This window comes from Rhodococcus sp. NPDC058639 (assembly GCF_042717545.1).
Classification (GTDB): domain Bacteria; phylum Actinomycetota; class Actinomycetes; order Mycobacteriales; family Mycobacteriaceae; genus Rhodococcus.
The window spans coordinates 56,317-104,282 of sequence record NZ_JBHXRF010000005.1 but is presented as its reverse complement, the minus strand read 5'-3'; the positions used below and the strand labels follow the sequence as shown (position 1 = coordinate 104,282).

Annotated in this window: 45 protein-coding genes, 1 pseudogene and 5 riboswitches (1 of these 51 running past the window's edge); of the genes and pseudogenes, 28 read left to right on the top strand and 18 right to left on the bottom strand. The window is 68.0% G+C overall.

The annotated features are described in order from the left end of the window. Positions 1 to 108: 108 nt before the first annotated feature. The 9 genes from ACFWU2_RS11410 (at position 109) to ACFWU2_RS11370 (ending at position 8,933) form a co-directional block, all read left to right on the top strand. Positions 109 to 1,092: a hypothetical protein gene (locus tag ACFWU2_RS11410; RefSeq protein WP_378605510.1), complete on the top strand. Its 984-nt coding sequence runs from the start codon at positions 109 to 111 to the stop codon at positions 1,090 to 1,092. Between the two features lie 29 nt (positions 1,093 to 1,121). Beyond that, positions 1,122 to 1,790 (top strand): hypothetical protein, encoded by a 669-nt coding sequence (locus tag ACFWU2_RS11405; protein ID WP_378606254.1) that lies wholly within the window; start codon positions 1,122 to 1,124, stop codon positions 1,788 to 1,790. 333 nt (positions 1,791 to 2,123) lie between these two features. Then, on the top strand, positions 2,124 to 3,587 hold the full coding sequence (locus ACFWU2_RS11400) for a flavin-containing monooxygenase (protein ID WP_378605507.1): 1,464 nt from the start codon (positions 2,124 to 2,126) through the stop codon (positions 3,585 to 3,587). A 150-nt stretch (positions 3,588 to 3,737) separates the two neighbouring features. Continuing rightward, a complete protein-coding gene (locus tag ACFWU2_RS11395; RefSeq protein WP_378605504.1) occupies positions 3,738 to 4,523 on the top strand; it encodes an SDR family NAD(P)-dependent oxidoreductase in 786 nt (261 codons plus the stop codon). 115 nt (positions 4,524 to 4,638) lie between these two features. After that, complete coding sequence (locus ACFWU2_RS11390; protein WP_378605501.1) at positions 4,639 to 5,253, top strand: LemA family protein; 615 nt, start codon at positions 4,639 to 4,641, stop codon at positions 5,251 to 5,253. 108 nt (positions 5,254 to 5,361) lie between these two features. Next, positions 5,362 to 5,901, top strand: coding sequence for an orotate phosphoribosyltransferase (pyrE, locus tag ACFWU2_RS11385; RefSeq protein ID WP_378605498.1), 540 nt, complete (start codon positions 5,362 to 5,364; stop codon positions 5,899 to 5,901). Positions 5,902 to 5,905: 4 nt separating this feature from the next. Then, positions 5,906 to 7,024 (top strand): galactose-1-phosphate uridylyltransferase, encoded by a 1,119-nt coding sequence (gene galT, locus ACFWU2_RS11380; RefSeq protein ID WP_378605495.1) that lies wholly within the window; start codon positions 5,906 to 5,908, stop codon positions 7,022 to 7,024. Then, the gene (gene galK, locus ACFWU2_RS11375) at positions 7,021 to 8,154 is read left to right on the top strand and encodes a galactokinase (RefSeq protein ID WP_378605492.1); all 1,134 of its coding nucleotides are present in this window, start codon (positions 7,021 to 7,023) and stop codon (positions 8,152 to 8,154) included. The genes galT and galK overlap by 4 nt, the downstream gene beginning before the upstream one ends. A gap of 53 nt (positions 8,155 to 8,207) precedes the next feature. Beyond that, a complete protein-coding gene (locus ACFWU2_RS11370) occupies positions 8,208 to 8,933 on the top strand; it encodes a lysoplasmalogenase family protein (protein ID WP_378605489.1) in 726 nt (241 codons plus the stop codon). 19 nt (positions 8,934 to 8,952) lie between these two features. Here ACFWU2_RS11370 and ACFWU2_RS11365 read toward each other — a convergent pair whose 3' ends face one another. Further along, positions 8,953 to 9,399, bottom strand: coding sequence for a hypothetical protein (locus ACFWU2_RS11365; protein ID WP_378605486.1), 447 nt, complete (start codon positions 9,397 to 9,399; stop codon positions 8,953 to 8,955). A 153-nt stretch (positions 9,400 to 9,552) separates the two neighbouring features. Between ACFWU2_RS11365 and ACFWU2_RS11360 the strand changes: the two genes are divergently transcribed. The 3 genes from ACFWU2_RS11360 (at position 9,553) to ACFWU2_RS11350 (ending at position 12,093) form a co-directional block, all read left to right on the top strand. Then, entirely contained in the window at positions 9,553 to 10,164 is a 612-nt protein-coding gene (locus ACFWU2_RS11360; RefSeq protein WP_378605483.1) for a hypothetical protein, read from the top strand. Between the two features lie 2 nt (positions 10,165 to 10,166). Next, positions 10,167 to 10,850 carry a TrmH family RNA methyltransferase gene (locus ACFWU2_RS11355; protein WP_378605480.1) on the top strand — a complete coding sequence of 228 codons (684 nt, stop codon included), beginning with the start codon at positions 10,167 to 10,169 and terminating at the stop codon, positions 10,848 to 10,850. Positions 10,851 to 10,956: 106 nt separating this feature from the next. Further along, positions 10,957 to 12,093, top strand: a complete 1,137-nt coding sequence (locus ACFWU2_RS11350) for a glycoside hydrolase family 76 protein (RefSeq protein WP_378605477.1) — start codon at positions 10,957 to 10,959, stop codon at positions 12,091 to 12,093. A gap of 85 nt (positions 12,094 to 12,178) precedes the next feature. On the opposite strand, the gene ACFWU2_RS11345 is transcribed toward ACFWU2_RS11350, so the two are convergent. Further along, positions 12,179 to 12,916, bottom strand: a complete 738-nt coding sequence (locus ACFWU2_RS11345) for a VTT domain-containing protein (protein WP_378606251.1) — start codon at positions 12,914 to 12,916, stop codon at positions 12,179 to 12,181. A gap of 184 nt (positions 12,917 to 13,100) precedes the next feature. Here ACFWU2_RS11345 and fbaA point away from each other — a divergent pair, with 184 nt between their 5' ends. Next, positions 13,101 to 14,138, top strand: a complete 1,038-nt coding sequence (gene fbaA / locus ACFWU2_RS11340; RefSeq protein WP_296549384.1) for a class II fructose-bisphosphate aldolase — start codon at positions 13,101 to 13,103, stop codon at positions 14,136 to 14,138. 92 nt (positions 14,139 to 14,230) lie between these two features. Here the strand turns inward: fbaA and ACFWU2_RS11335 are convergent, their stop codons facing one another. Then, on the bottom strand, positions 14,231 to 15,283 hold the full coding sequence (locus ACFWU2_RS11335) for a hypothetical protein (RefSeq protein ID WP_378605473.1): 1,053 nt from the start codon (positions 15,281 to 15,283) through the stop codon (positions 14,231 to 14,233). Positions 15,284 to 15,360: 77 nt separating this feature from the next. Here ACFWU2_RS11335 and ACFWU2_RS11330 point away from each other — a divergent pair, with 77 nt between their 5' ends. The 3 genes from ACFWU2_RS11330 to ACFWU2_RS11320 all read left to right on the top strand — a co-directional run bounded on the left by ACFWU2_RS11330 (position 15,361) and on the right by ACFWU2_RS11320 (position 17,911). Beyond that, positions 15,361 to 15,777: a DUF3151 domain-containing protein gene (locus tag ACFWU2_RS11330; protein WP_169651389.1), complete on the top strand. Its 417-nt coding sequence runs from the start codon at positions 15,361 to 15,363 to the stop codon at positions 15,775 to 15,777. After that, positions 15,764 to 16,906 (top strand): aromatic acid exporter family protein, encoded by a 1,143-nt coding sequence (locus ACFWU2_RS11325; protein WP_378605468.1) that lies wholly within the window; start codon positions 15,764 to 15,766, stop codon positions 16,904 to 16,906. The genes ACFWU2_RS11330 and ACFWU2_RS11325 overlap by 14 nt, the downstream gene beginning before the upstream one ends. 75 nt (positions 16,907 to 16,981) lie before the next feature. Continuing rightward, a complete protein-coding gene (locus ACFWU2_RS11320; protein ID WP_378605465.1) occupies positions 16,982 to 17,911 on the top strand; it encodes a cation diffusion facilitator family transporter in 930 nt (309 codons plus the stop codon). A 4-nt stretch (positions 17,912 to 17,915) separates the two neighbouring features. Here ACFWU2_RS11320 and ACFWU2_RS11315 read toward each other — a convergent pair whose 3' ends face one another. Next, positions 17,916 to 18,461, bottom strand: a complete 546-nt coding sequence (locus tag ACFWU2_RS11315; protein WP_378605462.1) for a histidine phosphatase family protein — start codon at positions 18,459 to 18,461, stop codon at positions 17,916 to 17,918. Between the two features lie 19 nt (positions 18,462 to 18,480). Continuing rightward, a riboswitch (cobalamin riboswitch) is annotated at positions 18,481 to 18,625 on the top strand. 73 nt (positions 18,626 to 18,698) lie between these two features. On the opposite strand from ACFWU2_RS11315, the pseudogene ACFWU2_RS11310 reads away from it, so the two are divergent. The 3 genes and pseudogenes from ACFWU2_RS11310 to ACFWU2_RS11300 form a co-directional block, all read left to right on the top strand. Continuing rightward, a pseudogene (locus tag ACFWU2_RS11310) lies at positions 18,699 to 19,124 on the top strand (CbtA family protein); the annotation flags it as partial. A 2-nt stretch (positions 19,125 to 19,126) separates the two neighbouring features. Beyond that, positions 19,127 to 20,620, top strand: coding sequence for a cobyric acid synthase (locus ACFWU2_RS11305; RefSeq protein WP_378606248.1), 1,494 nt, complete (start codon positions 19,127 to 19,129; stop codon positions 20,618 to 20,620). Beyond that, positions 20,617 to 21,360, top strand: coding sequence for a cobalt-precorrin-6A reductase (locus tag ACFWU2_RS11300; RefSeq protein WP_378605459.1), 744 nt, complete (start codon positions 20,617 to 20,619; stop codon positions 21,358 to 21,360). The genes ACFWU2_RS11305 and ACFWU2_RS11300 overlap by 4 nt, the downstream gene beginning before the upstream one ends. A 128-nt stretch (positions 21,361 to 21,488) precedes the next feature. On the opposite strand, the gene ACFWU2_RS11295 is transcribed toward ACFWU2_RS11300, so the two are convergent. From ACFWU2_RS11295 to ACFWU2_RS11280, 4 genes are read right to left on the bottom strand one after another with little or no spacing between them, the layout of a single operon-like run. Continuing rightward, positions 21,489 to 22,421 (bottom strand): cobalamin biosynthesis protein, encoded by a 933-nt coding sequence (locus ACFWU2_RS11295; RefSeq protein ID WP_378605456.1) that lies wholly within the window; start codon positions 22,419 to 22,421, stop codon positions 21,489 to 21,491. Then, positions 22,418 to 24,796 (bottom strand): cobyrinate a,c-diamide synthase, encoded by a 2,379-nt coding sequence (locus ACFWU2_RS11290; protein ID WP_378605453.1) that lies wholly within the window; start codon positions 24,794 to 24,796, stop codon positions 22,418 to 22,420. The genes ACFWU2_RS11295 and ACFWU2_RS11290 overlap by 4 nt, the downstream gene beginning before the upstream one ends. Before the next feature lie 28 nt (positions 24,797 to 24,824). Beyond that, entirely contained in the window at positions 24,825 to 25,439 is a 615-nt protein-coding gene (gene cobO, locus ACFWU2_RS11285; RefSeq protein WP_378605450.1) for a cob(I)yrinic acid a,c-diamide adenosyltransferase, read from the bottom strand. Beyond that, the gene (locus ACFWU2_RS11280; RefSeq protein ID WP_378605447.1) at positions 25,439 to 27,400 is read right to left on the bottom strand and encodes a VWA domain-containing protein; all 1,962 of its coding nucleotides are present in this window, start codon (positions 27,398 to 27,400) and stop codon (positions 25,439 to 25,441) included. Before ACFWU2_RS11280 ends, cobO begins: the two co-directional genes overlap by 1 nt. 37 nt (positions 27,401 to 27,437) lie before the next feature. Then, positions 27,438 to 27,633: riboswitch (cobalamin riboswitch) on the bottom strand. Positions 27,634 to 27,674: 41 nt separating this feature from the next. On the opposite strand from ACFWU2_RS11280, the gene cbiE reads away from it, so the two are divergent. After that, the gene (gene cbiE, locus ACFWU2_RS11275; RefSeq protein ID WP_378605444.1) at positions 27,675 to 28,886 is read left to right on the top strand and encodes a precorrin-6y C5,15-methyltransferase (decarboxylating) subunit CbiE; all 1,212 of its coding nucleotides are present in this window, start codon (positions 27,675 to 27,677) and stop codon (positions 28,884 to 28,886) included. Continuing rightward, positions 28,883 to 29,638 carry a cobalt-precorrin-4/precorrin-4 C(11)-methyltransferase gene (locus ACFWU2_RS11270; protein ID WP_378605441.1) on the top strand — a complete coding sequence of 252 codons (756 nt, stop codon included), beginning with the start codon at positions 28,883 to 28,885 and terminating at the stop codon, positions 29,636 to 29,638. The genes cbiE and ACFWU2_RS11270 overlap by 4 nt, the downstream gene beginning before the upstream one ends. A gap of 6 nt (positions 29,639 to 29,644) precedes the next feature. Here the strand turns inward: ACFWU2_RS11270 and ACFWU2_RS11265 are convergent, their stop codons facing one another. Genes ACFWU2_RS11265 through ACFWU2_RS11255 form a run of 3 tightly spaced genes read right to left on the bottom strand, consistent with a single transcriptional unit; the run spans position 29,645 to position 32,910 of the window. Continuing rightward, positions 29,645 to 31,177, bottom strand: coding sequence for a precorrin-2 C(20)-methyltransferase (locus ACFWU2_RS11265; protein ID WP_378605438.1), 1,533 nt, complete (start codon positions 31,175 to 31,177; stop codon positions 29,645 to 29,647). Continuing rightward, complete coding sequence (locus ACFWU2_RS11260; protein ID WP_378605435.1) at positions 31,174 to 31,824, bottom strand: precorrin-8X methylmutase; 651 nt, start codon at positions 31,822 to 31,824, stop codon at positions 31,174 to 31,176. Before ACFWU2_RS11260 ends, ACFWU2_RS11265 begins: the two co-directional genes overlap by 4 nt. Before the next feature lie 12 nt (positions 31,825 to 31,836). After that, on the bottom strand, positions 31,837 to 32,910 hold the full coding sequence (locus ACFWU2_RS11255; RefSeq protein WP_378605432.1) for a cobalamin biosynthesis protein CobG: 1,074 nt from the start codon (positions 32,908 to 32,910) through the stop codon (positions 31,837 to 31,839). A 27-nt stretch (positions 32,911 to 32,937) separates the two neighbouring features. Further along, a riboswitch (cobalamin riboswitch) is annotated at positions 32,938 to 33,142 on the top strand. Between the two features lie 52 nt (positions 33,143 to 33,194). Here ACFWU2_RS11255 and cobN point away from each other — a divergent pair. The 5 genes from cobN to ACFWU2_RS11230 all read left to right on the top strand — a co-directional run bounded on the left by cobN (position 33,195) and on the right by ACFWU2_RS11230 (position 40,906). Beyond that, on the top strand, positions 33,195 to 36,815 hold the full coding sequence (cobN, locus tag ACFWU2_RS11250; protein ID WP_378605429.1) for a cobaltochelatase subunit CobN: 3,621 nt from the start codon (positions 33,195 to 33,197) through the stop codon (positions 36,813 to 36,815). Continuing rightward, positions 36,812 to 37,594 carry a precorrin-6A synthase (deacetylating) gene (cobF, locus tag ACFWU2_RS11245; protein ID WP_378605426.1) on the top strand — a complete coding sequence of 261 codons (783 nt, stop codon included), beginning with the start codon at positions 36,812 to 36,814 and terminating at the stop codon, positions 37,592 to 37,594. The genes cobN and cobF overlap by 4 nt, the downstream gene beginning before the upstream one ends. Positions 37,595 to 37,776: 182 nt before the next feature. Beyond that, a riboswitch (cobalamin riboswitch) is annotated at positions 37,777 to 37,964 on the top strand. Between the two features lie 11 nt (positions 37,965 to 37,975). Then, a complete protein-coding gene (locus ACFWU2_RS11240; RefSeq protein WP_378605423.1) occupies positions 37,976 to 39,058 on the top strand; it encodes an ABC transporter substrate-binding protein in 1,083 nt (360 codons plus the stop codon). Further along, positions 39,058 to 40,110: a FecCD family ABC transporter permease gene (locus ACFWU2_RS11235; protein ID WP_378605420.1), complete on the top strand. Its 1,053-nt coding sequence runs from the start codon at positions 39,058 to 39,060 to the stop codon at positions 40,108 to 40,110. Before ACFWU2_RS11240 ends, ACFWU2_RS11235 begins: the two co-directional genes overlap by 1 nt. 13 nt (positions 40,111 to 40,123) lie before the next feature. Next, on the top strand, positions 40,124 to 40,906 hold the full coding sequence (locus tag ACFWU2_RS11230) for an ABC transporter ATP-binding protein (RefSeq protein ID WP_378605417.1): 783 nt from the start codon (positions 40,124 to 40,126) through the stop codon (positions 40,904 to 40,906). Positions 40,907 to 40,913: 7 nt separating this feature from the next. On the opposite strand, the gene ACFWU2_RS11225 is transcribed toward ACFWU2_RS11230, so the two are convergent. The 4 genes from ACFWU2_RS11225 to ACFWU2_RS11210 are packed head-to-tail and all read right to left on the bottom strand — an operon-like array spanning position 40,914 to position 43,843. Next, entirely contained in the window at positions 40,914 to 41,474 is a 561-nt protein-coding gene (locus tag ACFWU2_RS11225) for a hypothetical protein (protein WP_378605414.1), read from the bottom strand. Beyond that, complete coding sequence (locus ACFWU2_RS11220; protein ID WP_378605411.1) at positions 41,471 to 42,118, bottom strand: (2Fe-2S)-binding protein; 648 nt, start codon at positions 42,116 to 42,118, stop codon at positions 41,471 to 41,473. The genes ACFWU2_RS11225 and ACFWU2_RS11220 overlap by 4 nt, the downstream gene beginning before the upstream one ends. Continuing rightward, positions 42,111 to 42,950 carry an ABC transporter ATP-binding protein gene (locus ACFWU2_RS11215; RefSeq protein WP_378605408.1) on the bottom strand — a complete coding sequence of 280 codons (840 nt, stop codon included), beginning with the start codon at positions 42,948 to 42,950 and terminating at the stop codon, positions 42,111 to 42,113. Before ACFWU2_RS11215 ends, ACFWU2_RS11220 begins: the two co-directional genes overlap by 8 nt. After that, positions 42,947 to 43,843, bottom strand: coding sequence for a FecCD family ABC transporter permease (locus ACFWU2_RS11210; RefSeq protein WP_378605405.1), 897 nt, complete (start codon positions 43,841 to 43,843; stop codon positions 42,947 to 42,949). The genes ACFWU2_RS11215 and ACFWU2_RS11210 overlap by 4 nt, the downstream gene beginning before the upstream one ends. A gap of 48 nt (positions 43,844 to 43,891) precedes the next feature. Between ACFWU2_RS11210 and ACFWU2_RS11205 the strand changes: the two genes are divergently transcribed. Continuing rightward, positions 43,892 to 44,017, top strand: a complete 126-nt coding sequence (locus ACFWU2_RS11205) for a hypothetical protein (protein WP_378605402.1) — start codon at positions 43,892 to 43,894, stop codon at positions 44,015 to 44,017. A gap of 28 nt (positions 44,018 to 44,045) precedes the next feature. On the opposite strand, the gene ACFWU2_RS11200 is transcribed toward ACFWU2_RS11205, so the two are convergent. The 3 genes from ACFWU2_RS11200 to ACFWU2_RS11190 all read right to left on the bottom strand — a co-directional run bounded on the left by ACFWU2_RS11200 (position 44,046) and on the right by ACFWU2_RS11190 (position 47,140). Continuing rightward, the gene (locus ACFWU2_RS11200) at positions 44,046 to 45,191 is read right to left on the bottom strand and encodes an ABC transporter substrate-binding protein (RefSeq protein ID WP_378605399.1); all 1,146 of its coding nucleotides are present in this window, start codon (positions 45,189 to 45,191) and stop codon (positions 44,046 to 44,048) included. Positions 45,192 to 45,286: 95 nt separating this feature from the next. Next, positions 45,287 to 45,468, bottom strand: a riboswitch (cobalamin riboswitch). A gap of 239 nt (positions 45,469 to 45,707) precedes the next feature. After that, the gene (locus ACFWU2_RS11195; protein ID WP_378605396.1) at positions 45,708 to 46,412 is read right to left on the bottom strand and encodes a DUF899 domain-containing protein; all 705 of its coding nucleotides are present in this window, start codon (positions 46,410 to 46,412) and stop codon (positions 45,708 to 45,710) included. A gap of 173 nt (positions 46,413 to 46,585) precedes the next feature. Beyond that, complete coding sequence (locus ACFWU2_RS11190) at positions 46,586 to 47,140, bottom strand: hypothetical protein (protein ID WP_378605393.1); 555 nt, start codon at positions 47,138 to 47,140, stop codon at positions 46,586 to 46,588. 255 nt (positions 47,141 to 47,395) lie between these two features. On the opposite strand from ACFWU2_RS11190, the gene ACFWU2_RS11185 reads away from it, so the two are divergent. Then, positions 47,396 to 47,966 carry the 5' end (the start) of an MFS transporter gene (locus tag ACFWU2_RS11185; RefSeq protein WP_378605390.1) on the top strand. It continues 893 nt past the right edge of the window, so the window shows 571 of its 1,464 coding nt (coding positions 1–571); its start codon is at positions 47,396 to 47,398; the stop codon falls past the right edge of the window.

Sequence of the window (47,966 nt, the reverse complement as noted above, 5' to 3'; positions counted from 1 at the left end):
CGCCCGCGCGCCCGCCCCCGGGCTGGTGTCGGGCTGCTCCCCCCCCCGCGGGGGGTTTGCGGTAACCCCGCCCACCCGAAACCCCCCACGCCTACTGTGGGAGGGGTTATGACACAGCCGCATGATCCGCGCACGCCGCAGGAGCGGGCCTACGCGCTCGACGAGTCGCACAATGGTGCAGCGCTCGACGAGTCGCAAGATGCTGCGCCGCACGACGAGTCGCAGCAGGACCGGGTGCCCGAGAATGCAGCACACGACGACACCCGTGTGCTGCACACCGACGACCCCACCGCCGCGTACGGGACGCCTGTCACCAACCCCACCCTCGTGTATCCGGAACCCGGTCCCCACGCCGAGACCGCACAGGCCTACCAGCCGACACAGAGCTATCCCCCCATGCAGGGATACCAGCCGACGCAGAGCTATCCGCCGGTGCAGAGCTATCCGCCGGTGCAGGGGTATCCGCCCGGCCAGGGCTACCCACCCTCGCAGCCGTACCAGCCGACACAGGCGTTCGCGCAACCTCAGAACCAGCCGTCCGGCGGCTACCCGCCGACCGTGTCACCTCCCGACGGTCCGTACGCACCCGCGGAACCGCCGAAGTCACCTCGGGGCCCGCGCTGGGGACTCCTGCTCCTCGCCGCTGTGGTCCTCATCGTGCTCGGCGGCACTGTGGGGTTCCTCCTCAGCCGTAGCGAGACGTCCGATTCGGCCACCGGCACCCGCCCGTTCACCACTCCGGCGCCCACCGCGCCGGTATCGCCGGGCCCGTCTCCGGACGCGACGCCGTCACAACCGCTCGACCAGCTTCCCGGTGGTCTCGGTGAGATCATCGGTGACTCCGGCGCAGTGGTCGGCACGGTCACCGCGAACGACGGGGCGAGCATCACGATCAGTGGCATCGGCGGATCGCTCGTCACGGTGCTGCTCACGCCGGAGACCCAGATCATCACGCTCTCGGGAGACGACCCGTCCGCGCTGGCGGTCGGCTCGGCCGTGGTCGCGACCGGCACGCCCGTCGAATCGGGCCGGATGACCGCCGACACCGTCGTCAGCGCGTCGATACCGTCGTTCGACGGTCCGGGTCGCTGACACGCTAGGCTTTCGTGTCGATGACGTTCATGTGGTTTGCTCTCGCCGCGGTCGCGCTGTTCGGTGCGCTCGCGCTGCTCTACGTCGACCGGACCCGGCGCGAGCAATCCGGGCGCGTACGCGAAATCTGGGCACGGGCGCAGGGCTACAAGTACAGCTCCTCGGACGACCAGTTGCCGTCCCACTGGCACCGCGCCGCGCTCGCCAAGCAGGAATACCTCGGCGCCATCGATGTGGTGCGCGGCGTCCGGCGCGGTGAGAACTTCACCCTGTTCGACATCGAGGAAACCGCGACGATCATCGCGGTGCGACGCAAGGTGGGTTCGGACGTCGACATCGATCTGCGGCTGAAGTCGACGCCGCCCCCTAAAGACGCGGACATGAACCTGCTCGGTTCGATCGGGCCCCGCATCGTGTTCGCCACCGATCTGGAGATCGCACGGCGCGTGTGCGACCAGCGCATGGTCTCGTTCACGCAGTCCATTCCCGACCACGTGCAGATGCTGTGGAGCGAAGGCGAGTGGACGCTGGGATCCATTCCCGTGGGCAGCTCCGGACGCGAATGGGACTCGGCCATCGAGACGGTCGCCCGGTTGTCGGGGATTCTGCATGTGCTTCCGCCCCCTGCCGGATCGTCGGAATCCGGGGAGCCTGCGCGCAGCGAGCACGACCCGGGCCGCCCGTCCACACCTCGCTGACATCTCTCGGCAGCGGGTGCCGCCGCGACGACACGCTGCACCTGTGCAGCACTGACTCGTGCACCGCACCGGCCGGCCCAGGGCCTTGGTGCGCTGGGACGATCGACAGCTCGCCAGGGTTCGGGAACACAGTGGGACGCGATTGCGCTCACATCTGGTGACGAATGTTGCATGATGACACCACCGGGGGGTCTCGATCAGGAGGTCCAGGTGACCGGCAGCTCCCCCACGGATGACACCCCGAACACGACTGCGAGCGCCGACACGGCCGCAGCGCCGGCCGGCTCACCAGCAACCGACGGGACACCGGCTGGCGACGGCCACCCTCACGACGTGATCATCATCGGGGCGGGACTGTCGGGCATCGACTGCGCCTACCGGATCCTCGAGCAGAATCCCGGCTGCGACTACCTGGTCCTCGAGCGCAGGCAGCGCGTCGGCGGGACCTGGGATCTGTTCCGTTATCCGGGCGTGCGGTCCGACAGTGACATCTACTCGCTCAGTTATCCGTTCGAGCCGTGGGTGAAGCCGGGCGCACTGGCCGAAGGTGCCGACATCAGGGACTACATCGACCAGACCGCGCGCAAGTTCGGTATCGCCGACCACATCCGCTTCGAACGCCACGTGCTGACCGCCGACTGGGACTCGGGCACCGACACCTGGACACTGGGCGTCGAGGCTGGTGAGGGTGCCGAGAAATGTCACGAGACCTACCGGTGCCGGTTCGTCGTCTTCGCGACCGGCTACTACGACTACGACCAGCCGTACACCCCGAGGTTCGCCGGAGCAGAGGACTTCACGGGTCAGATCGTGCATCCACAGCACTGGCCGGAGGACCTCGACTACCGGGGCAAGCGCATTGTCGTGATCGGCAGTGGCGCGACCGCGGTGAGTCTGATTCCCAACCTCACCGACAAGGCGGCGCACGTGACGATGCTGCAGCGCTCGCCCTCGTACATCTTCTCGGCCAAGCAGAAGCAATACTTCGCGCCCGTTGTCCGGAAGCTCCTGCCACCTGCGGCGGCGCACCGGGTGATCCGGTGGCGTTATGCGACGCAGACCGCGGCGATCGTGCACCTCACGCACCGGTTTCCGAAACTGGGCCGCAAGATGATCCGTGCGAACGTGGCGGCCAACCTGCCCGAAGACTATCCGGTCGACGTGCACTTCAACCCCACCTACAACCCGTGGGACCAGCGCATGTGCATGGTTCCCGACGCCGACCTGTTCAACGGCATCACGGAGGGCTCCATCGAGATGGTCACCGATCACATCGACCGCTTCGACGAGACCGGCGTGCGACTGACCTCCGGCCGGCACCTCGACGCCGACATCATCGTGACCGCGACCGGGCTGCAACTGCTCGGCTTCGGCGGGACGCGACTGGTGGTCGATGGCGACGAGCTGAAACCGCACGACCGTTTCGTTTTCAAGAGCCACCTGCTCGAGGACGTCCCCAATATCGCGTGGTCGGTCGGCTACACCAATGCCTCGTGGACACTGCGCGTGGATATGACCGCGCGCTCGGTCGCGAACCTCATCAGATACATGCGTGAGAACGGCTACACCCATGCCTATCCCCACCTGGGTGTCGAGCCGATGACCGCGCAACCGCTGTGGGATCTCAAGGCCGGATACGTGGAACGCTCGCCGGACGCGCTGCCGAAGTCGGGCACTCGAGGGCACTGGCGGGTCCGTCACAATTACTACCGCGACGCCATCGACCACCGGATCAGTAGGGTCGAAGACTCGATGGTCTTCGGTTCGGTCGAACGCTCGCAGGATCTCGTCGGGTGATCGAATCGCCTCGGTCGCACGGGGGAATTCACCCGCGTTCGGCCTCCGACGCGGGGGGACATTCATGACGTCGCTTCGTTTGCCCGGAAACGTGGTTCGCCGTTGTCTGGCGGCGCGCTGATTCTTGCGTTCGCCGCTACTGTGGCGGCCATGACTTCAGCTTCGCGTCCCGTCGCGCTCGTGACCGGCCCCACCTCGGGAATCGGTGCAGGATTCGCGAGGACCCTCGCCGAACGTGGATACGACCTCGTCCTCGTCGCCCGTAACCGGTCCGCTCTCGACGACCTCGCTGCAGAACTGCAGCGCACGTTCGGCGCGTCCTCGGAAGTGCTGCAGGCCGACCTCGCGGCGGTGGAGGGGCGCGCTGCGGTAGCGGAGCGGCTCGCCCGCGGGGTCGACATGCTGGTCAACAACGCAGGCTTCGGAACCACGGGCGAATTCTGGACCGCCGATCCTCAGTTGCTGCAGGCGCAACTCGATGTGAACGTCACCGCGGTCGTCCAGCTCACGCGTGCGGCGTTGCCGCCCATGATCGCCGCGGGCAGGGGCGACGTCATCAACGTCGCGAGTGTCGCGGGCCTGGTGCCCGGACGCGGGTCGACCTATTCGGGAAGTAAGGCGTACGTCGTCTCGTTCACCGAAGGGCTCGCCGGGGGACTTCTCGGCACGGGCGTACGGGCGCAGGCGCTGTGTCCCGGGTTCGTGCGTACCGAGTTCCACCAGCGCGCGGGGATCGACATGTCGTCCACCCCGGGTGTGCTGTGGCTGGACGTGGACAAGGTGGTGCGCACGTCGCTCGCCGACCTCGAATCCGGCAAGGTGCGGAGCATCCCGGGCATCCAATACAAGGTGCTCGCCACGGCCGGGCGACTCGTGCCGCAGAACCTGGTGCGCAAGATCGCCGCGCGTCTGGGCAACGGCCGCGGGCGAACGTAGAGGCGTAGTCCCGCCGGCGGAAACAGCCGCCGGAAGATCACGGTACGGACACGCGGGGGATGACACGCGGGATCCCTCTGTCGCGTCACCCACCCACGTCGGTACATTCCTCGACGTGACCTCTGTGGCTCTGGTGATTGTTGTGACGTCTGTGGCAGCAATGCTGCTCTGGATACGCGCGGGTGTGCAGCGCCTCCGCACGCTGTTCGTCCGTTATCGCGACAGCCTGCGTCTGCTCCGCCACGAACTCGACGACCGTTACGACCTCATCCCCACCCTCATCGCCGCGTCGGCAGGAGCGGGCGTCGACCGTGCACTGCTCCGGCCCGTCGTCGGTGCCCGTTCGCTCGCCATCGAGATGCGCGACCAGCGTCTCGGGCTCGCCGAGCGCGCCGCCGCCGAGAACACGCTGTCTGCGGCGCTGCACGACCTGCTCGGCGGTCTCGACGGCGTCACCCACTGGCCGTTCGTGCGTGTCGCCCGCGAACTGGAGGTGCGGGAGCAACGCATCACCGGTGCCGTGCGCGTCTTCAACGACATCGGCACCACCTTGAACGACTCGGTCAGCCGGTTCCCCACGTCGATCTACGCCAAGATCGGGGCCGTCGGTCCCGTCCCGCTCTTCGAAGCACCCGCTCCGGTCGCGGCTCCGGAAACCGACGGCTCGGCCGTCGAGGACGGAGTGCTCGCACCGAAGCCAGGCACGGGTTCCGATCCCGTCGCCGCCTGACCGCCGGCAGGGCGACTAGGCTCGTTGCCGACGCAGCGCTGCCCACCGGGCGGCCGCGCAGAGGCGGACGCGACGAACGGCCGCGCGAGACGACGATGAGGAACGCGAATGAGTGACCGTGACGAACTGGCAGCACTGGTACGTGAGCTGGCGGTGGTGCACGGCCGGGTGACGTTGTCGTCCGGCAAGGAAGCCGACTACTACGTCGATCTGCGGCGCGCGACACTCCATCACCGCGCCGCTCCGCTGATCGGCACGCTGCTGCGTGAACTCGTCGCCGACTGGGACTTCGACGCCGTCGGTGGGCTGACGATGGGCGCCGACCCCGTCGCGATGGCCGTCATGCACGCCCCGGGGCGCCCCATCGACGCGTTCGTGGTCCGTAAGGCCGCAAAGGCACACGGGATGCAACGTCGGATCGAGGGACCGGACGTGACCGGAAAGCGCGTCCTCGTCGTGGAAGACACCACCACCACGGGTAACTCCCCGCTCACGGCGGTCAAGGCCCTGCGCGACGCCGGCGCGGTGGTAGTGGGCGTCGCGACCGTTGTCGATCGCGCGACCGGCGCCGACCAGGTCATCGCCGCCGAGGGCGTCGAGTACCGGTCGCTGCTCGGACTCGCCGACCTGGGTCTGGCCGACGGATAACCCCGTGGCGGCGCGGGTCCGGCAGACCGTGACGCGGCTCGCGGACGGCCGCGAGCTGATCTACTTCGACGACACCGAGCCGTTCGTGTCCGGGGCCGCGACCCGCGAAACCCGGGACAGGCGAGTGCTTCCGGCGGTCGCGGCGATGTCGGAGTTGCGCCGCGACCCGCTTACCGGCGAGTGGGTCACCTTCGCCGCTCACCGCATGGACCGCACCTTCCTGCCTGCGGTCGCCGAATGCCCGCTCTGCCCGAGCACCCCCGAAACGGCCACCGAGATCCCCGCAGACGACTACGACGTCGTCGTGTTCGAGAACCGTTTCCCCGCGCTCGGAGCCGACACCGAACTGCCGGGCACCGAATTCTCCGGCACCGATCTCCGGCCTCGCCGGCCCGCGGGTGGGCGCTGCGAGGTCGTGGCGTTCACGGCCGACCACGACGCCACCTTCGCCGAACTCGACGCTGTGCGGGCCCGCACCGTCGTCGACGTGATTGCTGCGCGGACCGCCACCCTGTCGGCCGTACCGGGAGTGCGGCAGGTGTTCTGTTTCGAGAATCGCGGCGCCGAAATCGGTGTGACACTCCAGCATCCGCACGGCCAGATCTACGCCTATCCCTTCCTCCCGCCCCGCACCACGACCCTCGTCGAGCGTGCCCGGGAACACCGCGCGCGAACGGGGCGGTCGTTGCAGCGCGACGTGCTCGACGCCGAACGTCGTGTGGGAACGCGCGTGGTGTGGTCGGGCACCGCATGGACCGCGTATGTGCCTGCCGCGGCGCGCTGGCCGATCGAAGTGCACCTCGCGCCGCACCGCGACGTCCCGGACCTCACCGCGCTCGACGAGACCGAGCGCGACGAACTCGCGGTGCTTCAGCGCGACATGCTCGGTCGCGTCGACCGCTTCTTCGACGGTGTCGACCGCGTTCCGTATATCGCCGCGTGGCACCAGGCACCGATCGGCGACGACCGTGAACACGGTCGGCTGTTCTGCCAGATCTTCTCGGTGCGCCGCGCGCCGGACAAACTCAAATACCTGGCGGGGTCGGAGTCTGCGATGGGGGCGTGGATCAGTGACACGACGCCGGAGCGCATCGCGGCGCGACTGCGGGAGGTGGGCACGTGACGGTGTGTGACGACGCGGCACGCGCATTTGCCGAGTCGTTCGGAGGTGAACCGGACGGCGTGTGGTGCGCGCCGGGACGGGTCAACATCATCGGCGAGCATGTCGACTACGCGGGTGGGCTGTGCCTTCCCATCGCACTGCCGCAGACCACCGCGGCTGCGGTACACCGTCGCACCGACGGCCGGGTACGCATGGTCAGCGCGGGGTTCGATCGGGTCGAGATCGACCTGGGATCGCTGCACGGGAGCATGCGGGTGGCGGGATGGGGCGCATATGTGATGGGTGTCGTGTACGCACTCGACCCGCCGGGATGCGAGGGACTCGACATCGCGATCGCGTCGAATGTGCCTGTGGGCGCGGGGCTGTCGTCGTCCGCGGCGCTCGAGGCCGCAGTGGCGCTGGCGTCCGCCGAACTTTTCGGGCTGCCCACCGACGACGCGGGCCGCGACCGGCTTGCCCGCGCGTGCGTGGTCGCGGAGAACGACTATGCCGGAGCGCCGACGGGCGGGATGGACCAGCAGATCGCGCTGCGTGGACGCGCCGGCCACGCGCTGCTGCTGGACTGCGCGGACGGCACCGTCGAACACATTCCCTTCGATCCCGAGGCGCAGGGGATGACGATTCTCGTCGTCGACACCCGTACCGCGCACCGCCTCGTCGACGGGCAGTACGGCGATCGTCGCCGGGCCGTGGACGACGCCGCACGGATGCTGGGAGCCGCCTTGCGTGACACTCCCTCCGTCGACGGACTCGCGGACCCGGTGCTGCGCCGGCGTGCCCGGCACGTCGTCACGGAGATCGGCCGGGTACGCGCCGCCGCCGACGCGCTGCGGGCCGGCCGGATCCAGGATCTCGGAGCTGTGCTCGATGCGTCGCACCGGTCGTTGCGTGACGACTTCGAGGTCAGCTGCATCGAACTCGACACCGCGGTCGACGCCGCACGAAGTGCAGGCGCACTGGGAGCGCGGATGGTCGGCGGAGGATTCGGCGGGTCCGCGATCGTGCTGTGTGAACTCACGCGCGTCGCCGCGATCGAAGCGGCGGTCACCGAGGCCGCGGCCCGACGTGGGCTCCCCGCCCCGGGATTCCTGCGGGCCACACCGGCCGGAGCCGCACACCGCTGTCGGTGAGGCACGCGGGACGTGACACGGGCGAGCAGTCGCCGGCAGGTACTGTGCCGCCCATGAGTTGGTTCAGCCGCCGCCCCTGGGGCGCAGAGCATGTGATTCTCGCAGCGGCGACCGCCGTCACCGTCGCCGGTTCGGTACTCGACCGGGAAAGCCTGCAACGTGTCGCGAAACCACTGATCGGACCGGCCCTCGCGGTGCGAGTGCTGCGGCGTGCCCGCGACACCGACCGGATCGACACCGCGTTGCTGCTCACGGGTCTGGCCGGCGCAACCCTCGGCGACGTGTTCATGATCCGATCCGACGAAGATCAACGCATTCTGCGTGGTGCGGGCTCGTTCGCGGTGATGCAGGCGGCGTATTCGACGGTGCTCGCACGGCACGGTGCGCGGGTGACCAAGAGCGTCGCGCTGCAGCGGGCGGGTGCCTTGACGGGTGCCGCAGGACTACTGGGGTCCCGCAGCCGCGCGGTCGCTGTGCCGCTGACCGGCTACGGCGCGGTACTGGGCACCACCGCGACCCTCGCCGGCGACCCGTCTCTCGCTCCGGGGGCGCCGCGGTGCGCGGGGCTGCCGGTGCCGGGTTCCGACCGGCGCAGCTGGCTCGGGCTGGGCGGGCTGGTCTTCACGGTGTCCGACGGGACGATCGTGCTCCGGCGTACGTTGCTGACGGGCGAGCGGGCACGCACCGCTGCAGAGGGCGTCGTGCTGGTGACGTACGTGGCGGCGCAGTTGTTGCTCGTCGAGGGAATGCTCGCGCTCGCGCGCCGAACTTCCGCTTAGTGCGCACGCCCGGCCGGAGTCACGGAAACAGCAGGATGCGGTCGCGGTCCTCGGGATCGACGAAGATGGTGACGATCTGACCAGGGGTGTAGCGCGGCAGGTGTTTGTGTGAGACCTCGTAGAAGACTTTCCCGTGGTAGGGCTCGGAACCCGGCACGGTGAGATCGAGGTCGAGTTCGGTGAGCTGGCCTCCGCGCGTGACACGGACGGGCTTCGCGGACCGGACGGTCGCCCAGCCTTCGAACCCTTCCCTCTCGATCCGGCGCTGAACCTTGGACGAGCGATCACTGAACACCATCGCCAGCCCCAGCACGGTGCCGTACAGGCACACGAGGAACATGATCTGGAATCCCACCGTCCCCGGTTCGGACTTCGGGAGAAACAGGTTCAGCCACAGGGAGAACACAATGAGGTACGCCGTCGTGACGAACGCGACGGTGCACACGGTGCGACGGTGGTGGCGCATGTCTCCCTCCGCGTCCAAGGGTAGACCGCAGAGCCGGGGCCGCGGTCGCGGTTCCGGCGATGCGCCCGGGCGAATCCGGCGCGCACGGCGGGTGACCGGCTGCCCGACCCGGATCGCTAGAGTGAGGCCCGCACATCGTCGGGAGGGTGTTACGTGAGAAGTCGGTTGTTCTCGATCGTGGTGGCCGGGTGCGCCGCACTGGTCCTTGCCGGATGTGGTTCGTCCACCGCCGACGAGCCCCCTGCCGAAACGTCCGCGACAGTGTCGTCGACGGCTCCGCCCGCCACGACGACCGAGCAGGTCGCGGCGCCGACCACCACCTCCGCGTTGCCGGAGACCACTACGCCGCCGGAACTCACCCCGAGCGCGTCCACCACCACGCTGGTCGACGTGGAGTACGAGCGCAACGAGTCGTACTACTTCGCGAGCCCGGACGGAACCTTCCAGTGCGGCATCGTCCGGCTGCCGAGCCGCACCGAGGCCGGTTGCGAAGGGGTCACCGACCCCGTGCCCCCGCGTCCCGAGAGCTGCGTCGTCAACTGGGGACACGGAATCCGGGTCCAGGACACCGGCCCCGGCGAGTTCGTGTGCTCGGGCGGCCCCGTCTACCTGTCGCCGGAAGGCGCGAGCCCGGCATTGCCACCCGGTTCCACGCTGTCGGAACTGGGTTACACGTGTAGCACCACGGCTGTCGACGTGACCTGCACCAACGACACCACCGGGCACGGCTTCACCGTCGCGTCCAGCTCGAACGAAACGTTCTGACGATGTCGACCGACGAGCACGCCCCGGGCGAAGACCTCCCCGGACCGACCGAATGGGGAGAGCATCCGCACGGCGTCGGACCGTGGATCGACGAATTCGGAACCGAGCCGCCCACCGACCCGCGGTACGACCCCGAACTGCTCGCGCACGGCGACCGGCGCAACGTCGTCGACGCCTACCGCTACTGGACGCGCGAGGCGATCGTCGCGGACATCGACCGGCGCCGGCACCCTCTGCACGTCGCGATCGAGAACTTCGGGCACGACGCCAACATCGGCACCGTGGTACGCACGGCCAACGCGTTCGCGGTGAACACGGTGCACATCGTCGGACGGCGTCGCTGGAACCGGCGTGGGGCCATGGTGACCGATCGTTACCAGCACCTGATGCATCATCCCGATGTCGATACGTTGCTCCACTGGGCGGCAGCCCAGGACCTCACAATCGTCGCGGTGGACAACACTCCCGGGTCGGTCCCCCTCGAGACGGTCGAGCTGCCCCGGAACTGCCTGCTGCTGTTCGGGCAGGAAGGGCCGGGCGTCACCGAACGGGCCCGTGACGTGGCGTCGATGACGGTGTCCATCGCCCAGTTCGGTTCGACTCGCTCGGTGAACGCCGGAGTCGCCGCCGGGATCGCGATGCACGCATGGATCCGGCAGCACGCCGATCTCGCCGACGCGTGGTGACGATCTCACCCGGGATGAGGTAACACCGACGGACTGAACAAGGATGAAGAGTCGGGCACTCGTGCGGTGCCGTTGCGGGGGCGTATGCAGGCAGTCTGGGATGAGGATGATGAACGTTGTGCCCGAGCAGTGGTCGGAGCGTGCAGACGCTGCGGAAACTGCCGTGATGTCACGCCACGTACGAAGGCTGTGGGCACTGCCGGGAACGGCACTGGGTGTGGTCGGATGGCCCGCCGCGCGTCGTGAACGGCTCTTCGGGACGTGGCACTACTGGTGGCAGGCGCACCTGATCGACCTGGCTGTCGACGCCGCGGAACGCGATCCCACCCCGCGTCGACGGCGTCGTGTCGTCCGGCTCACCCGTGCCCACCGCATCCGCAACCTGTCGGGCTGGACCAACAACTACTTCGATGACATGGCGTGGCTCGGCCTCTCGCTCGAGCGAGCCCAGCGTCACGTGTATGTCGACCACCGTTCCGCGATCACGACGCTGGTCGGCGAGTTGTCCGGCGCATGGGCTCCCGAGCAGGGCGGCGGCATCCCGTGGCGTCGTCGTGACGATTTCTTCAATGCTCCGGCGAATGCTCCTGCGGCGCTCCTGCTCGCTCGCGCCGGCAAGGTGTGGCGCGCTCAGGAAATGGCGGACTGGATCGACGAGACGCTCGTGGACCCCGACACCGGTCTCGTCCTCGACGGCATCCGTAACGGTGTGCACGAGCGCGCGGTGTACAGCTACTGCCAGGGCGCCACTCTCGGTCTCGAGACCGAACTCGCCGTGCAACTCGGTGACGCCAGGCACCGGGAACGCGTGCATCGCCTTGTCGAGGCGGTCGACGACAACCTCACCGAACGGAGCGTGGTCACCGGGGGCGGCGGAGGCGACGGCGGATTGTTCAACGGCATTCTCACCCGGTATCTCGCAATGGTCGCGACGACGCTGCCCGTGTACGACAACGACGACGTGCGCGCCCGCAACACCGCGGCGCGGATCGTGCTGGCGTCCGCGGATGCCGCATGGGAGAACCGGTTGCAGGTCGAAGAACTGCCACTCTTCGGTGAAGACTGGACGCGGCAGGCCCGGCTTCCCGGATTCGGTGCGGCTATCGCCCAGTTCTCCCACGGCTCGGTGCGCGGGTCGGTGGTCGCCGAGCGCGATCTGTCGGTGCAACTCGGTGGGTGGATGCTGATGGAGGCTGCCCATGCCGTCGCTGCCGAGCGGGCGTCGAAGCCTGCGAGTTCGTAGATCCCACCCGCCCGTCTCAGACACGAAAGGTGGTTTCCGTCCTCGGTGCTCGGGGACGGAAACCACCTTTCTCGGTGTCTGGGGGCTACTTGCCCGGAGTGGTACGCGGGATCGGCGTCGTGGCGGGCTCGGAATCGTCGACCGTGGTGGCAGCGGGACTGCGGCGCGACGCGAGGACGCGCTTGACGACCTCGTTGAGGATCGGGAGCACCGACACGAACACGATCAGCAGGAAGATGTAGTCGACGTTGTCGGCGATGAACGTGATCTGACCGAGCAGGTAGCCGAGCAGGGTCACGCCCGCGCCCCACACGATTCCGCCGATGACGTTGTAGGTGATGAACACCCGGTACGGCATCTTGGCGGCACCGGCGACGAGCGGGGCGTAGGTGCGCACGATCGGCACGAAGCGTGCCAGGAAGATCATCGCCGGGCCGTGCCGCAGGAAGAAGCGGTGCGACTCGTCGAGATAGCTCTTTTTGAAGAGTTTTGCGTCGTCGCTCTTGAACAGTCTGGCGCCGCCCTTGGTGCCGATGAAGTACCCGACCTGGTCGCCGAGGACCGCGGCGATCGGAATCGTCACCATCAGCACCCACAGCGGTGCGAACGGCTCCACCTCCGCGGACTTCGCCGCCGCGATCAGACCCGCGGTGAACAACAGGGAGTCGCCGGGGAGCAGCGGGAACAGCAGACCCGACTCGATGAACACCACGATCAGCAGGCCGATGAGCATCCAGGTGCCGAACGAGTTCAGGAGGTTGACGGGGTCCAGAAACCCGGGCAACAGGGCCAGATTGGTCACAGATTCCGAGGCTTCTACCAAATTCACGTTCGCCAGGGTACCGCTGCGGGAGTGACGGCCCGAATCGCAACACGTCGGCCGGGATCGTGCCGAACCCGGGCCGGGTATGAACGGGGCGTGTCAGTTGACATACTGCAAGGACAACAAGGGCACCTGCCACACCCCGGCGGGGTGCCGATCGACTTCTCACTGGAGGACAGCCGCTGTGCCTATCGCGACTCCCGAGATCTACGCCGAGATGCTTGCGCGCGCCAAGGAGCATTCCTTTGCGTTCCCGGCGATCAACTGCACCTCGTCCGAAACCATCAACGCCGCGATCAAGGGCTTCGCGGACGCCGGTAGCGACGGCATCATCCAGTTCTCCACCGGTGGTGCCGAGTTCGGCTCGGGCCTGGGCGTCAAGGACATGGTGACGGGTGCCGTGGCACTCGCCGAGTTCGCTCACGTCGTTGCCGACAAGTACGACGTCACCATCGCGCTCCACACCGATCACTGCCCGAAGGACAAGCTCGACAGCTATGTCCGGCCGCTGATCGCGATCTCGAAGGAGCGCGTGGACGCCGGCAAGAACCCGCTGTTCCAGTCGCACATGTGGGACGGCTCGGCCATCCCGATCGACGAGAACCTGGAGATCGCGCAGCAGCTCCTGGCCGACGCCGCCGCAGCGAAGATCATCCTGGAAATCGAGATCGGCGTCGTCGGTGGTGAAGAGGACGGCGTCGAGAACGCCATCAACGACAAGCTCTACACGACCGTCGAGGATTTCGAGAAGACCGTCGATGCGCTGGGCGCCGGCGACAAGGGCCACTATCTTCTTGCCGCGACCTTCGGCAACGTGCACGGGGTCTACAAGCCCGGCAACGTCAAGCTCAAGCCGGCCGTCCTGGCCGAAGGCCAGGCTGTGGCCACGTCGAAGCTGGGTCTTCCCGAGGGCTCGAAGCCGTTCGACCTGGTGTTCCACGGCGGTTCCGGTTCGCTGAAGTCGGAGATCGACGAAGCGCTCGGCTACGGCGTCGTGAAGATGAACGTGGACACCGACACGCAGTACGCGTTCACCCGTCCGATCGCCGGCCACATGTTCTCGAACTACGACGGCGTTCTGAAGATCGACGGCGAGGTCGGCAACAAGAAGGTCTACGACCCGCGTAGCTACCTGAAGAAGGCCGAGGCATCGATGACGCAGCGTGTCATCGAGGCGTGCAACGACCTGCGGTCCGCCGGACGCTCGGTGTCCGCGAAGTAGTCGCCGAAGTAGCTGCTGGTTCGCACCACCCCCGGTAGAACGCGAACGGGGCGCCGACCATATTGGGGCGCCCCCGTAGCGGTGTCCGGGGGTTACTCGCTGCAGACCTTCCACTCGTCGCCGACGAGCGCGAGGTCGAAGGTGCGGTCGGTGACATCCGCCGGGCTGCGTGTCGTGTGGGCGGTGACCTGGGCGATGGCTGTGTCGCCGGTGATCTGGATGCGGTCGACGCTCGTCACCACCGGGATCGAGCCGTCCTGCACTGCAAGGTCGTGGATGCTGTCGAACTCTGCGGGGTCGACCGACGTATAGAAGTCGGCGAGCGACCCGCAGGTGGACCCGCGCAGCGTCTCGAGATCCCCGTCGGCAAGTCCCTGCACGAACGTACCGATGCTCGCCCGGATACGGCTCTCGGGACTGTTGTCCGAACGGTTCTGCAGGAAGACGGCGAGCGCGACGGCTGCCACCACGGCCACGAGAACGATCGCCCCGATGCCGGCAGCGATCCTCCTGCGCCTGCGGTCGTTGTCCCGGGACGGAGGAATCCGCGTCGGGGAGGGTTGCAGTTCGACGGGTTCCGGTTCGGGACGCACAGGCTGTGGCTGAGCGCTTCGGGGCGGAATGCGCGCCGGAGGCGGCTTCGGGATGTGCGCGGTGACCGGGATCTGGACGGTGGGGGCATCCGCCGGGTCGGGTGCCGGCGCGGGAACCGGAGTCGGCCGCGAGGGTGTCTCGAGGTCGTCGGCGCCCGGCGCGCGCCCGCCCTCCGGTACGACCTGGGAGAATCGCTCGGTCGGCGGGTCCTCGACGGGCGGGGTTTCCTCGGCGGGCGGGGTCTGCTCGGCTGTCGACGGCTTCTCGGCAGGCGTGGGGTTGTCGGGGACTGCGGGCTCGTCGGCCCCTGCCGTGTCCGCCACCGTTGCCGCGTCGTCCGCCCCTGTCTTGTCGTCCGCACCTGCCTTGTCGGGCGCGGGCACGCCGGCGGTCTCGGCCTCGGGTGTCGTGCCGGTCTCGGCTGATCCGTCGACGGTGTCGTCCTGACGCGTCGAGGAATTGTCGTGCGTGGTCGCGGATCCGGCGTCGGTGGACGTCGGCTTTTCGGTCGGTTTCTGTTCGGTGGGGTCTTCGTTGTTCGGATCGGGCACGCGCCTGCACCTCGTTCGACGGATGGGTTTCCCGGGCAGCCTATCGACCGCGGAGGTGAGACGGGCAGAATGGGCCCATGACGTCATTCGGTGATCTTCTCGGACCCCAGCCCACCCTCCTTCCCGGCGACGACGAGGCGGAGTCGGCGCTGCTCAACGGTGAGGACCCGGCGAAGGTCGCGGCCGAGCACCCCACTGCCTCGATCGCATGGGCATATCTGGCGGAAGCCGCACACGAACGCGGCGACACCATTGCCGCGTACGCGTACGCCCGCACCGGTTACCACCGTGGTCTCGACCAACTCCGCCGGAACGGGTGGAAGGGTTACGGTCCCGTTCCCTACAGCCACGAACAGAACCGCGGCTTCCTGCGGTGCGTCGCCGCTCTGGCCACGGCCGCGAAAGCGATCGGCGAGACGGACGAGCACGCACGCTGCCTCGATCTTCTCGAGGACTGCGATCCCCGCGCGGCGGAAGCACTTGGCGTCGAGTAGGCGCTTCCCCTCTCGCGCCGGTGCGCGGGAGCGCCTGAAGTCGTCCGGGCAACGCCTGCGGTCTTCCGCGCTGCCGATCGTGCAGTGCGCTCTCGCCGCGGGTCTCGCGTGGTGGGTGGCCAAGGACGTCATCCATCACGGGACACCCTTCTTTGCGCCGATCGCGGCGGTGGTGTCACTCGGCCTGTCTCTCGGCGCGCGGCTGCGCCGCAGCGTCGAGTTGGTGTGCGGTGTCACCGTGGGGATCGGTATCGGTGACTTGATCGTCTCGCTCATCGGATCCGGGCCCTGGCAGATCGCGCTGGTCGTCGCCATGGCGATGGCCACGGCGGTCGCGCTCAACAGCGGCCCGATCTTTGCGATCCAGGCGGGCAACTCGGCCGTGCTGGTCGCGACGCTCCTTCCGCCCGGCGAAGCCGGCGGGTTCGATCGAATGGTCGACGCGCTCGTGGGTGGCCTGGTGGGGGTCGCAGTAGTTGCGCTGGTCCCGACCCACCCGGTGCGTCGCGCGCGCCGCAACGCCGCGGAGATACTCGGGACCGCCGCGGATGTTCTGCGCAAAGTGGAAGCCGGGCTGGTCGAAAACAATCCGAAGCCGATCGAAGAGGCGCTTCGGCAGGCCCGCGCGACCCAACAGGCCATCGACGCGATGCGGACGCATATCAAGGGCGGCCGGGAAATCAGCCGGATATCGCCGTTGTATTGGAACAGCCGGAAGCGCCTCGCGGTGCTGACGGCCGCGGCAGACCCGATCGACCACGCGATGCGCAACGTTCGGGTGCTCGCCCGGCGGTCGCTCACCCTCGTGCGCGACGACGAGATCCTCGATCCCCGGCTGGTATCGCAGTTCGACCAACTGGCCGACGCGGTCGACGTGCTCCGCGAGATGGTCCTTGCGGAGCCGGGGGAGCAGCCCGACCAAGCTGCGGCCGCGCGAGTGCTGCGCCGTGTGGCCAAGAGGATGAGCCCCGATCTCGTCGAGGGAGCGGGTGTGTCGGCGACGGTCGTCTTCGCGCAAATGCGTTCGTTGCTCGTCGACTTGCAGCAGGTCGCCGGGCTCAAACGCATCTCGGCGATCGCGACATTGCCGCCGACGGTCGAGCGGCCCGCCTACGAACCGGAGTCCTGACTCACCCCGGTGGACCTAGCCGTTGAATACATGCGCATTCATGCATACGATGGCCGGGACCCTGGAAGGAGGGCCATGGGCTCCGGTCACGGACATTCACACGGCGTAGGCCACGGACACGGCGGCAGCGCAGGGCCGTCTCCGACGATCATCAAGCGGATGGCGATCGCACTCGGCATCCTGCTGGCCTTCCTTGTGCTCGAGGCCGGTGTCGGCCTGTGGATCGGGTCGCTCGCACTGCTCGCCGACGCGGGCCACATGCTCACCGACGTGGTCGGTGTCGCGATGGGGTTGGTCGCGTTGGTGCTCGCGCGCCGGGGGAGTGCCGCTGCTGCACGCACCTTCGGGTGGCACCGGGCCGAGGTGCTCGCCGCGATGGTCAACGCCGTCCTGCTTCTCGGCGTTGCGGGCTGGGTCTTCTACGAGGCGATCGGCCGTATCGACGACTCGCCCGAAGTGCCGGGCCTGCCGATGATCCTCACCGCGCTGGCAGGTCTCGTGGCGAACCTCGTCGTGATGGCGATGCTGCGCACCGACGTCGACGACAGCCTTGCCGTGCGCGGCGCCTATACGGAGGTTCTCGCCGACACGGTCGGCAGCGTCGGCGTTCTCGTCGCGGGAGGTCTGGTACTCGTGTTCGGGTGGACCCTCGCCGACGTCGTCGTCGGTGTCCTGATCTCCCTGTGGGTGGTCCCTCGCGCGCTGCGTCTCGCGGCGGCATCGCTGCGGATCCTCACCCAGGCGTCTCCCGCCCACCTCGACGTCGAGACGCTGCGCTTGGACCTCGCGGCGCTGCCGGGGGTGTGCGGTGTGCACGACCTGCATGTGTGGACGCTGACCACCGGTATGGATGTCGCGACTGTGCACCTCGTGAGCGACCACGATCCACAATGGATCCTCGACGCGGCCCGCACCACCTTGTCGTCGCACGGTCTCGAGCACGCCACCGTGCAGGTCGAGGGAACGGTTGACGGCCGGCGTTGCGAGCAGGACGTGACCTGGTAGCGGTTCATCCCAACCGCAGGTTCCAGCGGCCGTCCTTGCCGTCGAGTCGGGTGACAGCGAGCGGACGGACGTCGATGCGACGGAACGCCGACGCGGGCGCACCGAGCGCGTACAGCATCGCCGCCCGTACCACTGCGGCGTGCGTCACCGCGACGATGCGTTCCGGTGAATCCATCAGTGAGGCGAGCCAGGTCCCGGTACGCACGATCACGTCGTGGATCGACTCCCCTCCGTGCGGAGCGGCCTCCGGATCGGCGAGCCATACGGCGAGACTCGCTGCGGGGATCTCCTCCATCGCCGTGCCGGCCCACCGTCCGAAATCCATGTCGCGCAGGAGTGGTTCCACGGTTGGGGACAGGCCCAGGGCTGTTGCTGTCTCGATTGTCCGGAGTTCCGGTGCGGTGAGCGCGACGTCGGCGACGGGCGCCGTCGCTCGCAGGAGTTCTCGTCGTCCACGACCGGAGACGGGCTCGTCGCGCGGAAAAGCAACCGCACGTTGCGCGTCGGTGGAGGCGTGAGGGATCAGGAACAGGCGGGGCACGAGAGCCATTGTCGCGCACGCTTGACAGGGCGTGTCGGTGGTGCCAGGGTACCCCGGTACGCATGTGCCGAGGTGTAGGCAATCCGGTGGGATACCGGAGCGGTCGCGCCACTGTAACCGAGAGCATTACCTCTTTCGGAAGCCAGAAAACTCCCTCGACGCATGGCTTTCGGATGGGACGCGAAATCCCAGGAGGTTGCCGTGGTTGTCATTACCCACACCCCGGACGCGCTGAGTTCGGCCACGCTCACTGTCGCCGGTCTGGGCTGGGTTGCGATCGGCGCAGTGCCGTTCGTGAAATACCCGGCGAATCCGCCCGCCGTCGGCAATCCAGAGACGATCGACCAGCGAACCTGGTTGTGGGTCGCGACGGTCGTGCTCGGACTGGTCGCTGTCGCGGTTGCCGTGATCGTTTCGAGAGCGCTTGCGGGCAAGGGGTTCCGCACGGTGCGTCTTGCAGCACCCATCGTCGCATTCCTGATCGTGGTTGGCCTGGGATATCTCGTGCTGCCGACGATCGACGAGGTGAGTGCCGATTTCCCGGCCACCCTGCTGTCGGAATTCCGGGTGTCGTCGCTCGCAGTCCAGATCACGCTCTGGGCCGCACTCGGATGGACTGTCGCATTCCTGACCGAACACGCGCCGCGCTGCGCCGTGGTCAAGGCGACGTGAGCATGGCGTACGGTCTGCTGGTCGCCGGGACGACCTCGGACGCGGGAAAGTCGGTGGTCACCGCCGGGATCTGTCGCGCACTGTCGCGTCGCGGCCTGACGGTCGCGCCGTACAAGGCGCAGAACATGTCCAACAACTCCATGGTCACGATCGACCCTGCAACCGGCGCGGGTGCCGAAATTGGTCGCGCGCAATGGATTCAGGCGGTCGCCGCCCGCGCGACGCCGGAGCCGGCCATGAATCCTGTACTCCTCAAACCGGGTAGTGACCGTCGCAGCCATGTAGTGGTGCTGGGACAACCGGCGGGGACTCTCGAAGCCGGTGAGTTCGCGGGTGGCCGTAAGCACCTCGCCGACGCGGCATTCTCGGCACTGGACGATCTCCGTACCCGGTTCGACGTGGTCGTGTGCGAGGGCGCGGGCAGTGCCGCCGAGATCAATCTCCGCACTCACGATTACGTCAACATGGGTCTGGCGCAACACGGCTCGCTTCCGACGATTCTCGTCGGTGACATCGACCGCGGTGGCGTCTTCGCGTCGATGTACGGCACGCTCGCGCTCCTCGACGCCGCCGATCAGCAGCTGGTGCGTGGCTTCGTGATCAACAAGTTCCGCGGCGATGCCACTCTGCTGAAACCCGGCCTGGACTCGTTTCTGACACTTACCGGACGCCCGGTACTCGGGGTGCTGCCGTGGCAGCGTGATATGTGGCTGGACTCAGAGGACACCCTCGCATTGACATCGCGTCCGAGCCATGACGGCGACGGTGCTCTCACAATCGCTGTCGTGATGTTGCCGCGCATCAGCAATTTCACCGATGTCGACGCCTCGTGCCTCGAACCGGATGTGCGAGTGCGGTTCGTCGACGATCCGCGGACACTCGCGGGCGCGGACGTCGTGATCGTGCCCGGTACTCGCGCGACACTCGCCGACCTTGCCTGGCTGCGCTCGCGAGGTCTCGACAGGGCCATCGTCGACCATGTACATCGGGGCGGCTCTGTCCTCGGAATCTGTGGGGGATTCCAGATGCTCGGCCACGACATCATCGACCCGCACGGCATCGAAGGAACTCCGGGCGCGCGGGCTCGGGGACTCGGACTACTCGCTGTGAGCACGGAATTCGGTTGTCACAAGGTGCTGCGGCTACCGGTCGGCTCGGCACTCGGAGTCGAGGCGAGGGGCTACGAGATCCATCACGGACGCGTCTGCGCCGGTGGCGAGGACGAATTCCTCGGTGGTGCCCGGCGAGGCAACGTGTTCGGCACCATGTGGCACGGCACCCTGGAGGGCGACGCACTGCGCGTGGCGTGGTTGCGCGAGGTTGCCGTCGCGGTCGGCCGCGAGGTGCACACCGGCGCGGTGAATTTCACCGCACAACGCGACGCGCGGCTCGATCTCCTCGCCGACATGATCGACGAGCACATCGGCGTCGATGTACTGCTCTCGATGATGGGGGACCGCCCCACGCTGCCGACCCTGACGGGAGCATTGGCATGACCGTGCTGGTCCTCGGTGGCACCGGCGAGGCTCGTGCACTCGCGCAGCTGTTGTGCGACAACGAAGTCGACTTCGTATCCTCGCTCGCTGGGCGGGTGCGCAATCCACGCCTGCCGGTCGGCGCAGTGCGTATCGGCGGGTTCGGCGGCGTCGCCGGGCTCGCAGCATACCTGCGTACCCGCGGTGTCGATGCGGTCGTGGACGCGACACATCCTTTCGCGAAGGGCATCAGCGCCAACGCGGCCGAAGCTTGCCGTGTAGCGAAAATCCCGTTGTTGCGCTTGCAGCGTCCGGGATGGACCGACGACACCGGTGGATGGATCCGGGTGGCCTGCCACGACGAGGCCGCTGAAGTCGCGGCCGGCGGGTCCGGTGTCTTCTTGAGTACGGGCCGTCAGACGCTCGATCGTTTCGTCGAACCGCTCGGAAAGCACCGGGTGGTGGCGCGGATCGTCGACCCTCTCGACGGCGAGTTCCCTCCCGACTGGACATTGGTGCACGCCCGCGGCCCGTACACCTTCGACAGTGAATGCGCACTGATGCGGAAATACGAAGTGGATACGCTGGTCACCAAGGATTCCGGGGGCGATCTCACGCGAGCGAAGCTCGACGCAGCTGCTGTACTCGGCGTGCGAGTGATCATGGTGAGCCGGCCCGCAGGGCCGCCCGGTGTGCGTACCGTGGCGACCGTGGGTGAAGCGTCCGCATGGGTCCTCAGACCTCCGGTCTCTCGGATCTGAGTTCTTCGACGTTCTTCCCTTTCCGCGCCGTGGCTCGCGTCGGGTGCGTGGGCCTGTTGCCCGTGGCGTGCGCCACTTGGAAATGTCGCTGCCGGGAACGTCCGGCGGGACGAGTCCGACCGCGACCGTCACCGACTTGCGGGCACCACAACTCGCACGGCGACGGCCAGTGCAACGGTCGAGATGAGTGCTCCCGCACCTACCCGTGCTGCCAGACGCGCGGTTCTGCCGATATCCGTCGGTGCGGGTGCCGGGCCGTCGCCCAGCGTCCCGCGATCCTCGACGACTCCGTGATAGACGTTCGCTCCCCCGAGCGTGATTCCGAGCGCCCCGGCAAAAGCCGCCTCGACGGGACCCGCATTCGGACTCGGATGCTTGTGCGCGTCCCGCCGCCAGGCTTGGAATGCCGCGACGGAATGCCCGCCCAGCGCAGCAGCCAGCAGTGCGGTCAACCGAGCCGGGACGAGGTTCACCGCATCGTCGAATCGCGCCGACGCCCACCCGAATCGTTCCAGACGGGGAGTGCGGTGCCCGACCCGGGCGTCCAGCGTGTTCGTGGCGCGATAGCCGAGCAACCCGGCCGGACCGAGAATCGCGCCCCACACGAGCGGTGCGACGACGGCATCCGAGGTGTTCTCGGCCACGGATTCGATTGTCGCGCGGGCGATACCGTTCGCATCGAGCTGTGAGGGGTCGCGTCCGACGAGATGCGTGATCTGCACCCGGGCCGCCGCGAGGTCGCCGCGGCTCAACTGGTCGTCCAGGGCGCGCGCCTCGATACCGAGGGATCGGCCCCCGAGCACCACCCAGGTCGCGGCGGCGACGACCGCGGTGTTGAGCAGGGGGCGGGATCGGGTTGCCCGGTCGGCCGCCCAGCCCAGTAATCCGGTGGAGCCGACGAGCACGATCGTGAATGTCACTCCGGCACTGCGGTTGTCGGCATACATCACGCGCTCGGCCGACCGCGCGACCTTCCCGAAGCCGCTCACGGGATGCCACCGCCGAGGATCACCGAGAATCTGGTCGGCGATGTACCCCAGCATCAGCCCTGCCGCCCTCATCGGATCGACCTCCACGCATCGAGCAGCGCGACGGTGGTGGCGCGGTCGCGTACGGCGATCCGCACCCACTGCTCACCGAGCCCGGGGAACGTATCGCCGCGGCGCACGGCGAAGCCCCGTGCGCGCAACTGTTCCCGAGTATCGGTGGGCACGGGGACCAGCACGAACGGCCCGGCGGGAGCGCCGGTCACCGTCAGGCCCGCTTCGTTCAGCGCTTCGACGAGTGCGGCTCGGTCGGCGGTGACCTCCCGCGCGATCGTCTCGGCCTCCGACGTGGCGCGTGCCGACGCGCACGCGATCATTGCCGCCGCGGCAGGGGTCGACACCGACCACGGAGGTTGCTGCGCCGCGAGATCCGCGATCACGTCGGCGGCGCCGACGACATACCCCGCCCGGATGCCGGGAATCGCCCACGTTTTCGTCAGCGAACGAATCACCAGCAAACCGGAATGTCGCTCGCCCGCGAGCGACTCCGTTTCTCCGGGAACAGCATCCATGAAAGCTTCGTCGACCACCACGACACGTCCCGGCCGGAGCAGTGCCCGCAACGTCCCGGCGGGGTGCAGCACCGACGTCGGGTTCGTGGGGTTGCCGATCACGACGAGATCCGCATCGTCGGGCACGGCACCGGGACCGAGGACGAAGCCGTCGTCCGCACGCAGGATCACGCGCCGCACGTCGTGCCCGGCCGCGGCGAGTGCCGCCTCCGGTTCGGTGAACTGCGGATGCACGACCACCGGGGCGCGCCATGCCCGTGCACGCGCGATGAGGGTGAAGGCTTCGGCGCCACCCGCGGTCGGCAGTACCTCGTCGACGGTGCGGCCGTGCCGGTCGGCGAGGGCGGACCGGGCGGCCCCCGGGTCCGGGTAGCGGTCCAGGTCGCCGAGGGCCGCGCGCAGTGCGTCGTCCAACCATGTGGGACGCGGGCGTCTCGAGACGTTGACGGCGAGGTCGACGAGCCAGGGGGTGGCCTCGCGATCGCCGTGGTGGTGCAGGTCGGGGGCGTGCAGGCGGGGCCTCGGCGGTGGTGCGGGCATGGGTGTCGCGGTGCGGGCCGCGTCGACGAACCGCTGTGCGAGCTGCGGGTGGCCGGCCCAATGGGTGTGCAGGTACGACGCGTGCAGTGCCGCGGTCGCGAAGCCGTCGGGCCGCCCGTCGAGCAACCAGCCGGGGGCAGTGCCGGGCTCGACGACGGTGCGATGGAACTCGTGTCCGGTGACGCGGGTGCCGGCGGTGGCCAGCAGGCTGTCGGTCGTGGCGATCGCGGTGCGGTAGCCCAGGGTCAGGCGTGAGGTCATCCGCGCGGACGCATCGAGCGCGCCGACCATCTCGGCGCCGTCGACGTCGCGGCACAGATACAGCAGACCGGCGCATTCGGCGACGGTCGGTACACCTGCGGTGATCGCGGCCCGGAGATGTTCACGCAGTGGCACATTCGCGGAGAGATCCGCGGCATGAACCTCTGGGAAGCCACCTCCGAGATAGATCCCGGTGGTGCCGTCCGGAAGCTTCTCGTCGCGCAGGGGGTCGAAGGTGACGGTGCGGCATCCGGCGGCGCGCAACAGCTCTTCGGTTTCGGTGTAGCGGAAGGTGAAGGCGCGGCCCCCCGCAATCGCGACGACCGGGCCCGCCTCGCTGTGGGACACCGACTCGCCGGGCGCCCACGACCGGCTGTGCACATCCGGTGCCGCTCGCGCGATCCGCACGAGCTCGGCAAGGTCGATGTGTTCCACGATGTGGTCGGCGAGCCGATCGAGTTGCCCGGCCGCCTCCGCGCGCTCCTCGGCCGGAATCAGGCCCAGGTGCCGGGAGGGAGCCGAGATTCCGTCGTCGCGGTGCAGTACGCCGAGCACCGGGATACCGGTGGGCTCTAGTGCCGCGATCACCTCGTCCGAATGACGCTGGGAGCCGGCCTTGTTCAAGATCACCCCAGCGATGCGGGTGCCGCGGTCGTACGACGCCATGCCGTGCACGACCGCCGCGATCGACCGCGACGCGTGCGACACGTCGACGACGAGGATCACCGGCGCAGCCAGCAGCGACGCGACGTGCGAGGTCGACGCGTAACCGTCGGTGCCGAGCATCCCGTCGTACAACCCCATGACACCCTCGACCACCGCGATGTCGGCGCCCGCAGCGCCATGGAGGAACAGCGGTGCGACGAGGTCTTCGCCGACGAGATGCGGATCGAGGTTGCGTCCGGGACGACCCGTCGCCAGCGCGTGATAGCCGGGGTCGATGTAGTCGGGGCCGATCTTGTGTCCCGAGACCACCATTCCGGTGCGTCGCAGGGCCGCCATCAGCCCTGCCGACACGGTGGTCTTACCATGACCGGAGGCCGGCGCGGCAACGACGAGGCGGGGGAGGACTACCACTCTTCGTTCTCTCTCACCATGTTCTCTCTCACCATTCGATTCCCCGCTGGCCCTTCTGGCCCGTGTCCATGGGGTGCTTGATCTTCGTCATCTCTGTCACGAGGTCGGCGATGTCGAGCAGTTTCGGGTGGGCGCGACGTCCGGTGATCATGACGTGCTGGTGCCCGGTGCGGTGGGTGAGGGTGTCGACGACCTCGCCGATGTCGATCCAACCCCAGTCGATCGGGTAGGTGAATTCGTCGAGCACGTACAACCCGTGCTGCTCCGCGGCCAGACGCCGCTGGATCTCGCGCCACCCCGCCAGTGCATCCGCGGCATGGTCCTCGTCGCTGCCTTCCTTGCGCGACCACGACCAGCCCGAGCCCATCTTGTGCCATTCGATCGGCCCGCCCGTGCCACGCTCGGTGTGCAATTCGCCGAGGGTTTCGAATGCGGTCTGCTCACCGAGTCGCCACTTGGCGGACTTGACGAACTGGAACACCGCGACCGACCAGCCCTGGTTCCAGCCGCGCAGGGCAAGCCCGAATGCGGCCGTCGACTTCCCTTTGCCGTCACCGGTGTTGACCATGAGCAGTGGACGATTGCGCCGCTGGCGGGTGGTGAGCCCGTCGTCGGGCACGACGTCCGGTTGTCCCTTCGGCATCAGGCGGCCCTTCCTCGAACGATTCCGGTGAGTGCGTCGGCGTGCACATCGCCGACCTGTACGTATTCGGCTCCGAGTCGCTCGGCGAGACGCCCCGCCAGTCTCATCCGGAACCGGCCCGTTTCGGAGTCGACGACGACTGCGGAGATTCCCTGTGCTGCAATCACATCTGCGGCCTCGAGGGACCGTTTCACCGCATTCTCGCCGGACGTCGCGCGACCGTCGGTGACGACGACGAGCAACGCGCGCCGGTCCGGGTCGCGCAACCGGTGCCGCCGAATGGTCTCGGCGGATTCGATCAACCCCTCGGCGAGCGGTGTGCGTCCGCCGGCGGGAAGTTCGCGGAGCCGTGTGGCGGCAACGTCGACCGAATTGGTGGGAGGCAGGGTGAGACTCGCGGTGGTTCCCCGGAAGGTGACGAGGCCGACGGTGTCGCGGCGACGGTACGCGTCGAGCAGTAGCGACAGGATCGCGGTCTTCACCTGGGTCATGCGCTGTTTCGCGGCCATCGACCCGGAGGCGTCGACGCACAGCAGCACCAGGTTTGCCTCGCGGCCCTCGATCACCTTGCGTCGCAGTTCCCGCACCCCGCGTGGCCCTGCTTCCGACCCGACCGAACCGGAAAGGGCATTCGCGCGGATCGTCGCGGGGAGATGGACCGGGCCGGTATCGCCGCGACGCTCACCGACGGTGCGGCCGATCGTGGTGCGTGCCCGTGAACGCCGGCCCGCCGTGCCGCGTCCGGTGCGGTCCGCGGTGAACAGTCGGGTGCGGTACGGATCGCCGGGGGCGGTCACCGCGGTGGGTGCGGTAGCGGACTGCCGCTCCGACTTCGTCTCCGGGGACGCCGAATCTGTTTCGGAGGACGCAGTATCCGCGTCGTCGCCTGCCGGACCGGACGGATCCGGCGCGCCGTCACCGTCGGGGCCGTCGTCGTCCGGGCCGTCGTCGGGCGCGGTGTTGCCGAGCAGTTCGTCGAGCAGATCGTCGTCCATCCCCGGCGAGTCGAAAGGGCTGCGGCGACGGCGATGCGGCAGAGCGAGTTTCGCGGCGACCGCGATGTCCTCGCGGGTCACCGCGCCGCGACCCTCCCAGGCCGCATGTGCCACGGCGGTTTTCGCGGTGACCAGGTCGGCGCGCATGCCGTCGACGTCGAACGCGGCACACACCTCCGCGATCGCGACGAGCGCGGCATCGCCGAGCCGAACCTGCGGCATCCTGCGGCGGGCATCGACGATGCGCTCGGACAGTGCGGCTTCGGCGTCGGCCCAGTGCGCGGTGAATGCAGCGGGGTCGGCATCGAATGCCAGACGCCGGCGAACGATCTCGGCACGCAACTGCGGATCACGCGGTGCCGCCACTTCGACCGTCAGGCCGAACCGGTCCAGCAGCTGCGGTCGCAGTTCGCCCTCCTCGGGATTCATGGTGCCGACCAGCACGAATCGTGCGGCATGGGTAACGGACACCCCGTCGCGCTCGACCGTGGAACGTCCCATCGCGGCAGCATCGAGCAGCAGATCGACGAGGTGGTCGTGCAAGAGATTCACTTCGTCGACGTACAGCACGCCGCGATGTGCGAGCGCGAGCAGGCCGGGTTCGTATTCCGCAGTACCCACAGACAACGCTTTCTGCAGGTGCAGCGAACCGGTGACCCGGTCCTCGGTGGCGCCCACGGGCAGTTCGACGAGGCGCGCCGGACGACGCCGTACGGGCGCGTCCGCCGGGTGCGGCCCGTCGGGGCAGGCTGGGTCGACGGACCGGGGATCACACGCGAATCGGCAGCTCTGGACCTGAGTGACCTGCGGCAACAATGCTGCCTGCGCCCGGACCATCGTCGATTTCGCGGTGCCTTTCTCGCCGCGCACGAGCACGCCGCCGATCTCCGGCGACACCGCGCACAGCGTCAGGGCGAGCGCCAGATCGTCTGAACCGACGACGGCGCTGAACGGATACACGTGCACTACTCGACCCTCCACAGGCTCCCGCTGGGACGTACTCTTCGGCAGCTGAATCGAAGGCCGGTATTCGGACTTCCCGGTCGGACATCGTGCGATCGCCTTCCCGGACCGATGGTCCAGTGGCTGCGCGTATGCGCATGATCGACGACTCCCGGGTCACCGCAGCGGGCCTGTGCCGGATTCTCACCGGCTTCCCGATTATCCCCGTGAGGGGCACCTTCGATTGTCTTGCCGTGGCCGAGTGTATCCGCACCGCCCTGCACTATGGTTCACCGCCATGGGTTCTTCGATCACCGTGGTCGGCGTCGGTGCCGACGGCTGGGCCGGCGTCGCGCCGGCCGCACGGGCACACGTTCTACGCGCCGATGTCCTGCTCGGCGGGCGCCGGCATCTCGCGTCGGTGCCGGCCACCGCCGCGATCCGCGAGCCGTGGCCGTCCCCACTGCTCGGGGGTCTCGACGACGTCCTCGCCCGCCATGAGGGGCGGTCGATCGTCGCGCTCGCATCGGGTGATCCGCTGGTGTCCGGAATCGGGTCCACGTTGATCCGCAGGCTCGGTCGCCAAGCGGTGCACGTGATTCCGGCGGTGTCGTCCGTCTCGCTGGCCCGTGTCCGGATGGGCTGGGCCGCGGAGGACTGCGAGACGGTCACGCTCGTGGGCCGGAACGTCGACGCGCTGCGCCGGTACCTGTCTCGCGATCGACGGCTGATCGTGCTGACGTCGGATGCATCGAGTCTCGACGCGGTCGCGCGATTGCTCGTCGACGAGGGGTTCGGTGCGGCACGGGTGACGCTCCTGTCGAACCTCGGTAGCGAGAGCGGCGAGTCGCGCCGGGCGGGCACCGCGCGGGAATTCGTCGGTGTGCCGGGCGACGACCTGAGCCTGCTGTGCATCGAATGCAGAGGGGCCGAAGGTAACTCGACGGCGCCGGGGCTTCCCGACGAGTGTTTCGAACACGACGGTCAGCTCAGCAAACGACCTATCCGGATCGCGGCGGTCTGCGCGCTGGCACCGAAACCGGGGCAGTTGTTGTGGGACGTCGGCGCCGGTGCCGGATCGGTGGGAATCGAGTGGGCGCGTACCGATCCGAGTTGCCGGACGATCGCGCTCGAGCGGAACCCCTCCCGCGCGGAGGCCATCGAGCGCAATGCATCCCGGCTCGGGGTGCCGACCTCGTTGCGTGTGGTACTCGGTGGGGCGCCGGAGGCCTTGGCGGGACTCGAGGCACCCGACGCGATCTTCGTCGGCGGCGGCGGCAGTCGAGCCGGGGTGCTCGACGCGTGCTGGAACGCGCTGCGCGAGGGTGGTCGTCTCGTGGCTCACTCCGTGACCCTCGAGACCGAGGCCGTGCTCGTGGAGTGGTGGAAGACGTACGGCGGTGAGCTGACCCGGTTGTCAGTCGAACAGGCTGCGCCCATAGGAACATTCACCGGGTGGCAATCACTGCGCCCGGTGGTGCAGTGGTCCATTGTGAAAGGTGGAAAATGACAGTCCATTTCGTAGGATCCGGGCCCGGCGCGGCCGACCTGCTGACGCTGCGTGCGGCCGAGCTGCTGCGGCACGCGCCGGTGGTGCTGTACGCGGGTACCTACCTCGACGACGAGATCCTCGCGCACTGCGCCGACGATGCCGAACTCGTGGACACCCAGCACCTGGACCTCGATCGAATCACCGAGCATCTCGTCGATGCGCACCGCCGCGGCCTCGACGCGGTGCGGTTGTGTTCGGGCGATCCGTCGCTGTACTCGGCGCTCACCGAGCAGACCCGGCGGCTCGACGCGGCCGGAGTGCCGTGGGACGTCACTCCGGGCGTGCCCGCGTATGCGGCGGCAGCCGCGACCCTCGGCGCGGAACTGACGGTGCCGGAATTGGTGCAGACGGTCGTGCTCACTCGTACGCAGGCGCGGTCGACGGCGATGCCCGACACCGAGGTGCTCGCACGGGTCGCGGGTCTGCGTGCCAGTCTGGTTCTGCACCTCGCGATCACCAGGATGCGTGTTCTCGCGGAGGAGTTGAGCGCGGAGTACGGAACCGACTGCCCGGTCGCCGTCGTGGCCTTCGCATCCCGCCCCGACGAGTTGGTGCTCCGCGGCACGCTCGCGGACATCGCGGACCGGGTCGAGCAGGCCGGGTTGAAGCACACCGCGGTGATTCTCGTGGGTAGGGCGCTCGGTGTCCGGGAGCAGTCCGAAGTGGCGTGTTCGCATCTCTACGACCCGGCGCGCCCCCGCCATGTGTAGCGGATGTCACCGAACGGATCGCGCGGTCCACACCGCCCCGGCTGCCGTCACCGAGGTGCCCGCGGCACCGATGATGAGAAGACACTTCATGTCGATGCTCGCCGGGTCGAGTTTCTCGAGCGTGGTGACGTCGAGGGATTCGCCAGGGCGGCCCACGTCGCGTCCGACCACGACGACGGTGTCGCCCGGCCGGTGCCGCAGCAGCACGTCCTTGGCGTCGGCGACCTGCGTCGTGCGCGACCGCGACGCGGGGTTGTAGATGCCCAGCACCAGGTCGGCCTCGGCGACGGCGACGAGACGCCGTTCGATCACCTCCCACGGCTTGAGCCGGTCGGACAGGCTCATCACCGCGAAATCGCCGCCGATCGGTGCACCGGCGCGGGCAGCGACCGCCTGCACTGCGGACACTCCGGGAAGTACCCGGATCGGTACGGACTCGTACTTGTCGTCGCGAGCGGCTTCGAACACCGCCGACGCCATGCCGAAGACACCGGCGTCGCCGCCGGAGACCACGGCGACCTTCTCGCCGGCCAGCGCAAGATCGAGAGCGAATCGGGCACGGTCGACCTCGACGGTGTTGCCGGTCGAATGTCGTTGCAGGCCCGCCCGAACCGGAACCCGGTCCACGTACGGCCCGTATCCGACGACGTGATCCACGGACGAGAGTGCGTCGGACGCTTCCGGTGTCAGCCACTTCTCGTCGGCGGGTCCCAGGCCGATCACCAGAACTTCCGAGGCAACAACAGGTTCCGGCTCCGACTTGACCGCCGGCCGGGATCGGTCCGCGATTCCGTGGTTACGCGGGGCCCGGTCGCCGGGGGCCAGGATCACCGAGAAGTACGGCACGTCGGCCGGATCGACACCGGCGACGGGCGCGATCCGCTGGCCACCCATCGACGCGCGCTCGACATATACGGCATCCGCGAGCCGACCCGACTGCGCGAGCGCGTTGCGGACCGCCGGAAACGTGCGGCCGAGCTTCATGATCACGGCGCCGTCGGTGTCGGCGAGGCGACGTGCCAGTTCCGGTTCCGGTAGTGTGCCCGGCAGAATCGTAAGGACATCGGTACGCCGCACCAGAGGTTCCGCCGCTGCGGCCGATGCTGCGGAGAACGACGTCACCCCCGGAACCACCTCGGCGGCATAGCGTGTCGCAAGGCGATCGTGGAGGTACATGTAGGAGCCGTAGAACAACGGGTCGCCTTCGCACAGCACCACCACGGTCAGGCCCGCGTCGAGGTGCACGGCCAACCGAGCCGCGGACTCGTCGTAGAAGTCGGCGATCGCGCCGTCGTATCCGCCGGGATGGTCGGCGGTGCCGGTGGTGACCGGGTACACCAGACGTTCCTCGAGCGCACCGTCCGGGATGAGGTCGGCCGCGATCGAGCGCGCGATCGACCGACCGTGTGTTCCCGAGTAGTAGGCGATCACGTCGGCCTCGCCGACCAATCGCGCGGCTTTGCGTGTGATGAGTTCGGGATCGCCGGGGCCCAGACCTACGCCGAAGATCTTGCCGGGAGTGTGTGCTGTAGTGGTCATTCCGCTTCCTGAGCCAGTGCGTTGAGTGCGGACGATGCCATCGCCGAGCCGCCGCGTCGTCCCCGAACCACCAGGTGCGGGATCTGCAGACCGTGTTCGATCAGGGCCTCCTTGGACTCGGCGGCACCGATGAACCCGACCGGCACCCCGATGATCGCGGCGGGCCGGGGCGCGCCCGCGTCGAGCATCTCCAGCAGGTGGAACAGCGCGGTGGGAGCATTGCCGATCGCGACGACGGCGCCGTCGAGCCGGTCGGCCCACAGCGACACCGCTGCCGCCGACCGAGTGGTGCCCCAGCGCTCGGCAAGACCCGGAACCCGCGGATCACGCAACAGGCACAACACCTCGTTGTCGGCGAGCAGGCGGGTGCGGGTGACACCGGAGGCGACCATGTTCGCGTCGGTGAGAATCGGCGCTCCGGCATCGAGTGCCCGACGGGCCACCGAGACCAGATCGGGATGGATCACCAGATCTCGGGCGAGGTCGGTCTGGCCACTCGCGTGGATCATGCGCACCGCGACCTTCTCTGCATCCGCCGGAATCGCGGCGAGATCGGATTCGGCCCGGATCGTCGCGAACGAGCGGACGTAGATCTCGGCACCGTCGGTCTCGTACTCGTACCGACGGGGTGGCGGGGATTCGATCACGGCGGGCTCCTGTTACGGCGGACTGCAGGCGAAGACTAGGGAGTGAGGGGAGTGCGGTGCGCCGCAAGAGCGTTCGCAACCGACAACATGCACGGCGCGGTCCGGGAGGGGTGACGCAGCGACGCGGCGTGCGAATACTCGGGTGTTTCCACGGGCGAGGTTACACCCGGGTGCACCAGTGCAAGCGGTGACCCGTCTCCACGGCGAATCGTCGTCGAGCACGAACCCGGCGGCGGCCAGCGCGGCCGGATCACTGTCACCGGGTAGGACGAGTCCACGCCACGGTGTGACGATCACGCCTCGGGCCGGCAGCGCGGCGACCATCGGCGGGGTGAGTATCCCCAGCGGAACCAGCACCGATACCGCCGTACCGAGGACGCCGTACGGCATTACGGCAGGCGGCGCCGGGGGAACGGTTGAAACGCCGCCGATTTCGCGCCCGGCCCCGGGAAGTTGCCGCACGTGCCACCGCGTCGCCCGTACCTCGACGAACCGCAGTGCCGTCGCGATCATGACGTCGACCACGTCCGCCAACGGTAGTGTCGGACCGGACAGATCTCCGATGGTGAGCCGTGCGCTGCGGGCATCGACCGCGACCGCGGCGAGGTCGCACCGTAGAGCCGCAACGTCGCCGCGGCCGTCGTCGAGACCGAACAGGAACCTGCCGGGCAGGTCGGTGAGCGCAGGTTCCCGGCACAGTGCCTCGTCGAGAGCACCGATGAGCGGCCCGATGTCGGCGAGCCCTCCGAACCGTCCGGACAGCGGCGACGCGACGATGTTCCGCACACGTTCGTGGGACGCCGACGGCAGGAACCCGGCACCGGAGACTGCCTGCACGAGCCCTTCCGGAACGGCCCCGGATTCGTCGACGGAAATGCCTCTGATCTGCACATTTCCGCGTGACGTGAGGTGGAGGTCGCCGTCCGCGAACTGCCGGGCCGCCACCGACAACCGGTACACACCACCGTCCGGTACCCGGCCGCCCGGCGCACGCAGTCGCACCAGCGCACCGTCGGCTGCGAGATGCGGACGCAGCACCCCGGGGCACCGATCCGGTGCGAAGGTTTCGGGAGGAAGGTCGGCCATGAGCGCACATGGTTGCACACCCGGAGAAAACCGTGCGCTACTCTCGGTTTGCCGTGGTGCTCGGGAAGTCGGTGAAAAACCGACGCGGCCCTCGCCACTGTGAGCGGGTAGTTGTTCGCCCTCGTCCGTACCGGTCCGCCGGTGCGGAGGCCACTGGAGCCAGCTCCGGGAAGGTCGGCCGAGCAGCGTCGATCCGTCAGCCAGGAGACCGGCCACGGCACGCGAGGTCCACGAGGGTTTTGGAGACTGAACATGGCTTCTGTTGTGCTGCTTCGGGTTGCGTTGTGACGCGGCTCGCGCTGTTGTCGACGTCGGACACCGACCTGCTGTCGGCGCGTTCGAGTGGCGTCGATTGGGTGGTCGGCAACCCGTCCCGGCTCGACCTGACCGGCGAGGATCCCCGAGCGCTCCCTGCCCTGCTGGCCGGAACCGACCTGGTCGTCGTGCGAATCCTCGGATCCGCCCGTTCCTGGCAGACGGGGCTGGACCTGGTTCTCGCCCAAGGGGTTCCCGTCGTCGTTCTCGGCGGGGAACAGACCCCAGACGCGGAACTGATGGGCTACTCCACGGTGCCGATCGGAACCGCTGCCGAGGTCCATCGTTACCTCGCCTACGGCGGTCCCGCGAACCTCGCGCAATTGCACGCGTTCCTGTCCGACACGGTGCTCCTCGGCGGTGAAGGCTTCGTACCCCCGTTCCCACTGCCCGAATGGGGTGTTCTCGACCGTCCCGAACCGTTCGACGCGACGCTTCCACGAGTGGGCGTGTTGTTCTACCGCGCGCACCACACCAGCGGAAACGTTCGATTCGCACACGATCTCGCCGATGCGATCGACGCGACCGGCAAGGCACGCGGCGTCGCGATCCACTGCGCATCGCTGCGCGGTGCCCCGGATGATCTCCTGCGCGAACTCGGCACTCTCGACGCCCTGGTTGTGACGGTACTCGCGGCGGGCGGCACCAAGCCCGCGACTGCGAGTGCCGGCGGTGAGGACGAGGCGTGGGACGTCGCGGCGCTGGCCGCACTCGACATCCCGATTCTCCAAGCACTGTGCCTGACGTGGAGCCGCGACAGCTGGGCCGAGTCCGACGACGGTGTGTCCCCGCTGGATTCGGCCACTCAGATCGCGGTTCCAGAGTTCGACGGCCGCATCATCACGGTGCCGTTCTCGTTCAAGGAACTCGACGTCGACGGACTGCCGCGCTACGTCACCGATCCCGAGCGTTGCCGCAGGGTCGCCGGTATCGCGGTGGCGCATGCCCGGCTACGGCACGTACCCCCACACCAGCGACGCATCGCGCTCATGCTGTCGGCATATCCGACGAAGCACTCCCGGGTCGGCAACGCCGTGGGCCTGGATACTCCGGTATCGGCGATCCGGCTCCTGCGAGCCATGCGCGAGCAGGGGTACGACCTGGGCGACGGCTTCCCCGGCATGGATCTCGACGACGACGCAGAAGCCGGAAACGCCCTGATCCACGCGCTCATCGACGCGGGTGGTCAGGACGAGGAATGGCTCACCACCGAACAGTTGTCCGGTAACCCGGTGCGTGTCACTGCCCCTCGGTACCGCGAGTGGACGAAGGACCTACCCGCGGAACTGAACGATGCGATGACACAGGCCTGGGGCGAGGCCCCCGGTTCGTTGTTCGTCGACGGGGAGGGCGAGGAGAAGGCTGTCGTTCTCGCGACCCTGCAGGCAGGGAACGTGGTGCTGATGATCCAACCGCCCCGCGGATTCGGTGAGAACCCCGTTGCGATCTATCACGATCCCGATATGGCGCCGTCGCACCACTACCTGGCGGCATACCGGTGGGTGGAGAACGGATTCGGCGCCGACGCCGTCGTCCACCTCGGCAAGCACGGTTCGATGGAGTGGTTGCCCGGCAAGAATGCAGGACTGTCCGCGTCGTGTGCGACGGATGCCGCGATCGGCAACATGCCGTTGATCTATCCGTTCCTCGTCAACGATCCCGGCGAGGGAGCACAGGCCAAGCGTCGCGCACACGCCACGATCGTCGACCACCTGATCCCGCCGATGGCGCGCGCCGAATCCTACGGCGACATCGCGCGTTTGGAGCAGCTGCTCGACGAGTACTCCAACATCGCGGCGATGGACCCGGCGAAGCTGCCCGCGATCCGCGCGCAGATCTGGACGCTCATCCAAGCCGCGAAACTAGACCACGATCTCGGCCTCGACGATCGCCCGCACGACGCCGAGTTCGACGACTTCCTCCTGCACGTCGACGGCTGGTTGTGCGAGGTCAAGGACGCGCAGATCCGCGACGGTCTGCACATCCTCGGTGGGGCCCCCGAAGGACAAGCGCGGGTCGATCTGGTGCTGTCGATTTTGCGTGCCGCGCAGGTGTGGGGCGGTAGGTCGCACGCGGTGCCGGGCCTGCGCACGGCTCTCGGGCTGAAGCCGGACGCACCGTTGGCCGAGGTCGATGCCATCGAGGCGCAGGCGCGGTCGCTCCTGCAGGCGATGGAAGATCACGGATGGCGCGTCGAATCCGTCTCGGCCACCGTCGGATCGATCCTCGGCCGTGCCGACGACGACGTCGCCCGGGTGCTGGAGTTCGCCGCGGAGCAGGTGGTTCCGCGACTGGCGCGGACCACCGACGAACTCGATGCGGTGTTGCATGCGCTCGACGGCGGGTACGTCCCGGCCGGGCCGTCCGGTTCGCCGCTGCGCGGCCTGGTCAACGTCCTGCCCACCGGCCGCAACTTTTACACCGTCGATCCCAAGGCGGTCCCGAGCCGTCTCGCCTACGACACCGGCGTGGCACTCGCGAATGCCCTTATCGAGAGGTATCTCGCGGACACCGGTGAGTACCCGCAGTCGGTGGGACTGTCGGTGTGGGGGACCTCGGCGATGCGGACCGCCGGCGACGACATCGCCGAAGTCCTCGCGCTGATCGGTGTGCGCCCCGAATGGGATCACGAGTCTCGGCGTGTCCGGGAGTTGATCGTGATCGGACTCGAAGAGCTCGGTCGGCCACGCATCGACGTCACCGTCCGGATCTCCGGGTTCTTCCGCGATGCGTTTCCGCACGTCATCGGAATGCTCGACGACGCGATCCGCTTGGTCGCCGCACTGGACGAACCTCTCGGAATGAACTACATACGCGCCCACGCTGAACGGGACGAAGCCGAGCACGGTGACGCCGACCGAGCAGTGCGTCGGATCTTCGGTTCCAAACCCGGGTCCTACGGTGCGGGGATCCTGCAACTCATCGACTCCGGAAACTGGCGCACCGATGCGGATCTCGCCGAGGTGTATACCGCGTGGGGTGGCTTCGCCTACGGCCGCGGCCTGCACGGCGAACCCGCCGCCGAGGACATGCGCGCCAACTACCGGCGTATCGCAGTGGCGGCGAAGAACACCGACACCCGCGAACACGACATCGCCGACTCGGACGACTACTTCCAGTACCACGGCGGCATGGTCGCGCCGGTACGCGCACTCACCGGCAACGACCCGAAGGCCTACATCGGGGACTCCACCACACCCGACGCGGTGCGCACCCGGTCGCTCGCCGAGGAGACCGCGAGAGTGTTCCGTGCCCGGGTGGTCAATCCGCGCTGGATCACGGCGATGCGCCGGCACGGTTACAAGGGCGCCTTCGAACTCGCCGCGACCGTCGACTACCTCTTCGGGTACGACGCGACCGCCGGTGTCGTGCACGACTGGATGTACGAGAGCCTTGCGCAGAACTATGCACTCGACCCCGAGACCCAGCGGTTCCTGAGGGAAGCGAATCCGTGGGCTTTGCGCGGCATCGTCGAGCGTCTCACCGAAGCGGCCGACCGCGGGTTGTGGGCCGAACCCGATCCCGACACCATGCAGGCGCTGCAGCAGTCTTACCTCGACGCAGAGGGCGATCTCGAGGATCGCGGGTGACCGTTCGGCGGCTGCGGCTCATCGGTATCGGCCCGGGCGGGCCCGACGACCTGACCGTGGCCGCCGTACACGCGTTGAACAGCGTCGATGTGTTCCTCGTCGCCGACAAGGAAGCCGAAGCCGGACGTGCCGGTACCGGTGATCTCGTCGCGGTGAGGCAAGAGATCTGCCGCCGTCACAGAACGGGGGACTATCGCGTGATCGCGGTGCCCGATCCGCCGCGCGACCGGACGCCCGAGGCATACGCCACCGAGGTGCGCGACTGGCACGCCGCGCGCGCCGAAGCCTACGAGACCGTTCTCCTCGACCAGGTTCTCGAGGGCGAGACCGTCGGGCTCCTGGTGTGGGGAGATCCGAGCCTGTACGACAGCACCATCCGTGTCGTCGAACGCATTCGCGATCGGGGACTGCTCGACATCGACTACGACGTGATCCCGGGAGTCAGCAGTGTGCAGATGCTCGCCGCCCGACACAAGATCGTGCTCAACGTGATCGGAGGCCCCATCACGATCACGACGGGCCGACGGCTCGCGGAGGAGATCGCCGGAGGCGCCGAGAACATCGTGGTCATGCTCGACGGCCGACTCGCGTGCTCGGATTTACTTGGTGCGTGGGACATCTGGTGGGGCGCACAGCTGGGAACGACCGAGGAAGAACTCGTGGCCGGACGCCTCTCCGACGTACTTCCCGAGATCGAGAAGGCGCGGGCTCGGGCGAAGGTTGCGCGAGGCTGGGTAATGGATACATATCTGCTTCGCCGCGCCGCCGGTCCTTCCTGAGTGGTGCCGCCTTCGGTCGTCCACTCGAGGACTCCCCGGGCTCCTCCACTGGTCCGGTTGTGCAAATACGCAGTGGCACAGCCGGACCTGGGCTCGGAGATCGTCGACACCACGTCGATTCAGGCGTGAATACCACCACCGTCCCGCTTGACGTGTGCCCTTCCGCCGACCCGCCGCTATGTCCATGTTCGCGGAGGTCTTGTACGCTTCGATACGACGTAGGGAACACCGGTGCGAATCCGGGGCTGTCCCGCAACTGTCACCGAGGAGCGATCCCCCACTCGTACGGCCACGACCCCTCACGGTTGGAAGGCCGGGGGAGAGCGTCGATCCGGGAGCCAGGACACCTGCGCCGACCGAAGTGACACCACGAGGATGGACATGAACAACTCGATATTCACCGCCCGGCAGGGGCGGTACCCGATGCTGCGCACAGGCATCGCACTCGTCGCCGCGACTCTCGCGGTCGCAAGCTGTTCGACGAACGACGCCGAGACCGGCGCCGAACAGGACATCGACGTCTCGTCGTCCGCGACGAACTACCCGCTGACCATCGACAATTGCGGCTACTCCGTCACGATTGATGCGCCCCCGCAGCGGGCAGTCTCGCTCAACCAGGGCTCCACCGAGATCCTGCTGTCGCTCGGACTCGCCGATCGTATGGTGGGCACCGCGACGTGGACGGACCCGGTGCGCGACAACCTTGCCGCCGCCAACGAGACGGTTCCGCGTCTCGCCGACAACAAACCGTCGTTCGAAGTGGTCCTCGATACCGAACCCGACTTCGTGTCGGCATCGTTCGGCGGCACGCTCGGCGAGGGCGGTGTGGCCGACCGGGATCAGTTCGACCGGCTCGGGGTGCCGTCGTACCTGTCGCCCACCGACTGCGAAGGCAAGAACGACGAGAGCGTCAACGCGGACGGCAACCGCACCGAACCGCTCACGATGGGCTCGGTCTACAGGGAGATCCGCGAGCTCGCAACTATTTTCGACGTGCGGGATCGCGGTGAGGAATTCGTCGCGGAACTCGAGCAGCGGTACCAGAGCGCCGCCGGTGAGATCGATGCGTCCGATGTGTCGCTGGCGTTCTGGTTCGCCGATATCAACACGCCCTATGTGGCGGGCTGCTGCGGCTCGTCGGGCATCATCACGAACTCCGTCGGGGCGAAGAACGTCTTCGACGACACCACCAACGAGTGGCCGCAGGTCAGCTGGGAGTCGGTCCTGGACCGGGACCCGACCGCACTGGTGCTCGGGGATCTGAGTCGTCGCAGCATCGACGGTGACGCCCTCGACAGCAAGATCGCGTTCCTCGAGTCGAATCCGGTCACACAGCGACTGTCCGCTGTGCAGAACAAGCGTTACATCGTGGTCAACGGCGCCGACATGAACCCGTCCATCCGCACGATCGACGGGATCGAGAAGGTCGCCGCCGCAGTGCGTGACTGGAACCCCGGCAACTGATGACGGTCGAGACGAAGACCCGGTCGCCCGTCAGGGGCGACCGGGTCCCGGTCGTCGGTGTGATCACTCTGGGAGTGGTGGCGCTCGCCCTGTCGATCGCCGTGACCGTCACCGTCGGCCCCGCGAACCTTTCTGTCGCCGACGTCTATTCGGTGATCTTCGACAAGCTGGGTATGAGTGGATCGACGGTGAGCGCGATCCGGGAGGGCATCGTCTGGGAACTGCGGCTTCCGCGAACGTTGCTCGCGGCGGTGTGCGGGGCCGGCCTGGCCGTGTGCGGCGTGATCATGCAGTCGCTGCTGCGCAATCCGCTCGCCGACCCGTTCGTGCTCGGTATCTCGTCCGGTGCCTCCACCGGCGCCGTGATGATCGCGGTCCTCGGCATCGGAGGCGGTGCGATCTCGTTGTCCGGTGGTGCCTTTCTCGGCGCATTGGTGTCGTTCGGGCTGGTGTTGCTGCTCGCGACGGGCGCGGGCGGTGGAACCTCCCGTGTGGTCCTCGCCGGCGTTGCGGGTACGCAATTGTTCTCGGCGCTCACCTCTTTCATCGTCATCTCGTCGGCCGACGCAGAACGCACCCGTGGCGTGCTGTTCTGGCTGCTCGGCTCGCTCGCGGGTGCAACCTGGAGCGACGTGATCCTGTGTGGCAGCGTGTGCGCACTGGGGATCGCGGTGTGCCTGCTGAAGGCTTCCGCGCTCGATGCTTTCACCTTCGGATCGTCCACGGCTGCGACGCTCGGGATCGCGGTGGGTCGTACCCGCCTGATGTTCCTGGTGGTGACGGCCCTCATCACCGCGGTACTGGTCAGCGCGGCCGGTGCCATCGGATTCGTGGGCCTCGTGCTTCCCCACGCCGCACGGTTCCTGATCGGCCCCAGGCACAGTCGTCTCGTGCCGGTCGCCGCAGTGGTGGGCGCGGTGTTCATGGTGTGGGTCGACGCGGTGGCGCGCACGGTCTTCGCGCCGCAGGAGGTGCCGGTCGGCGTGGTCACCGCGCTGATCGGCGTGCCCGCCTTCGCCCTGATTCTCTTCCGTATGAGGAGCACGCAGTGACAAGGAAAAAGCAGTGACACTGGCAGCGACATCGCTGCGGTGGAGCCGTGGCGGCAACCTCGTCGTCGACGACGTGACGATCGACCCGCGGCCCGGCGAGACGATCGGGCTGCTCGGCCCCAACGGTTCCGGCAAATCGTCACTCCTGCGTCTGCTGGCCGGCGTCGACCGTCCGGACTCGGGCACGGTGACGCTCGACGGCGCCGATATCCGGACGTTCGGCCGCCGCACCCTGGCCAGGCGGGTCGCGATGGTGGGACAGCACTCGCACACCGAGGTCGACATCCGGGTCCGGGATGTCGTTCGGCTCGGCCGCGTTCCACACTCGGACGTCCTCGGGCGCGACGACGGAGGCGAGGCCGCGATCGAACGGGCGCTCGTGGCCACCGGTATGACCGAGCACGCCGACCGTCTGTGGCGAGCCATGTCGGGCGGCGAACGCCAGCGCGCCCAGATCGCACGGGCACTCGCCCAGGACCCGCAGGAACTCCTGCTCGACGAACCGACCAATCACCTCGACGTCCAGCATCAGCTCGACATCCTGGAACGGGTTGTGGCATTGCCGGTGACCAGTTACGTCGCACTGCACGACCTCAACCTCGCGGCGATGTTCTGCGACCGGGTCGTCGTTCTCTCGAAGGGGCGGATCGTCGCCCACGGACCTCCTGTCGAGGCACTGACGTCCGACATGATCGAGCACGTGTACGGGGTGCGTGCCTCCGTCGTCGACGACGGAGGCACGCCGATGATCCGGTATCGCCGTGTCCGTGACCGGGAATTGGCCGAGCAGGGGTGACCGTCGATCAGGAGTGACGGAAACCTCTGCCGCTGCGGTCGCGGGGGTCGGGTTCGAGTCCGAGGAACTCGGCCCGAATCCGATCCCACACCTCGAGGTGTTCCCACGCCGGTTCGTCGGCCGGGCGTTGGGTATTGGTGAGGAACGGCGTCGGCAGCATGACGGTCATCATCTGCTCGTCGCGACCGTTGAACAGCCGCAGGCCCCACGACGACACGGTGCCGTCCGCGCCGATCCGGCGATACAGCTCCGCGCGGCTGCAACGCCGGATCCGGCCGAGTTCCGGTCCGCTCGCGGTGTGCTCGCCGATGCACAGGTGGAAATGCCACCGACCGAAGTCGACCGTCGCGTACCCGTCGTACATCGCAATCTTCTTCGGTGCATTGGGCGCCGCGACTTCGAGTGCCGAACCCTCGATGAGAAGGCCGAACCACAGGTCGTTCCAATACTCGTCGAACAACATCCGGATCAGGCGGAGAAGGCTGTCCTCGTCGACGGGCAGCGCCCAGCGCTGTTCGCGTCCGCCGTCTTCGGTATCGAGGATCTCAGGGCTGAAAGTTGTTGTCACGGTCTCTCATTCGACGGAATAGCAGGTGGGGCGGGGAAGGGGCAGTCGCCGCACACGCCGCCGTTCGGGGTGCGGTAGAACAAGCAACAGCTGCGACGACGACCCGTGGACCGATCGAGTGCGGTGCGGAGCCGCGGGTCGCCCAGCAGGGCTTCGACGTACGGCGTCGCCGCGGGCCCGATCATGCGACCCGCACCGATCAACGACGACGCGGTGTTGCCCCACAGGAGCCCCGGGGCCGCGACGTCCCGCCACGCCTTGATGAGCGGTTCGAGTTGCTCGTCGAGGACCTCGGCGGCAACGGAATCACCGAAGCGCGGATCGGCGTGGTGCAGTCGCACTCCACCGTCGGCCCGCCACAGCAACGTCTCCGGATCGAGGCGGATGCATCGACCCGATGTGGTCACCGATCCGAGCGCGACGGACCACAGCCTCGCCGCGTAGCCGAAGAAGACGGTCGAGGTGGCGACCCGCGGCTCGCTCGTCCCCATCCGCTCGGCCGTGGAGGACACGAGAACATCGCGTGTCGCGCGCTCGCGAAGAGTGCTCGTGGGTTGCCAGGGGCCGGGCGCCGGGCCGGTGCTCACCGCGAAATACGGACTCAGCGTGGCGATTTCTTCGAGTGTTTCTATTGCGTCAGGCACGGTGGTCCTGCCCCGCGAGATCGAAGACCAGTGTCCGCGGATCGAACCGCATTCGTCCACGATCGAATGCTGCCCCGATCCGTCCGGATTCCGCGAGCGCCGCCGGGGTGTCGCACGTCAGGGTGCGGTCGGCGTCGAGCAGCCACATCCGGTCCGAGACCCGCAACGCGAGTTCGAGTTCGTGGGTGGACATGATCACGGCCAGGTTCTGCTCCCGGACGAGACGACCCAGTACATCGACGAGTTCGACCCGGGACGGCACGTCGAGGAACGACGTCGGCTCGTCGAGGACGAGCAGCGACGGACGTTGCGCGAGTGCGCGGGCGGTGAGGGACCGTTGCCGCTGGCCGTCGGACAGTTCGGTGAACTGCCGCGCGGCCAGATGTGTTGCCCCGACGGCGTCGAGTGCGCGATCGACCACTGCCCGGTCCTCGGGGGAGAGCCGGGCGCTCGCGGGCAGATGCGGGGTGCGACCGAGCGCGACGAGCTCCCGCACGGTGAGTAGGCCGGGGTCGATGCGTTCGGTGAGCACCACCGAGATGCGGGTGGCGAGGTCGGCGGGCCGGACCGACGACAGGTCGTCGCCGTCGATGAGTACCTGCCCGTGCAACACCGGCTGCAGCCCGCACAGGGTGCGTAGGAGCGTCGACTTGCCGGCCCCGTTGGGACCCACCAGAGCGGTGAGTTCGCCGCGTCGCGCGACGGCGTCGAGACCGGTCGCGATCGTGGTGACACGCCGCTGGCGCAGAGCGCGCCGTCGGGCGTAACCGATTGTCACATCACGTAGTTCGATGCCGTTGGTCCTGTCCAGGGGTACGCCGGTTCCGGTCACAGCGCGGCTCCCGACGCTCCGCGACGGCTGCGCACGAGGACAGCGATGACGACCGGCGCACCGACCAGGGCGGTGACCGCATTGAGCGGGAACACCGTGTCCGCGCCGGGCATCTGGCTCACCAGCCCGCACACGAGTGCGACCACCGCGCCCAGCAGGGCGACACCGGGCAGCAGAACGCGGTGGTCCGATGTCCCGAATGCCATGCGGGCCAGATGCGGGACGATGAGTCCGAGGAATCCGATCGGGCCGCAGAATGCGGTGGTGGCGCCGGCGAGCAGTGCTGCCGAGACGACCGTCGTCAGGCGCACGGTGCGGATGTCGATGCCCATGGAACGGGCGTACCCCTCGCCGAGCAGCAACGCGTTGAGTGCACGCACCGTGAGAAGTGCCGCGGCGATTCCGGCCAGGACGATCGGGACCAGCAACGCCAGATCGGACCACGTGGTCGCGGTGAAACTGCCCAGCCCCCACACGAGAAACTGCTGGCTGCGTTGGGGATCGGCGTAGACGAGCAGGACCGAGACCACCGCGGTGGTCGCCGAGCCGAGCATGACCCCGATCAGGAGGAGTGTGACCGCCGAACGCACCCACCGCGACAACACCATGATCAGCATGAGCACCGCTGCGGCCCCGAGCGCGGCGGCGATGACCACTCCGGCCCGCCCGAGCCCGGCAAGATTCGCGGTGAACCCGCTCGCACCGCCACCGCCGGCCACCACGACGAGCGCGACGCCGAGACTCGCGCCGGAACTGGCGCCGAGGATGTAGGGGTCGGCGAGCGCGTTGCGGAAGAGCGTCTGCATCTGCAGGCCCGCGATGCCCAACGCGGCACCGACCACGATCGCGGTGATCGTGCGGGGCAAGCGCAGGTCGCGGCCACTGTGCCCCATCGGGGATCGGACGCGTCCTGGCCGGTGAGGATACGGAGGGTTTCGCCGATGGGGACGGTCACCGACCCCAGCGTCACGGACAGGACGACGGCGAGCGCGAGCGCCACCGCCAGCGCGGCGAACACCGCCGCGACCCGTCCGGTGCGCGGGGGAGACCACGTGACGCCGTCCTGAGCCTGGGTTGCCGCCTCGAGCGTGGTGGTCATGCCGACAGTTGCCGATAGAACGTGAACTCGTGGCCCGGCAGGATTTCGGGATGCAGGATCGCCACCAGATCGGACAGGATCAGGTCGGGGCGGAGCACGCCGCGTTCGTAGAAGTCGTTACCGCCGGTTTCGTTCGTGGCCTTGTTCGCGTTCCATACCTCGCCCGTTCCGACAGCGGCGAGAGTTCCGTAGCGCTCGTCGTCGGCCAGTGCGTCGGCGATGGAAGTCCAGCTGTTGACGACCAGCCACGTCGGGGCGTCGGAGCCCTGCGCGATCACCGACTCGAAGTCGAGGGGAAGGGATCCGGTGGTGGTGACGTCGTCCCACGGCCACTGTGCACCGGCATCGCTGAAGAACTTGCCCATGAAACTGCCGCCCGAGGACATGTACCAAGTGCCCTGGGACATCCCGCCGAGAAGCACCGGAGCGGGGTCCGCGGCGGCAGCCTTCTCCGCCACATCGAGGTAACGCGTGCGGATGCCGTCGTAGACCTCGGCGGCCTGCTCTTCGGTGCCGGTCAGCGCCGCAACAACTTTGATCCATTCGGCGCGGCCCAGCGGGGTGGCCTCGAGCCACTCGGCGTTCGCGACCACGCCGATGCCGGACTCCCGCAACTGCGTGTACGCGGGATCGTCCGAACCGCCGGTCATAAGGACATCAGGTGCGGCCAGGACCACGGCCTCGGTGTCGACGGTGCCGCCCGCTGCGTACTCGACGACGTCCCCGGAGGCGATGCGATCGCGCACGGCTGCGTCGGAGACGAAGGAGCCGTTGGAGACGCCGGTGAGAGTGTCGAGGACTCCGAGTTCCGTCACGAGGGGCAGGTGGGTGGTCGACGCCGAGTACAGGCTCGTGATGGGCACCGTGATCTGCTGCGCGTCGGCCAGCTCACCCGAGAGCTCCGGAGCAGGCGCACCGCACTTGACCAGCACATATGACTCGGGTTCGCCGCCGGAGAACGGTTCGTCGACGGTGAGCACCTGATAACTGTTCTCGTAGGCAAGCGAGAAGTTCTCCGCGTCGGTGATCTCCGACTTGGCCGGGAAGTAGTCGACCGTTGCATCGAAGTCCGTGATGCACCCCGCGTCGGCGCCGGTATCGGCGCTGATCGAGCTGTCGGTGGCAGACGAACACCCGCTCATGGTCAGGCCTACTGCGGCAACAGTGAGGAGAACTCCAGGGAAAACCGCGCGTGAGCGCATGGCGAAGACGCCCTCTCTCGGGGAAATCCGCCCCGGACAGTGAGGTACGACAACGGGAGTCTCCTGGCTCTCGGATCGTCGCTCGCCTCCGCCTTACGACCCTGACGGATCGCGGCCGAAATGGAGGTCTGCTCCCCGATTACAGTGGCGGGACCGCGCCGGACTCACACCGGCTTCCTCGTTCGTCGTCGTAATGACGTCGGCAATTTAACACACCTTGCGACTACGAAAATGTGGGCCTGCGCCCGCCAACTATCGGAACTCACGGCGCTGACTGCACTGCTCCTCGGAATCTCAGTTGCAACGCCCCGAGATCACCGGTTCGGGCTCAGTACCGCTCTCTCGTCGCACGGCCTCGAACACGCGACGGTGCCGGTCGACGGAACGGTCGACGGCCGGCTGCGAGCAGGACGTGACGACCTGCCGGCGCGACGACCCCCCGTCTCTACCCGGATGTCATCGGATGTCGCCGTTCGGACCGTAGAGGCGGGCGATGTCGGGGGAGTCGAGCCACCCCGAGTAGGTGGGCGATTGCGGCCAGCCCTCGGGAGAATCCTGCCATTCCTCCTGGCGGCCCCACGGCAGGATGTCGACCAAGGGGAAGGTGTAGCTGAGCTGTTCGGTGCCGCGGCCGGTGGTGTGCCAGGTGCGGTAGACCGTGTCTCCGTCGCGGAGAAACACATTGACCGCGAAACCCCCGCCGGGCGGTGCGTCGACGTCGGCTCCGAACGAGCTCTCCGAGGACGAGTACCAGTCCATCGTGTTGCCGGTCTTCGCCTTGTACGCGAGTGCTTCGTCGATGGGCCCGTTGGTGACGACGACGAAGCGGGCGTCGTAGTTGTCGAGGATGCCCAGCCGTGTCCACTGCGACGTGAGGCTGGTGCAGCCGCCGCACTGCCATTCCGCGCCGTCGGACCACATGTGGTTGTAGACGATCAGTTGTGAACGGCCGTCGAACACGTCGGCCAGCCGGATCGGACCGTCCGGTCCGATCAGTGTGTAGCCGGGCAGCTCGACCATCGGGAGTCTGCGGCGCTGCGCGGCGATCGCGTCGAGTTCGCGGGTGGCGGCCTTTTCGCGCCTGCGTAGGTCGTCCAGCGCGGTCTGCCACGTCTGCCGGTCGACGACCGGGGGGAGGGCGCTCGAGGTCTGCTCGGTCATGATGCCTCCGAGATCGATGGATCCGAGATCGATGGATCTGGTCTGCAGTTGTGACCGGGCACCCACCCGGAAGTCATCGCGCTCGTTTCGGCTCGGCCGATGGATGGGTAACGGCCGTGGCGAATCCGCATGTCTCGATCGTCGCGTCGGTGCGTGATGTAGCGAGTGGGTCGTCAGATCTGAGGGCCCTCGGATCTGAGATCGTCGACCTTCTTCATCGCCTCACGCAACTCGGTGAGCCACTCCTCCGAGTGCTGCCCGGCGAGTCGAACCGTCCATTTCAGAGCATCGGCGCGGGACCGGGCGACGCCCGCGTCGACGAGCGTGTCCAGCACCTTCCGTTCGGGCTGCCTCAGCCGCGTCATCACCGGGACTGCGAGATGGGTGAACAGGACGAGGCGTTCACCGACCGTGACACCCCAGGCGACCTTGCGTCCGTAGCGGGCCTCGGCTTCGTCGGCGATACGCATTCGGTCGGGGCGGGTGCTTTCGCGGAACCGGGAGATGCGGCCGTCTACGGCGGCGGGCGACGTGTCGTCGGGTGCGGGAAGCTCGCCGACCACGGTGATCTCCTCGCGGTCGACCTCGACGGTGGCGGGACCGGTGAACCAGTCGTCGGGCAGTCGTCCGGCGAACCATTCGGTGGCGTCCCCCGCATCGGGTACATGGGCCTGCTGCCAGCCGCCTGGTCGCCCGAATCCGGGTGAATTCATGTGGTGATGTCGCATGATCGTCCTCCTCGGACGCATCGACGTACAGATTTGCTGTGATTACAGTATTACTCCGTAGTTGTGATCCGCGCCACTCTGTAGCGGTCAGGTTCTGGATTGCGAGGCGCGCCCCGGAGCCCTCGTGGCGTACTCGCATCTCGAACGATTCGGCGCGCGTGCGTGGCTGTGGAGTGCCCCGAGTTGACACCCGAAGGGTGAACGCCGTTCACTCTCCGGGGTGAACAACGTTCACCCCGGAGGGAGGAGAACGGAATGCACAGTGCGGAGAACGAGGCACGCAGACAGCCCGCCTCGAGCGGCACGATCACCACGTTGCTGAGCCTGGCGGGACTCGTCGCCGCACTACAGACCACGCTGGTCATTCCGTTGTTGCCGGACTTCCCGGAGCTTCTCGACGTCTCCGCCGGGGACGCCACCTGGCTGGTCACCATGACCTTGCTGACCGGAGCTGTAGCAACACCGATCGTGTCTCGGCTGGCCGACATGTTCGGCAAGCGCCGAATGATGGTGCTGGCGCTGTCGATGATGGTCGTCGGATCATTGATCGCAGCGCTCGGCGGAAGCTTTCTCGCAGTCCTGATCGGCCGTGCCCTGCAGGGATTCTCGTCCGCGCTCATCCCGGTGGCGATGGCTGTGCTCCGTGACGTGCTCCCGCGTGAGAAAGTCGCCGGCGCCGTGGCGCTCACGAGCGCCACCATGGGGATCGGGGGCGCGCTGGGCCTTCCCACGGCAGGTGTCCTCTACGACAGCTTCGGCTGGTCGTCCGTCTTCTGGGTCTCGGCAGCTGCCGGATGCCTGCTCCTGCTGGGGATCCTCCTCGTCG

Coding starts and splice junctions, on each gene's coding strand:
- ACFWU2_RS11410 (WP_378605510.1), top strand. CDS start 109: ATGACACAGCCGCATGATCCGCGCACGCCGCAGGAGCGGGCCTACGCG.
- ACFWU2_RS11405 (WP_378606254.1), top strand. CDS start 1,122: ATGTGGTTTGCTCTCGCCGCGGTCGCGCTGTTCGGTGCGCTCGCGCTG.
- ACFWU2_RS11395 (WP_378605504.1), top strand. CDS start 3,738: ATGACTTCAGCTTCGCGTCCCGTCGCGCTCGTGACCGGCCCCACCTCG.
- pyrE (WP_378605498.1), top strand. CDS start 5,362: ATGAGTGACCGTGACGAACTGGCAGCACTGGTACGTGAGCTGGCGGTG.
- ACFWU2_RS11370 (WP_378605489.1), top strand. CDS start 8,208: ATGAGTTGGTTCAGCCGCCGCCCCTGGGGCGCAGAGCATGTGATTCTC.
- ACFWU2_RS11365 (WP_378605486.1), bottom strand. CDS start 9,399: ATGCGCCACCACCGTCGCACCGTGTGCACCGTCGCGTTCGTCACGACG.
- ACFWU2_RS11355 (WP_378605480.1), top strand. CDS start 10,167: ATGTCGACCGACGAGCACGCCCCGGGCGAAGACCTCCCCGGACCGACC.
- ACFWU2_RS11350 (WP_378605477.1), top strand. CDS start 10,957: ATGATGAACGTTGTGCCCGAGCAGTGGTCGGAGCGTGCAGACGCTGCG.
- ACFWU2_RS11330 (WP_169651389.1), top strand. CDS start 15,361: ATGACGTCATTCGGTGATCTTCTCGGACCCCAGCCCACCCTCCTTCCC.
- ACFWU2_RS11320 (WP_378605465.1), top strand. CDS start 16,982: ATGGGCTCCGGTCACGGACATTCACACGGCGTAGGCCACGGACACGGC.
- ACFWU2_RS11315 (WP_378605462.1), bottom strand. CDS start 18,461: ATGGCTCTCGTGCCCCGCCTGTTCCTGATCCCTCACGCCTCCACCGAC.
- ACFWU2_RS11305 (WP_378606248.1), top strand. CDS start 19,127: ATGGCGTACGGTCTGCTGGTCGCCGGGACGACCTCGGACGCGGGAAAG.
- ACFWU2_RS11300 (WP_378605459.1), top strand. CDS start 20,617: ATGACCGTGCTGGTCCTCGGTGGCACCGGCGAGGCTCGTGCACTCGCG.
- ACFWU2_RS11295 (WP_378605456.1), bottom strand. CDS start 22,421: ATGAGGGCGGCAGGGCTGATGCTGGGGTACATCGCCGACCAGATTCTC.
- cobO (WP_378605450.1), bottom strand. CDS start 25,439: ATGCCGAAGGGACAACCGGACGTCGTGCCCGACGACGGGCTCACCACC.
- cbiE (WP_378605444.1), top strand. CDS start 27,675: ATGGGTTCTTCGATCACCGTGGTCGGCGTCGGTGCCGACGGCTGGGCC.
- ACFWU2_RS11270 (WP_378605441.1), top strand. CDS start 28,883: ATGACAGTCCATTTCGTAGGATCCGGGCCCGGCGCGGCCGACCTGCTG.
- ACFWU2_RS11265 (WP_378605438.1), bottom strand. CDS start 31,177: ATGACCACTACAGCACACACTCCCGGCAAGATCTTCGGCGTAGGTCTG.
- ACFWU2_RS11255 (WP_378605432.1), bottom strand. CDS start 32,910: ATGGCCGACCTTCCTCCCGAAACCTTCGCACCGGATCGGTGCCCCGGG.
- ACFWU2_RS11240 (WP_378605423.1), top strand. CDS start 37,976: ATGAACAACTCGATATTCACCGCCCGGCAGGGGCGGTACCCGATGCTG.
- ACFWU2_RS11235 (WP_378605420.1), top strand. CDS start 39,058: ATGACGGTCGAGACGAAGACCCGGTCGCCCGTCAGGGGCGACCGGGTC.
- ACFWU2_RS11210 (WP_378605405.1), bottom strand. CDS start 43,843: ATGGGGCACAGTGGCCGCGACCTGCGCTTGCCCCGCACGATCACCGCG.
- ACFWU2_RS11205 (WP_378605402.1), top strand. CDS start 43,892: ATGGGGACGGTCACCGACCCCAGCGTCACGGACAGGACGACGGCGAGC.
- ACFWU2_RS11200 (WP_378605399.1), bottom strand. CDS start 45,191: ATGAGCGGGTGTTCGTCTGCCACCGACAGCTCGATCAGCGCCGATACC.
- ACFWU2_RS11195 (WP_378605396.1), bottom strand. CDS start 46,412: ATGACCGAGCAGACCTCGAGCGCCCTCCCCCCGGTCGTCGACCGGCAG.
- ACFWU2_RS11190 (WP_378605393.1), bottom strand. CDS start 47,140: ATGCGACATCACCACATGAATTCACCCGGATTCGGGCGACCAGGCGGC.